Annotated in this window: 50 protein-coding genes, 6 pseudogenes and 1 other annotated feature (1 of these 57 running past the window's edge); of the genes and pseudogenes, 10 read left to right on the top strand and 46 right to left on the bottom strand. The window is 59.1% G+C overall.

The window, feature by feature from the left end; translation table 11 throughout:
• The 10 genes from PACILC2_RS21520 to PACILC2_RS21475 form a co-directional block, all read right to left on the bottom strand.
• On the bottom strand, positions 1-840 hold the 5' portion of the coding sequence (locus tag PACILC2_RS21520; protein ID WP_213530758.1) for an extracellular solute-binding protein. It extends 885 nt beyond the left edge of the window; the window shows 840 of its 1725 coding nt (coding positions 1-840); it begins with the start codon at positions 838-840; the stop codon falls past the left edge of the window.
• Positions 841-916: 76 nt separating this feature from the next.
• Positions 917-2587, bottom strand: coding sequence for a response regulator (locus PACILC2_RS21515; protein ID WP_213530756.1), 1671 nt, complete (start codon positions 2585-2587; stop codon positions 917-919).
• Positions 2562-4373 carry a sensor histidine kinase gene (locus PACILC2_RS21510; protein ID WP_244863714.1) on the bottom strand — a complete coding sequence of 604 codons (1812 nt, stop codon included), beginning with the start codon at positions 4371-4373 and terminating at the stop codon, positions 2562-2564. The genes PACILC2_RS21515 and PACILC2_RS21510 overlap by 26 nt, the downstream gene beginning before the upstream one ends.
• 196 nt (positions 4374-4569) lie before the next feature.
• Entirely contained in the window at positions 4570-4743 is a 174-nt protein-coding gene (locus PACILC2_RS21505; protein WP_160327804.1) for a hypothetical protein, read from the bottom strand.
• The gene (locus PACILC2_RS21500; protein ID WP_213530752.1) at positions 4740-5540 is read right to left on the bottom strand and encodes an SDR family oxidoreductase; all 801 of its coding nucleotides are present in this window, start codon (positions 5538-5540) and stop codon (positions 4740-4742) included. The genes PACILC2_RS21505 and PACILC2_RS21500 overlap by 4 nt, the downstream gene beginning before the upstream one ends.
• A 186-nt stretch (positions 5541-5726) precedes the next feature.
• On the bottom strand, positions 5727-6857 hold the full coding sequence (locus tag PACILC2_RS21495) for a copper amine oxidase N-terminal domain-containing protein (RefSeq protein WP_213530750.1): 1131 nt from the start codon (positions 6855-6857) through the stop codon (positions 5727-5729).
• Positions 6858-6880: 23 nt separating this feature from the next.
• Positions 6881-7846 carry a Gfo/Idh/MocA family protein gene (locus PACILC2_RS21490; RefSeq protein ID WP_062493236.1) on the bottom strand — a complete coding sequence of 322 codons (966 nt, stop codon included), beginning with the start codon at positions 7844-7846 and terminating at the stop codon, positions 6881-6883.
• 52 nt (positions 7847-7898) lie between these two features.
• The gene (locus PACILC2_RS21485) at positions 7899-12488 is read right to left on the bottom strand and encodes a DEAD/DEAH box helicase (RefSeq protein ID WP_213530748.1); all 4590 of its coding nucleotides are present in this window, start codon (positions 12486-12488) and stop codon (positions 7899-7901) included.
• 384 nt (positions 12489-12872) lie between these two features.
• Positions 12873-13622, bottom strand: coding sequence for a Cof-type HAD-IIB family hydrolase (locus tag PACILC2_RS21480; RefSeq protein ID WP_213530768.1), 750 nt, complete (start codon positions 13620-13622; stop codon positions 12873-12875).
• A gap of 81 nt (positions 13623-13703) precedes the next feature.
• Complete coding sequence (locus PACILC2_RS21475; RefSeq protein ID WP_213530746.1) at positions 13704-14738, bottom strand: AraC family transcriptional regulator; 1035 nt, start codon at positions 14736-14738, stop codon at positions 13704-13706.
• Between the two features lie 142 nt (positions 14739-14880).
• Between PACILC2_RS21475 and PACILC2_RS27415 the strand changes: the two genes are divergently transcribed.
• Together PACILC2_RS27415 and PACILC2_RS21470 are read left to right on the top strand one after the other, a co-directional pair.
• Positions 14881-15024, top strand: coding sequence for a hypothetical protein (locus PACILC2_RS27415; RefSeq protein ID WP_244863711.1), 144 nt, complete (start codon positions 14881-14883; stop codon positions 15022-15024).
• Positions 15018-15716 carry a phytanoyl-CoA dioxygenase family protein gene (locus PACILC2_RS21470; protein WP_244863710.1) on the top strand — a complete coding sequence of 233 codons (699 nt, stop codon included), beginning with the start codon at positions 15018-15020 and terminating at the stop codon, positions 15714-15716. The genes PACILC2_RS27415 and PACILC2_RS21470 overlap by 7 nt, the downstream gene beginning before the upstream one ends.
• A gap of 104 nt (positions 15717-15820) precedes the next feature.
• Here PACILC2_RS21470 and PACILC2_RS21465 read toward each other — a convergent pair whose 3' ends face one another.
• The 27 genes and pseudogenes from PACILC2_RS21465 to PACILC2_RS21340 all read right to left on the bottom strand — a co-directional run bounded on the left by PACILC2_RS21465 (position 15821) and on the right by PACILC2_RS21340 (position 42668).
• On the bottom strand, positions 15821-16267 hold the full coding sequence (locus PACILC2_RS21465; RefSeq protein ID WP_213530744.1) for a helix-turn-helix domain-containing protein: 447 nt from the start codon (positions 16265-16267) through the stop codon (positions 15821-15823).
• Positions 16225-16716, bottom strand: a complete 492-nt coding sequence (locus PACILC2_RS21460) for an AraC family ligand binding domain-containing protein (protein WP_213530742.1) — start codon at positions 16714-16716, stop codon at positions 16225-16227. The genes PACILC2_RS21465 and PACILC2_RS21460 overlap by 43 nt, the downstream gene beginning before the upstream one ends.
• A 74-nt stretch (positions 16717-16790) precedes the next feature.
• Entirely contained in the window at positions 16791-17612 is an 822-nt protein-coding gene (locus PACILC2_RS21455) for a sugar phosphate isomerase/epimerase family protein (protein ID WP_213530740.1), read from the bottom strand.
• A 4-nt stretch (positions 17613-17616) separates the two neighbouring features.
• Positions 17617-18114, bottom strand: a complete 498-nt coding sequence (locus PACILC2_RS21450; RefSeq protein WP_213530738.1) for a hypothetical protein — start codon at positions 18112-18114, stop codon at positions 17617-17619.
• A complete protein-coding gene (locus tag PACILC2_RS21445) occupies positions 18111-18419 on the bottom strand; it encodes a hypothetical protein (RefSeq protein ID WP_062493245.1) in 309 nt (102 codons plus the stop codon). The genes PACILC2_RS21450 and PACILC2_RS21445 overlap by 4 nt, the downstream gene beginning before the upstream one ends.
• A complete protein-coding gene (locus PACILC2_RS21440) occupies positions 18416-19432 on the bottom strand; it encodes an ABC transporter ATP-binding protein (protein ID WP_213530736.1) in 1017 nt (338 codons plus the stop codon). Before PACILC2_RS21440 ends, PACILC2_RS21445 begins: the two co-directional genes overlap by 4 nt.
• A 13-nt stretch (positions 19433-19445) precedes the next feature.
• A complete protein-coding gene (locus PACILC2_RS21435) occupies positions 19446-20513 on the bottom strand; it encodes an ABC transporter ATP-binding protein (RefSeq protein WP_244863709.1) in 1068 nt (355 codons plus the stop codon).
• 12 nt (positions 20514-20525) lie between these two features.
• Entirely contained in the window at positions 20526-21689 is a 1164-nt protein-coding gene (locus PACILC2_RS21430) for an ABC transporter permease (RefSeq protein ID WP_213530734.1), read from the bottom strand.
• A gap of 76 nt (positions 21690-21765) precedes the next feature.
• Positions 21766-22683 (bottom strand): annotated as a pseudogene (locus tag PACILC2_RS21425) (ABC transporter permease); the annotation flags it as partial.
• Between the two features lie 217 nt (positions 22684-22900).
• Positions 22901-24829, bottom strand: a complete 1929-nt coding sequence (locus PACILC2_RS21420; protein WP_213530732.1) for an ABC transporter substrate-binding protein — start codon at positions 24827-24829, stop codon at positions 22901-22903.
• Between the two features lie 447 nt (positions 24830-25276).
• Positions 25277-25885 (bottom strand): sulfatase/phosphatase domain-containing protein, encoded by a 609-nt coding sequence (locus PACILC2_RS28110; RefSeq protein ID WP_280515361.1) that lies wholly within the window; start codon positions 25883-25885, stop codon positions 25277-25279.
• Positions 25783-26658: a sulfatase-like hydrolase/transferase gene (locus tag PACILC2_RS27405; RefSeq protein WP_280515360.1), complete on the bottom strand. Its 876-nt coding sequence runs from the start codon at positions 26656-26658 to the stop codon at positions 25783-25785. Before PACILC2_RS27405 ends, PACILC2_RS28110 begins: the two co-directional genes overlap by 103 nt.
• The gene (locus PACILC2_RS21410; RefSeq protein WP_244863712.1) at positions 26655-27380 is read right to left on the bottom strand and encodes a sulfatase family protein; all 726 of its coding nucleotides are present in this window, start codon (positions 27378-27380) and stop codon (positions 26655-26657) included. Before PACILC2_RS21410 ends, PACILC2_RS27405 begins: the two co-directional genes overlap by 4 nt.
• Complete coding sequence (locus PACILC2_RS27400) at positions 27331-28056, bottom strand: sulfatase-like hydrolase/transferase (RefSeq protein ID WP_244863708.1); 726 nt, start codon at positions 28054-28056, stop codon at positions 27331-27333. The genes PACILC2_RS21410 and PACILC2_RS27400 overlap by 50 nt, the downstream gene beginning before the upstream one ends.
• A pseudogene (gene cysC, locus PACILC2_RS27395) lies at positions 28053-29632 on the bottom strand (adenylyl-sulfate kinase). Before cysC ends, PACILC2_RS27400 begins: the two are co-directional and overlap by 4 nt.
• Positions 29629-31056, bottom strand: coding sequence for a sulfatase family protein (locus PACILC2_RS21390; RefSeq protein ID WP_213530724.1), 1428 nt, complete (start codon positions 31054-31056; stop codon positions 29629-29631). The pseudogene cysC and the gene PACILC2_RS21390 overlap by 4 nt, the downstream one beginning before the upstream one ends.
• A gap of 39 nt (positions 31057-31095) precedes the next feature.
• Complete coding sequence (locus PACILC2_RS21385; protein WP_213530722.1) at positions 31096-31923, bottom strand: sugar phosphate isomerase/epimerase family protein; 828 nt, start codon at positions 31921-31923, stop codon at positions 31096-31098.
• A gap of 16 nt (positions 31924-31939) precedes the next feature.
• Positions 31940-32515: a Gfo/Idh/MocA family protein gene (locus tag PACILC2_RS21380; RefSeq protein WP_213530720.1), complete on the bottom strand. Its 576-nt coding sequence runs from the start codon at positions 32513-32515 to the stop codon at positions 31940-31942.
• Positions 32400-32933, bottom strand: coding sequence for a Gfo/Idh/MocA family protein (locus tag PACILC2_RS21375; RefSeq protein WP_213530718.1), 534 nt, complete (start codon positions 32931-32933; stop codon positions 32400-32402). Before PACILC2_RS21375 ends, PACILC2_RS21380 begins: the two co-directional genes overlap by 116 nt.
• A 296-nt stretch (positions 32934-33229) precedes the next feature.
• Positions 33230-34177, bottom strand: a complete 948-nt coding sequence (locus PACILC2_RS21370; protein ID WP_213530764.1) for an NHL repeat-containing protein — start codon at positions 34175-34177, stop codon at positions 33230-33232.
• Positions 34178-34282: 105 nt separating this feature from the next.
• Positions 34283-34675, bottom strand: a complete 393-nt coding sequence (locus tag PACILC2_RS21365; RefSeq protein ID WP_213530716.1) for a hypothetical protein — start codon at positions 34673-34675, stop codon at positions 34283-34285.
• Between the two features lie 52 nt (positions 34676-34727).
• The gene (locus tag PACILC2_RS21360) at positions 34728-34949 is read right to left on the bottom strand and encodes a DUF2905 domain-containing protein (RefSeq protein ID WP_062493258.1); all 222 of its coding nucleotides are present in this window, start codon (positions 34947-34949) and stop codon (positions 34728-34730) included.
• 90 nt (positions 34950-35039) lie between these two features.
• Positions 35040-36038, bottom strand: a complete 999-nt coding sequence (locus PACILC2_RS21355; RefSeq protein ID WP_244863707.1) for an acyltransferase — start codon at positions 36036-36038, stop codon at positions 35040-35042.
• Positions 36035-36214 (bottom strand): hypothetical protein, encoded by a 180-nt coding sequence (locus PACILC2_RS27390; RefSeq protein ID WP_244863706.1) that lies wholly within the window; start codon positions 36212-36214, stop codon positions 36035-36037. The genes PACILC2_RS21355 and PACILC2_RS27390 overlap by 4 nt, the downstream gene beginning before the upstream one ends.
• A gap of 230 nt (positions 36215-36444) precedes the next feature.
• Positions 36445-38139 carry an arginine--tRNA ligase gene (argS, locus tag PACILC2_RS21350; protein WP_213530712.1) on the bottom strand — a complete coding sequence of 565 codons (1695 nt, stop codon included), beginning with the start codon at positions 38137-38139 and terminating at the stop codon, positions 36445-36447.
• A 52-nt stretch (positions 38140-38191) separates the two neighbouring features.
• Positions 38192-38424: a binding site (T-box leader), on the bottom strand.
• A 73-nt stretch (positions 38425-38497) separates the two neighbouring features.
• Positions 38498-39786: pseudogene (odhB, locus tag PACILC2_RS21345) on the bottom strand (2-oxoglutarate dehydrogenase complex dihydrolipoyllysine-residue succinyltransferase).
• 15 nt (positions 39787-39801) lie between these two features.
• A pseudogene (locus PACILC2_RS21340) lies at positions 39802-42668 on the bottom strand (2-oxoglutarate dehydrogenase E1 component).
• 491 nt (positions 42669-43159) lie between these two features.
• Between PACILC2_RS21340 and PACILC2_RS21335 the strand changes: the two are divergent.
• Complete coding sequence (locus PACILC2_RS21335; protein ID WP_062493263.1) at positions 43160-43501, top strand: hypothetical protein; 342 nt, start codon at positions 43160-43162, stop codon at positions 43499-43501.
• A gap of 303 nt (positions 43502-43804) precedes the next feature.
• A complete protein-coding gene (gene uraA / locus PACILC2_RS21330) occupies positions 43805-45112 on the top strand; it encodes a uracil permease (RefSeq protein ID WP_213530710.1) in 1308 nt (435 codons plus the stop codon).
• Positions 45113-45244: 132 nt separating this feature from the next.
• On the opposite strand, the gene PACILC2_RS21325 is transcribed toward uraA, so the two are convergent.
• Positions 45245-46120, bottom strand: coding sequence for a VOC family protein (locus PACILC2_RS21325; RefSeq protein ID WP_213530708.1), 876 nt, complete (start codon positions 46118-46120; stop codon positions 45245-45247).
• A 236-nt stretch (positions 46121-46356) separates the two neighbouring features.
• On the opposite strand from PACILC2_RS21325, the pseudogene PACILC2_RS29560 reads away from it, so the two are divergent.
• Positions 46357-47135, top strand: a pseudogene (locus PACILC2_RS29560) (YheC/YheD family protein).
• Positions 47136-47157: 22 nt separating this feature from the next.
• Here the strand turns inward: PACILC2_RS29560 and PACILC2_RS21315 are convergent.
• The 3 genes from PACILC2_RS21315 to PACILC2_RS21305 all read right to left on the bottom strand — a co-directional run bounded on the left by PACILC2_RS21315 (position 47158) and on the right by PACILC2_RS21305 (position 50050).
• Positions 47158-48555 carry an MDR family MFS transporter gene (locus PACILC2_RS21315; protein ID WP_062493267.1) on the bottom strand — a complete coding sequence of 466 codons (1398 nt, stop codon included), beginning with the start codon at positions 48553-48555 and terminating at the stop codon, positions 47158-47160.
• A gap of 174 nt (positions 48556-48729) precedes the next feature.
• Positions 48730-49311 (bottom strand): ATP-dependent Clp endopeptidase proteolytic subunit ClpP, encoded by a 582-nt coding sequence (gene clpP / locus PACILC2_RS21310; protein WP_062493268.1) that lies wholly within the window; start codon positions 49309-49311, stop codon positions 48730-48732.
• A 16-nt stretch (positions 49312-49327) separates the two neighbouring features.
• The gene (locus PACILC2_RS21305) at positions 49328-50050 is read right to left on the bottom strand and encodes an RNA polymerase sigma factor (RefSeq protein WP_213530706.1); all 723 of its coding nucleotides are present in this window, start codon (positions 50048-50050) and stop codon (positions 49328-49330) included.
• 203 nt (positions 50051-50253) lie between these two features.
• On the opposite strand from PACILC2_RS21305, the pseudogene PACILC2_RS21300 reads away from it, so the two are divergent.
• Positions 50254-50355: pseudogene (locus PACILC2_RS21300) on the top strand (EamA/RhaT family transporter); the annotation flags it as partial.
• A 19-nt stretch (positions 50356-50374) separates the two neighbouring features.
• Here PACILC2_RS21300 and PACILC2_RS21295 read toward each other — a convergent pair.
• Positions 50375-50716, bottom strand: a complete 342-nt coding sequence (locus tag PACILC2_RS21295; protein WP_213530704.1) for a DUF2512 family protein — start codon at positions 50714-50716, stop codon at positions 50375-50377.
• Between the two features lie 154 nt (positions 50717-50870).
• On the opposite strand from PACILC2_RS21295, the gene PACILC2_RS21290 reads away from it, so the two are divergent.
• Positions 50871-51245 carry a hypothetical protein gene (locus tag PACILC2_RS21290; RefSeq protein WP_062493271.1) on the top strand — a complete coding sequence of 125 codons (375 nt, stop codon included), beginning with the start codon at positions 50871-50873 and terminating at the stop codon, positions 51243-51245.
• 66 nt (positions 51246-51311) lie between these two features.
• Here PACILC2_RS21290 and PACILC2_RS21285 read toward each other — a convergent pair whose 3' ends face one another.
• The 4 genes from PACILC2_RS21285 to PACILC2_RS21270 all read right to left on the bottom strand — a co-directional run bounded on the left by PACILC2_RS21285 (position 51312) and on the right by PACILC2_RS21270 (position 55234).
• Positions 51312-51935: a metallophosphoesterase family protein gene (locus tag PACILC2_RS21285; protein WP_307860672.1), complete on the bottom strand. Its 624-nt coding sequence runs from the start codon at positions 51933-51935 to the stop codon at positions 51312-51314.
• Between the two features lie 25 nt (positions 51936-51960).
• Entirely contained in the window at positions 51961-52965 is a 1005-nt protein-coding gene (locus PACILC2_RS21280) for a serine hydrolase domain-containing protein (protein ID WP_244863703.1), read from the bottom strand.
• Positions 52966-52979: 14 nt separating this feature from the next.
• Positions 52980-54485: a UDP-N-acetylmuramoyl-L-alanyl-D-glutamate--2,6-diaminopimelate ligase gene (locus PACILC2_RS21275; protein ID WP_213530702.1), complete on the bottom strand. Its 1506-nt coding sequence runs from the start codon at positions 54483-54485 to the stop codon at positions 52980-52982.
• Positions 54486-54724: 239 nt separating this feature from the next.
• Positions 54725-55234 carry a lipocalin/fatty acid-binding family protein gene (locus PACILC2_RS21270; protein WP_062493275.1) on the bottom strand — a complete coding sequence of 170 codons (510 nt, stop codon included), beginning with the start codon at positions 55232-55234 and terminating at the stop codon, positions 54725-54727.
• A gap of 233 nt (positions 55235-55467) precedes the next feature.
• Between PACILC2_RS21270 and PACILC2_RS21265 the strand changes: the two genes are divergently transcribed.
• Genes PACILC2_RS21265 through PACILC2_RS21255 form a run of 3 tightly spaced genes read left to right on the top strand, consistent with a single transcriptional unit; the run spans position 55468 to position 57640 of the window.
• Positions 55468-55845 carry a hypothetical protein gene (locus PACILC2_RS21265; RefSeq protein ID WP_213530700.1) on the top strand — a complete coding sequence of 126 codons (378 nt, stop codon included), beginning with the start codon at positions 55468-55470 and terminating at the stop codon, positions 55843-55845.
• 58 nt (positions 55846-55903) lie between these two features.
• Entirely contained in the window at positions 55904-56398 is a 495-nt protein-coding gene (locus PACILC2_RS21260) for a cation:proton antiporter regulatory subunit (RefSeq protein ID WP_062493277.1), read from the top strand.
• Positions 56399-56401: 3 nt separating this feature from the next.
• Positions 56402-57640, top strand: coding sequence for a cation:proton antiporter (locus PACILC2_RS21255; RefSeq protein WP_062493278.1), 1239 nt, complete (start codon positions 56402-56404; stop codon positions 57638-57640).
• Positions 57641-57671: the final 31 nt, after the last annotated feature.

Below are 57671 nucleotides of genomic sequence, written 5' to 3'. Positions count from 1 at the left end.
CTTGACCCAGATGCGCGGATAGGCATGATAGCTGTTGGCAAATCCGTCGATCGTCGCATAACCGCCATACAGGTCTTTGTTGAGCGACATGCCGATCGTATCGGCCTTGTTGTTGCCGTCCGGGTCCTGCGTCGTAAACGCTTCGATAATATGCAGTACGTCGTCCATCGTTTTGGGCTCAGGCAAATTCAGCTTTTGCAGCCAGTCGCTGCGAATCCAAACCATCGGAGCCCCGTCCATAGCCGACCCGGTATTCGGAATCGCCATCAGCTTGCCGTCGAATGTAGCCGAGGCGAGCGCGTTCGGTCCATCCTGGGTCATAATTTCTTTCAAAAACGGCGAAGCGTACTTCTCGTAAATGTCCGTCAAATCCATCAGCAGATCCGCTTCCACCAGCTGCTTGAGCTGTCTCGCGTTGACCGGGACGATTTCCGGCAAATCGCCGGAGGCGATCGAGACGTTCATCTTCTGTTCGCCTTGTCCGCCCGGTCCGTCGCCGCTCACGACCCAATCGTATTTGACCTTGATTCCCAGCTTCTCTTCCATCGTCCGCGTCCATACGTTGTTGCTGATATCTTCCCCTTCGGCGTACTTGAACGTGTCGTTCACGATGCGCACGGTCGTTATTTCAATAGGCGGATCGTATTTGCCCGCCGGGTCGGCCGGCTGATCCTCTTCCGCCGTTCCCGTTCCGCCGTCCGTCGTTCCTTTATCCGCCGTTTGTCCGCCGGACTCATTTGCCTCGCCTGACGGCTGGCCTCCGCCCGAGCAAGCGGTTACAAAAACAAGCAGAAGCATCAGCACGATTGCGGCACCTTTACAATTCGCCATACGCTTCATCGCGATCCTCCTCCGGTAATGTGGTGATTTGCGCTCAGTATATCGCGTCTGCTCCGAAGCCGATATGGAACAATGTTTAGATTCGTTCTCTTTTGTTTTGGAATTTCCGCCGCCTGTCAGCTGCCCGCCTGATCGCGGTACTCCTGGGGACTGATTCCGGTATGCTTGCGGAAAAACGGGTGAAATAGCCCGCGTTCTCGAAGCCGACGGCGGCGGCGACTTCATGGATTTTCAGCGGCGAAGCGGAGAGCAGCTCCCTCGCCTTGTCCAGCCGGGCGGCGGCGATCGTTTCCGAAATGTTGCGTCCGGTCGTCTGCTTGTACAGAACCGACAAGTAGGACGGATTCAGGTAGACGGATTCCGCGATGGCGGTCAAGGAAAGATCGCCTCCTATCCGCTCCCGGATCATCCGGTTCACCTTGCGGACAATCCGGTCGGTCCGCTCGTCCTGCTCGGATTGTCTGACGGTCAGCAGCCGCAGCCCGGCGCGCCGCAAATATTCGACCGCCGCATCCCGCGAAACGTGGCTTTGCACATCCATCAGCCGTTCCGGACGGATATCCGATTGTCCGGCTTCCGGCCAGCCCCAGCGGTTGAACTGCCGGATCAGCTCTGTCGCCACCGTATAATAAGCTTCCAGATATAAGGCGTAGTCCTGCGTACCGCCGAACCATTCCCCGATGACCGCCAGCATCTCCTCCCCGCTGCCGCTCTCCAGCACGACGGTCAGCCGTTCGCGGAGACGGGCGATGCGAGCCCCTTCGAGCCGCTCCGGCGTGTCAGGGCAGCTGTCGCCCGCGCCGTCGGACAGCAGCATGTTTTCACCGCTGCCGATGCCGAGCACGAGCATGTTCCGCAAGCCGGAATAAATGTCGGCGACCTCCTCCCAGCTCACCGGCCCGCGGCTGTACGCCACCGACAGCGGAAGCTTCAGAAGGCGCGTACAAGTGGACTGCACCTCTTCGAGCGTCCCCTGCACGAAGCGCAGCGTCCGTTCCCATCCGTCCCCCTCGGCATCAGTTTCCGTCTTGCCCGGCTGAAAGAGCAGCATCACGTAGGACTCGTCCACGACGACCGGCTGCACGGTCAGCGTCTCGAAATATTCGCAGATCATATTTTCCACTCCGTACATCAGCAGCGACCGGTCCGACAGACTGGCCTGCTCCGGCCACCGGTCGATGCGGGCAAGGGCGGGCAGGACCGGGGTTTCCGCGTCCAGCGGGCAATCGAGCTCCTTCAGCCGCGCGGACGACAGCTTCGCATCGGCCGCCCCGTATTTCAGCAAGCGGCGAAGCCATTCGCTGCGCAGCACAGGCAGCGCCTCGCGGACGCGAATCTCTGCGCGGCGCAGAAAATGGTCGCTCATCAGCTCCTGATCGAGCGCCTTGATGGCGGCCTGCACGCTGCGGATAATCGGCTCGTCGCCTTCCGTTTTCAAAATGTAATCGATGCTGCCGTCGCGCTGCGCCTGCTGTATGGACGCGACTTCGTTAATGCCGGTCAGAAAGATCGTTTTGCAGCGCGGCCAGCGTGACTTGATCAGACGCTGCAATTGCAGGCCGTCCATGCCCGGCATCCGGATATCGCTCAGGACGATGTCGATCTTTACCCGGTTCAGCCAGCCGAGCGCTTCGTCCGGCGAATAAGCCTTGAACAGATCGAGCTCCCCGAGATCCGATTCGCCAAGCAGCTCGTACAGCCCGTCAACCGTATACGGCTCGTCATCCACGATCAGCAATCGGTACATGTTCATTCTCCTTTCGGCTTAACGGCAGCCGGATATCGACCCGCAAACCTCCCGCCTTGCTCCGCGAGAGCTTCAGGCCGTACATCGCGCCGCAGCGGATTTGGATGCGCCGGTGCACATTCATCAGCCCCGTGCTTTCCGTTTCGTCCGCCGGCTCACGCAGACGGTCGCGCAGCGATTGCAGCGAGGCGTCGGTCAGTTCGTCCCCGTTGTCTTCAACGGATATGACGAGCGTCTCGTCCTCCCGCCTGAATCCGATGCCGATCCATCCGTCCTTCGTCTTGTTTTCCAGACCGTGATGGTACGCATTTTCGATGACCGGCTGCAAAATGAGCCGCGGTACGGGCAGGCCGCCGCATCCGTCGGGGATGTCGCCGAACAGGACCCGAATCCGGCTTGCGAAGCGGAAAGACTGAATTTCCGTGTAATTGCGCGCATGCGTCACTTCCGTGTCGAGCGGCACCTCGCTCATGCCGTCCCGGGTAATAAACTGGAAATATTCGCCGAGAAATTTCGTGAAACGAACGATGTTGTCGCGGTCGTCCAGCGCAGCCATCCGATGCAGCAGGAAAAAGCTGTTGTACAAAAAATGCGGGTTGATCTGCGATTGGAGATGGCGGAGCTCGGCGAGCCGGACCCGGTATTGCTGCTCGTATACTTCATGAACGAGAACGTTCAGTTCCTTGACCATCGCATTGAAACGGTCGTACAAATAACCGAACTCGTCCTTCAGCGGATACGAGACGATCAGATTCAGATTGCCCTGCTCCACTTTGTCGAATGACCGCACCAGCGTCCGCAGCGGCCGCTGAATCATCCGGTACAGGCTGAACGAGAAAAACAGCAGAATGCCGAGCGATGCGAGCGACAGCGCAATCAGCCACATTCGGTATCGCCGCAGCGAACCGAACACCTCTTCCTCGGGCATATAGATCGATAGCGACGCGTCCAGCGCAGAGGAGGAGCGGGTAACGACAAGATACCGTTCCCCGCCGATGTCGAGACGCTCTTCCGCCTTGCCGTCCCGCAGCGGCAGCCGGCCGCTGTCGTCGGGCAGCCGGCTTGCGGCGATGCGCGCCTCCGCCGCGTCGGCCATTTCGGCAGGTGCGCCGCCGCTTGCGATCGACCACGGAAGGCGGTTGCCGTACAGCACGGCCAGTTCGCCGTTGTTGGCAAATTGGCGCAGTGCGTCGCGCAATCCTTTCTCCGACACTTCGACCGCGAGCAGAAATGTCGGTTCGCGGCGATCGGAGATGGCGGGGTCAGGATAAGGAACGCTGATGAACAGACGGTCCTTCCACATCAGGTACGGCGATTCGTACCGGTTCGTCGTGACGGCAAGCGCCCGGAACTGCTCCTTGTCAAAAGGCGCGATCGCATTGTCGTTGGACGATACGATACGGTCGAGCAACGGAATGAATACGCTTGCATTTTCAACAAAATTGCTGGACGTTTTGACCAGGTCCAGCTTGCGCTTCAAAGCGAGAATGGCGGACGTTTTCTGGATTTCCGACATGACGGGGACAGCCGTGCTGAGCATCACCAAATCGTCGTCGTTCACATAGGCCTGAACAAGCTTGATGATCCGTTCGAAATCGGATTCGATCAGGTTGTGGTACAACTCGACCTTCGCGTTCATGGAACGGACGATTTCCGTACGGACCGAATCCGAGCCGGATTCGTTCATGAACAAATTCAGCGTATAGAGCGGGACGAGGAGCGCAAGAAAGGTCAGCACGATTTTCGGAAAGATGGATTGGCGGGGGGATCGGGTCACGATTTTCATCACAATCGTTCCTCTCTACGAAAATGTTGCGCCGGAAGCCGGAAACGCCGGAACAGGAACATTCGCTCCCGCTCCCTCAAGTTCCTGCTCCCTTGTCTGATATGGCAAGCGCAAAAAAGAGGCTTCCCCCAGGCGATGCTCGATCGCTTGCGGGAAAGCCCCGTTTGATTGAAAGCCCCGGCGGACGAAATCCGCTTTATGGTTTCTCCGTACTGACCGGATCCGGCACATCCTTGAATTCCAGAACGCCCGTCTCCGTGCCGTGAAGCTCCAGCACGGCGACTTCGTTGTCTCCCCCGCGCAGCAATGGCGCAGGGACTACACGGCAGCCGACGTCAGCATCGACGCTTGCCGGCCAGCACCGCATCATTGCAACGACCGGACCATGCCGCCGTCGACCTGCAGTGTCGCCCCGGTTATATATGACGCCCGGTCCGATGCCAGAAACGCAACGGCTTCGGCGAATTCGGCAGGGTCCCCGTACCGCCCGGCCGGAATTCCCCGCAGGCTTTCCCGCTCGATCTCCTCGACGCTGCGCCCTTCCGCGTTCGCGCGATGACGGTCGAGCTCGGCGATCCGTTCGGTGGCGATTCGACCGGGCGCGGCATTGTTGATCCGGATGCCTGCGGGCGCCAGCTCGTCAGCCAGCGTTTTCGCAAGACCGACGACGGCTGCGCGATAGGCGTTGGACAGCACCAGATTGGGCATCGGCTGCTTCACCGAAACCGAGATGATATTGACGATGCTGCCTCCGCCGCCGTTCTTCATATGCGGCAGCGCTTCGCGGACGAACCGGACGACGCTCATAAAATTGAGCTCGTGCGCGCGCATCCAATCCTCGTCCCCGAACGAGGCGAACGTTCCTGCAGGCGGTCCGCCGGCGTTGTTGACCAGGATGTGCAGCCCCCCGCGCTCCTTGACCGTATCGGCCACGACGCGCCGGATGTCTTCCGCCTTTGATACGTCGCAGGCGTAAGCCAGCGGGCGTATGCCCGTCTCCTTTTCGATGGCCGCCGCGGCTTCCGCCACGTTCTTCTCCGACCGGCTCAGCATCGTGACGAGCGCGCCGCCCTGCGCAAGCCGTCTGGCCGTCGCATATCCGAGCCCGCGGCTCGACGCGCACACGATGGCGATTTTCCCTTTCAAACTATCGTCGACGATGGTCATTTCTCGCAAACCTCCTTCGCCGTAACGGCGGTTTCCGCTGTTCGTATCAGTTCCATCATTTAGGAAAGGACGGCGCTCGCGGCCGTCCTTTCCGTTCGCCCTATATGCGATTGTCTCATTCAGCCGGCGGCGGCGTCAAGCTTCGCCATAAACCCGGTTACGGTCCGTTCTCCCGCTGGCCGCCGCTTACTCGGGCAGCTTGTACGCATACAGCTTGTTGTCCTGCTGGATCGGCGCGTCGTTGCGGAAATAGAGCGTATCGCCGTCCCGCCTCACGAAGCGCAGCCAGTCGCCGAAATATGGCACGTCGTTCGTCTCGGCATATTCCTGATTCAGTTTGTCCAGCAGCTCTTTGTAGAGCAGCGTTTTGCCGCCCGTTTTGCGGTCGATCAGCATCAGCAGTCCGCGGTCGTTCGGCCGGATCAGCAAATATTCCGGTCCGACGCCTTCCACGAAATAGTCGTCCTCTTCGCCGCCCAGCTTGACGAGGTCGTACGATTCGGCGACGCGGCCGGTAACGTCGTCCACCAGCTCCAGCGTTCTGCCGTCGGTAACGATCAGCTGCCCGCCGCCGTTCGTCGCATTGTCGACAAATCGCCGGAAGTAGCCCGCTTCCGCCTCTCGGATCAGCTCGCCGTTCTTCAGGACAGCGGTATACACCCGGTACTGGATCATCGGCTCCCCATAATTCCGGGTGACGGTCAGATGAAGCAGCCCGCCCGGCGAATCGTAAAAGGCGAACTTGACCGCGCCGTATATCGTGTCGCCAAGATCGGCAAGCTTGCGGCTTTCCCCCGACTCCCCGGTCACATACAGCTCGCCGGTGGCGGTCACGACCGTAAAGGTAAGCCCGTTGTGCGTTTCGCTGCGGGCATGGTAGCCGCCGAGTCCCGAAGCGGTTACGGTTTGCGTCCGGGCATTCCATTTCACGTTATCCCCATCGAGCGCCTTGACGATAAATCTGACCGGCAGGTAGAGCTCGCCATTCAAGACGAATGGCTTGCCGCCGATTTCCGTATTTTTGCCGTCCAGCACCCCGCGGTCGCTGTTCACCCGAACGGCGAAACTTTTGTTCCAGCCGTCGAATTGGGCGCGCTGCTTCGAGACGTCCCAGGAGATCGCAAGTCCGGCCTCCGAGGCTATCGCTTTGGCGGCGATATACGATACGCCGCCGCGCGCGATAACCGTTCCGCTCGATTGGCCCCCGCCTTCCCACTCCAATTCGTATGACGGCTTCGCGGCCGCCGCACCGGCGGCGGACGGCAAGAGCAAAGCCGCGCCAATCGCAAGCCCGATCGCCAGTTTGTATCCTTTCATTCCCTGCTTCTCTCCCATAATGATTAGTCGAATGGATGATAGCCTGCCGCTTCGTAAATTCGTTCGGTCAATCGCACAACCTCGAGCGCGAAGCTTCCCGGAACCGCGATTTCGTGCCGGCCCAGAATCGCGTCGACGAAGCTTTTATCCTGATTCGTCGTCTGCTTCGGAAGCGTCGGAATCTCCGGTTCCTTTCCCCGGCGGCGCAGCGTAATGGAGCCGTCCACCATGAATATGGCACCCTGATCGCCGGCGAATATATACGATTCGTACCAGCAAGGCGAAAGCCCGACAATATTGAGTCCCGCCACGACGCCGCCTTCGAAGCGGATCGTCGTAAAGGAATCGATCTCGACCGGCGTTCCCTGCCGGCTATGAAACGCTTTCACTTCCTCCGGACGAAGCCCTGTCGTCCAAAGCAGCACATCGACGATATGGCTCCCCGAATCCATCAGCATGCCGCCGCCCGACAAGCTCGGATTTTGCCGCCACGTCCCCGTCGTGCCCTGGCTCCAGTCCTGATACAGCGTAGCGTTGACCGATGTCAGCCGGCCGATCGCTCCCTGTTCGATCGCTTGCTTGATATACAGAAACTCCGGCTGAAAATGCCGCTGATACGACACCTGAAGAACGCGCCCCGAAGCGTCCGCCGTTTCGAGCAGTGATTCCGCCTCCGCGGACGAGCAGGTCATCGGCTTCTCCACCAGCACATGAAGCCCTTTTTCCAGACAAGCTTTGGCCTGCTCGTAATGCTGGGTATGCGGAGAACAGATGACAACCGCATCAAGCTCCTCCCGCTCCAGCATTTCCGCGTAATCGCCGTATTGAGGGACGGAAGAAAGACCGAATGCGGACGTCCATCGACGGCGGCTTTCCTCACCCGGATCGGCGATTGCCGCAATCGTTGCTTCCTCCAGCTCCAGCAGTTGCCTCGTATGCCAATGCGAAATGCCGCCCGTTCCGATTAAACCGATTCGAACAGGATTCATGCGTCTCTTCCTTTCGAAAATAGATTTGGATTTTAAACGTTAACGTTCGAGCTTACGTTCGAAGCTGACTTGCCCACAGCACGAGCGCCGTCCGGTCCCGCTCGGCTCCGAGCGCCCGCAGCAGCCGGCCGGCGTCCGCTTCGGCAGCCGCTTCGCCGTCCCAAAGATGAACGGCGATTTTCGTCATTCGCTGCCGGCGCATAATCGTGCCAAGAATATGTTTCAGCGCCTGCAGCTTGGCCTCCTCTGCCATGCCGGTGCCATCGCCGGCCGCCGCGTCCATCGTATGAATCCGCCTGCCGTTGCCTTCGATCCAGAACAGCCAGCGATCGCCTTGCAGCACGATAAAATTGCCGGGCTTGCGCGCGAAATTCGGACCTTTCGCCTCCGGCCATTCGAACATAAGCCCGAACGGATTGGCCGGGTCGACGGCGGAAATGACGGTGACCGCGTCAGCCGCGGCGTCAGGCAGCGGCCGGCGCACAGCTTCGGCCATCTCCGGCGTCGTGAACTGGTAGGCGGGAATGCCTTTGACCAGCATACCGCGCGTGAGCGTTCCCCACTCCTCGAGCCGTTTCAATACCGGAAGCAGTACATCCCACGAATAGGGCGATACATGGTTCACCAACTCCTTGCTGATCATGCCGAACGCGCCAAGCAGATGATGGACCCACTGCACGGCGGACGTTTCAACGTCCGGGCCCGTCCCGCCGCCCCGAAGCGTTCCCGTCCAATACCAGCGGCCCTGTCCGGAGCCGGTTCTCGCCCATTGCTTCGCTTTCGTTTCCGCCTTAAGCCGCAGCGGCGCGAACTGGTCGTTCGACGCAAGCCCTTCCCATGCCAGCTCCATCAGCCCGGCCAGCGCTTCGGAAGGCGGCAGGTCCGCATCCCGGCTCAGCTTGGTCAGAAAGCTGGCTCCGCCCCGCTTCAGCTGCTCGAGCAGGCCGGGCCGGCTCGCGGACGCCGCGTCCGGCGGCGGAACGAACGGAGCGTAGAGCGGCGGGTCCGCATCCGACAGGAAGAAAGCGACGCGCCCTTCCTTCTCGCCTTCTTCCTTGCGGCCAAGCCACACGACTTCGCCGGACGCGCAGAGCAGGTCGAGGTCCTCCTTGCGGTAATCGTCGAGCCGGGCCGGAAAGACGACCGATTCCCAGGCCGACAGCGGCAAGTAGATGCCTTGCAGACGGCCGATCGTCTCGCGCAGACCGTCCGTGCCGCGAAGCCGCGTACCGTGCAGCGCATGCTGCAGCAGCGCGGCTTGCCCGCACCAGCGCATCGGCTCCGCGGGCGCTGCGCGCTTGCGCAGTTCGCCGATCGACAGCCTGACGATGCGCGAAGCGACGCTCGCGCTCGAGAAGAGCCGCTCGTCGCTGCGCTCGGCGAACGGCGCCCGCACGATCCGCTTCTCGGCCAGCAGCGTATCCGTCAGCCGTCTGGCCTCGTCATGCGACAGACGCGGGTAGCGTTCGCACAGCTCGGGCTCGGTGAACGACAGGCGGTGCTCGATGAAGCGGCCGATAATAAACCGCCGCGACGTCTCCGTCTCCGGAAATTCGCGGTACATCTCCCGCTCGTCGGCGCATATCCAGCGATACTCGCCCGTTCCGGCCGGATCGACAGGGACGATTCGTCCCGCCGCCTCCAACTCGCCCAGCCACTTCAGCGCTTCGTCCCCTGCGAGCCGCACAAGCTCCGCCGCGGACAGATCGCCCCTCCGCTTCAGCAGGTCGTACAGATCGTCCTTGTTCCGCGGCTCTCGATCCGGCGCGCTCAGCTTGCGCTCTTCCTCCGCCGCCACCTTCGGCAGAATGGAACCGCCGAACGGCTCGGCCCCGAACAATTGTCCGGTGAACGCCTTGCTGACGTTCATCAGCTGAAGCTGAACCGATTCGCTCAATCCGTCGCCTTCGTACAGCTGCATATTGGCGTAATCGGCTATAAACTGCTCGGCGAACGGCGACGGATAAGGCGTTTCGCGGATTTCCACCGCCATCCTGCCGTCCCTGACCGCTTGCAGCATCTCCGTCAAATGCTCCGTGTCCAAGTAATCGTACAGACATTCCTTTACCGCGTCCCGAAGATAAGGAAACCGGGCGGCATAAGGAAGCGCCGCTTTCAGCAGCTCTTCGCTGCGCAGCCGCATCTGCCACATCGGCGTGCGCTTGAAGCTTCGCGCCAGCAGAAGCGACGTCTCGGCGATGCGGCGGAACGCGACGGCCAGCAGCGGCGAGCCCGATACCGCTTCTCCGAGCAGCGGCGCAAGGCCGGACGGCGTAATACTCCATATCGCTTGCAGCCACGAAGCGTCCCATTCCGGCAGCACCAGCTCCAGGCCGTTATCCTTCGCATTGCCGTAGGGACGTCCGGACAGCAGCCGTTCCAGCCGCTTTTCGATCGCGAGCAGCCACGCCCGGTTGACGCGGCGGCCGAACGGATTATGGACGATCACATGCGTTCGTCCGGTCAAATCCTTGTAATGCTCGATGACGATCCGCCGGTCGGTAGGCAGCGCGCATACGCGATGCTGCTCGCGGACAAGCGCGATCAGCTTCTCCGCCGACAGGGCGTCCATGCCGTAATCGGCGGCCAGCCAGTCGGCGATCCGCCCGTCCGCTTCCGCCTTGTCCGGAGTTGGCGTCTCCAGTCCGAGCCGCTCCTCGAGCTCCCGCAGAAACGCGCCGATTTTCAAGCCGAGATCGTACGAACGGCTTCCCGCTTCGTTCCGCCAGAACGGAATTTCCCCGAACCGGTTGCCCGCTTCCGCCACATAGACGCGGTCGTTCTGAATGCCCCGGATCATCCACAGGCTGGAGCCGAGCTGGAAGACGTCGCCTGTCCGGCTCTCCTGCACGAATTCTTCATCGAGCTCTCCCAGGTGGGTGCGGCTCTCCGCATGATAGACCGGATATGCCGCGCTTTGCGGAATCGTCCCCGCGCCGGCGACGGCCGCCATCGGCGTGTTCGAACGACCCGCTATCGTCCCGGATTCACGGTCCCATGTCAGAAGCGGGCGGGCGAACGGATAAAATCCGCCGAGCACCTGCAGCATCTCCTCCAGCGTCTCGCGGGCAAATGTCCGATAGCTGTCGCTTCTCGTAATCAGGCGATGCAGCCGGCCGATCTCCCAAGATTCGACCGCCGCCATGGCGACCACCTGCTGCGACAGCACGTCGACCGCATTGCGCGGCACCCGGATTTCTTCGATGTCGCGTTCCCGGATCAGACGGGCAAGCACCGCAGCTTCCGGCAGTTGACCGCGCTGACGCGCAATGATGACGCCGCGGCTTGCGCCGCCGACGGCATGACCGGCCCGGCCGATCCGCTGAATGCCCGAGGCCGCGTCCGGCGGCGCGTCGATCTGAATGACGAGATCGACATGGCCGATATCGATGCCGAGCTCCAGCGACGATGTCGCGACGATGCAGCGCAGCTCGCCGGCCTTGAGCCGGCGTTCCACCTCATGCCGCCGTTCCCGCGATACGCTGCCATGGTGGGCGTGGGCGATCTCGTATCCCGCAAATTCGTTGAGCCGCAAGCAAAGCCGCTCGCACAGTCTGCGGCTGTTTACGAATATAATTACGGACTTGCTGCCGTGCATCAGCTGCATGACGCGCTCGAGCAGCGGAAGCCATACCGCATCCCGCGTCTGCATCGGCCGATTGAAATCCGGCATCGTCACGGTCGCCGACATCGACTTGCGCATCATGCTTTCCACAATCGTCACCGGGCGCGGCGCGTAGCCGATCGGATGCCGCAGCAGCTTGTCGCGTTGCGCTCCGATGGCATGCGCGCCTTCATCGTGCGTGCCTTCTTGCTGCGTGCCTGCTTGCTGCGCATCTGCGTCTTGTACGCCTTCTTGCTGCACTCCTTCGCGTTGCGCTTCCTCGTCTCGCGTACCTTCCGGCTGTGCGTTTTTGTGTTGCGCCCATCCGGCTGCCGTCCCGCTTGTCCGCGCATCGCGGCCCGCTTCTTCCCAGCCGCCGAGAAATCGGGCCACCCGTTCGAGCGGCTTCTGCGTCGCCGAAACGCCGATGCGCTGCAGCCTGCGGCCGGTCAGCTCCACCAGCCGCTCCATCGTCAGCGACAGATGGGCGCCCCGCTTGTCCGCGGCCAGTTCATGAATTTCGTCGACGATCAGCTGCTCCGCCGTGCGAAGCATGTCCCGCCCTTTCTCCGACGTCAGCAGAAGGTAAAGCGATTCCGGAGTCGTCACCAGCACGTCGGGCGGCCGCCGCAGCATGGAAGCGCGCTGGCTCGGTATCGTATCGCCGGTTCTGACCGCGCAGCGAACGCCCGGCCATGGTATGCCTTCCTGCGCCGCGAATGCGTCGATTTCTTCCGCGAAACGAATGAGATGGTGATGAATGTCGTTGTTCAGCGCTTTCAGCGGCGTCACATAAACGATCCGTACCCCATGCCTCCGCGTCTCCGGCTTGCCGTCCTTCGCCTTGACAAGACGGTCAAGGCACGGCAAAAACGCCGCCAGTGTCTTGCCGGAACCGGTAGGCGCCGCAATGAGCGTATGGCGGCCGGCTGCGATCGCTTCCCACGCCTGAAGCTGGACGTCGGTCGGTTGGCCGAACGACCTGGCGAACCATCCGGCCAAAGCGGGATGGAAGACGACGGAGCGCGGAGGCTGCATCTGCGGTCAACTCCTTTCGTTGCGGATCATGCCTTGCATGCTCCTACCATATTACACCAAAATAGCGGAGTCAATACGAGACCGTTCGCAAAAATGCGGCAACGACTTCAAACTTGCGACAAATCGGCCAAAAGTCGGGGAATCCGGGTATTCGGGCATACCACTTTTGGAGAAGAGAGGGGATGGACCTGCGATCAAGACCGCAAATAACGGCAAAAGGCCCGGACACAATCCGGACCTGTTGCCTATGCAGGAAGCTGGCATGCGACGACCGAAACCCGGCCTTGAGCAAAAACCGGCCACTTCGTCGCGGAATTGAACGCAGGTTCCTTATTGTATAGCCTGGGCCCGCCGTCCCGATACCAGCACCATCTACAGCACCATCTACAGCAAGCCGACCATGCGCAGGCCGTAACGAATGCCGTCGTCGTCGACGTCGCGCGTGACGTACTTTGCCGCCGCCTTGACCGAATCGATGGCGTTGCCCATCGCGATGCCGTTGCCGACATATTGGAGCATTTCGATATCGTTAAGCGCATCGCCGAACGCATACACATCTTCGCGCCGAACGCCCGCGTGGCGAATGAACGCTTCGATGCCGGCCGCTTTCGAGCCGCCGAGCGGCAGCACGTCGGTCGAAAACTGATGCCAGCGAATAAAGTCGAGCTCCCCTCGAAACGCATCCTTGTAAATGCCTTCCTCTCCATAGGTGCAGAAGAGCAAACATTGATAGATCTCTTGACCAATGTAAAATTCCGGGTCATGCTCCGGCAGCTTGACCTTCAGCTCCGTGATGCTTTTCTCAATCCGCTCATGGCCGTCCGTATTGCTTTTCATCGTTTCGCTGCTCATATACACGATCGGATGGCCGTTTCTGGCCGCTTCTTCGGTCAGTCGGTCGAGCAATTCGCGCTTGATCGGATTCGTCGCGACCACCTCGCCGCCGCGCACCACATATTGTCCGTTGTAGCTGACGAAAGAATCGATCCCCAGTTCGTCCCTGAGCCATTCGAACATGAACGGGCCGCGTCCGGTCGCGATCGCGACTTCATGACCCGCCCGCTTCAACTCGTTGATCGCCCGCTTCGTCGAGTCCGGAAGCCGTTTGTCATGATCGAGCAGCGTGCCGTCAATATCGAAAAAATCAGTTTCCCCGTCATGTCATCACCTGCTTGTCCGTTTTGGCCGCGGATAACGCGCGTGCCATTGTACCGATTATATCGGGTGAATGAGCGCGGGGCAACCGCCGAATCGCAAAGCCGGACGGAACCGCCGCATTGGAAACGGTTCCGTTTCGTCTAACCGGGGACCAAACCGTTCCACGTTCCAATAAGGAAGACCCTCTTCTGCGTTCGAACGCGCCCTACAGCTCCAGACTGCGCCTGCGGAACTCGGTCGGCGTGAGCCCCGTCGCCTGCTTGAAGCTGCGGCAAAATAATGTACGCTGCCGTACCCGACCGCCTGCGAAACCGCTTCGACCTGGAGCCCTTCCATGAGCAGCCGCTTCGCTTTGCGCAGGCGTTCCGCCACGACGAACGCTTTCGGCCCGCATCCCATGCATTCGCCGAACAAGGCGGCAAAGTAGGTCGGATGATAGCCGCACAGCTCCGCCATCCGTTCGGACGTCCAATCCTCTTCCGGGCGGCGGCGAACCGCCTCGAGCGCGGGGATGATTTTCTGATGATTGGCGGACAAATAACGCTCGTTCATCCGCTGCCGGATCAGCGCCGCCAGCAGTTGCATCAGCAGCGCCCTCAGCGTCCACGCATGGCCGGGTTCCTCGACGCGGAACTCTTTCACAATATGCAAAAACAGCGGCTCCAGCTGCGGCACATGCGACACCACCGGCATGGCCACCTCGCCGTACCCGTCCACATCGACTGCGTATACGACCGGCTCGATCCGCAGGTCGGTCGGCAGCACATTTTTCAGCCGGTCGTACGGGGGCACCGGCACCGGGCTCGGCTCGTCCCAGGCGAAGTGAAGGCTGGAAAAGGTTGGCGGCTCATGCTTGTCGGCCGCGATCCGGTGCGGGCTGTCCGCTCCGTAAAACGCACAATCGCCCGCTCGCAGCGGATATTTGAGGCCGCCCATCTCGAGGACGGCCCGCCCGGCAAACACATAAAACAGCTGGCAGTCCCCGATCGTTCGCGGTCCCCACTGCTGTCCCGGCTCGGCATCGATTTTGTTGGCAAAATTGACGGTCGGACGCAGCCCGTTCAAGCTTCCCAGACGGATTTCCCTCGACATGCGGCCATTCCCCCTCTTCGCACATGTTCGCAACAATCTGTGAAAAATGCAATCTATCTTGCCGATTCTGTAACGAAATGCGGTCCGTTCCCTGCTATGCTGAATGCAGAAACCATTCCAAAACAAAGAAAGGTGATCGAGCATGCTAACGCAAGAGCAGATTCGCGAATTTGACGAGAACGGTTTCATCAAAGGCGACATCGTGTTAAGCGACGAGGAAGTCGACAAGCTGCGCGAGGAGCTGGATCTCGTCATGAACGGCAAATCGGTCAAAAACCGGTGCTGAACCGGAACCTGCTGGACGGAAACAGCGAATACGGCATGTCGATGTCCAAGCGCGAGACGGTCGTTCAAATCGTCAACATCTGGATGGCGAGCGACGTCTTCTTCCAGCACGCGGCCAATCCGAAGCTGTGCGAGGAGGTCGCCCAGCTGTGCCGTACCGACACGCTCCGCATCTGGCACGATCAGATCCAATACAAGCCCCCGGTGACCGGAGGACCGACGGCGTGGCACCAGGACCATCCCGCATGGCCGATCATTCAGCCCGCCGATCTCGTCAGCGCCTGGGTGGCGCTCGATGACGCGACGATCGAGAACGGCTGCATGTGGATGGTGCCCGGAAGCCACAAATGGGGCAATCACCAGGCCGATCTGACGAGCGACGAGAACTTCATGCCCGTGCACAAACGTCCGGAACGTCTGCCGAGCGGCGCGGTCATCAAGGCGGTGCCGTTCGAGATCAAGAAAGGCCAGGTCGGCTATCATCATTGCATGACGTGGCACGGCAGCCCGCATAACCGTTCCGCGCGGAAGCGCCGCGCCATCGCCGTCCATTACATGCCAGGCCATACCCGCTTCGAGCCGACCGGCCGCCACCCGATGGAAGCGCATATCGAAGTGAAGCCGGGCGAGATTTTGACCGGCGCCGGATTCCCGGTCGTCTACAACCGCAATCTCGAAGTCCGTTCCTCTTAACCCGCCGTTCCAACGGATCGACGCCGGTCAGCCCGCAAGCCGACCGGCGTCGGTCCGTTTCGGCCGCAAGCCGGCCGGTGCGGCCACAGCTTGCGGCCGATCGCTCAACTCCCGTGCGCGCGGTATTTGCCCGGCGAGCAGCCGACATACCGGCGAAACAGGTGGCTGAAAAACGCCGGATCGTCGTACCCGACCTTGTGGGCCACATGAATCACCTTCTCGTCGCTCTCCTTCAACATTTGCTTGGCATGCTCGATGCGAATCTGGTGAATGCGCTCGATGACGGTGATCGCCATTTCCTGTTTGAAGATGCGGTTCAACTGCCTCGTGCTGATATTGAACAGCGTGCTCAGATGATTGATATTCAGCTTCTCGTCGTAATGCCGCTCCAGAAATCCGTTGATCCGCCGGACGAGCATATGGTGCGACGAGCGCTTCGTCGATTCCCTGCCTTCGTTCAGACTTTCCTTGTACACGCGGGACAGCAGAATAAACAGATCGACCAGCTTCAGGCGAATGACCGTCCGGTAGCCGGATTTTTCGCCTGCCACTCATCCAGCATTCCCTGCAGCAGCCGCAGCACGTCCGCCGTCTCCCGCTCGCGAAGCTGCAGCTTGTGGTAGAACCGCTCCGAGTGGCTCATAAACGGCTGCACGTAGAAATAATCCATCGAATCGTCCACGCCAAGCTCCCGAAGACAGCTGTTATGGATAAGATCGGGCTGGAACAGGCAATTGATAATTTCAATTTCCTTGCCCTTCTCGATCCGGAACGTATGCGCTTCGTTCGGATTGATAATGAACACATCGCCGGCGCACAGCGGATAGCAGTCGCCCTCGAAGCAATGCTCCGCCTCGCCTCTGACGACGTATACGAGCTCGACGAAATCGTGGCTGTGCATATTCGGCACGTTCCGGTCGTTGTGCGTGCATTGAATGATATAAAAAGGAAAACGGTACTCCCGCAAAAAATCGTTTAGCGCAAGACGTTCTTCCATCATCTTCCCTCCCTGTTTCATCCGCTGAAAGCGGTCTGATCTCATCCAAGAGGAAAACGGCTTTACATCTATGCGATTTACCGACTTTTGTCGGCCTGCAGCACCCGATCCCGAATCGCACAAAAATTATCGATGTTTACATATTCCAGTATAAACGGAACCCCTTCCGTATGGCTATGATAGAGGTCGAGAAAACGGCTCCAGTCGATGTCGCCGTCGCCTACCGCCCGGCCGTAGGCGTCGTTTACTTTGCGGTCCTTGCCGTGAAAATAGGCGATATGGGGGGCCAAATAGCGGAACATGTCGTCCTCCGAGCTGTTGGCGATCAGGTTCGCCGGATCAAGCAGCACCTTCAAGCGCCGCGAGCCGACCTGCGCGATCAAATCGGCCATCCGCTTCGCGCTCGGCACGACATCGAGCGCGCAAGGCTCCAAAGCCAAATCGACGCCGTAACCCTCGGCCAGCGCCGTCAACCGGCGGAGGCTGTCCGCAAGTCTGGCGAAGCGGCTTTCGTAGAGCTCGGCGATAATGCCCCTGCTGCCGTGAACGAAGCCGCATTCGGTCGCCACACACGGAATGCCGTTCAGCGCCGCAAGCTCCATATGCCGCTCGAAGTAGGCGATATTCCGTTCGAGCTCCACGTCGTCCGGTTCGATCAAATTCGTAAACACGCCGAGCGCCGCCACCTCGATGCCGTGACGCCGGTACGTCTCGACAATCCGGCGGCTTTCGCCGTCCGTCATCCCCGACAAATCCGAACGTCCGTTATATACCCAATATTTCGAATCGGTTTGCGAGAAACAGAGCTCCGTCCATCTGAACCCGTTCGCCGCAAGCAGACCGGCCGCTTCCTCGTTGGTCAGCTGCGGGAAACTTCTTGATACGACGCCAATATCCATTCGCTTACGCACCATCCTTTCGCTCTTCGCTTGCCGATGCCGTTCCGGCTTTGCCGGCGGCTCTGCCGCGAGCCGTCAGCAGGGCGGCGAAGATCATCGCTTCCGCCGCCATCATGAAGGCGGTCCGCACGCTCATATCCGTTCCGCCTATCGCGTACAAGAGCAGCTGCGCCGCGAGGAGCGCCGCCGTCATCGCCGCGGTCAGCCTCCGGAAGGAAGCGCCCATCCGGCCCTTCATCCCCTGCTTGTAAAGCATGTATTGGTATACGAATACAAGCGCCAGCCATACGAATCCGAAAAATACGAACGAAAACTGGTCGTATGCCTGCCAGGCCCATGCGCTTACCTCGAAGACGATCAGCGCGTGCAGCACGAGCGAGCGCAGCGTAAACCAGATAGCCAGCCCGATTCCCGCCGGCACGATGACGAGCAGCCACGACAGAATCGCCGCGCGCGCCTTGCGTCTTTCCTTCTCGATCAGCGCGTCCATGGCCCTATTCATCCTTTCCCCGCCAACTTCGCCTGCCGCAAACGCTCGATCAGCTGCCGGCGCGTCTCCTCGCCGTCAACCAGCCTCGTCCTGCGGACATAAGCCGCCAGACGGTCAAGCTCGCGCTCGATTCGGCCCGCCGGCATCGTATCCAGCCAATCCGCAGGCGGCGCTCCGGTTCGCATAATCGTATCGAGCGCTTCGTGCCGTTTGCCGATCGTCCGCTTCATGACCGTCTGCGCGAGCCAGACGCCGCCCAGCATGATCAGAACGATCGATACGGCAAAGACGAGCATGGCGGCCAAGATCAGGCTCATATCGCCGCCCCCTGCAATTCGAGCTCGTCGGTGCGGTGGCAGGCGACATAATGGTCATCTCCGACCGCCCGCCAGGGCGGCTTTTCCATCCGGCATATATCCGTCGCATACGGGCAGCGCGGATGAAAGTAGCAGCCGGAAGGCGGATTCGCCGGGTTGGCCACCTCGCCGCTCAGAATGATGCGCTCCGCCTTGCGCCGCGGATCGGGCAACGGCTTGGCCGAGAGCAGCGCTTCGGTGTACGGATGACGGGGTCTGGCGAACAGTTGTCCGGTTCGCGCAGTTTCCACCATCCGTCCGACATACATGACGCCGACACGGTCGGAAATATGCTGAATGACCCCGAGATCATGGGAGATGAACAGGTAGCTGAGACCGAGCTTTCGCTGCAAATCCTGCAGCAAATTCAAAATTTGCGCCTGCACGCTGACATCGAGCGCGCTCACCGCCTCGTCGCAGACGATAAAGCGCGGGTTCGTCGCGAGCGCCCGGGCGATGCCGATGCGCTGCCGCTGGCCGCCGCTGAAGGCGTGCGGATAGCGCTCGAGATGCCGGCTGTCGAGTCCGACCATCTCCATCAGCTCCCGCACCCGCTCCTTCAGCTTCTCGCCGCCGGCCAGCTTGTTGCATACAAGCGGTTCGCCGACGATGCCCAGCACCGTCATCCGCGGGTTAAGCGACGAATACGGGTCCTGGAAAATAAGCTGAATATCCCGCCGGAACGCCCGCAGCCGGCGGCTGTCGAGCGTATTCAGATCGACCATGTTGCCTGTCCGGTCCCGGAAGTGCGTCTTTCCGTCCGACGGCTCGATCGCGCGCAGAATGCAGCGGCCGAGCGTCGTCTTGCCGCAGCCGGACTCGCCGACCAGCCCGAACGTCTCGCCCTCCCGAATATAGAAGTGCACATCGTCCACCGCTTTGACCGATCCGGCCGTCCGCTTGAAAAACCTTTTTGATCGGGAAATATTTTTCATGCCGGTAACTTCGAGAATGATCTGCTTCGCTTCGCTCATGCCAGCGCCTCCTTCAAACTTGTTCGGCCTTTACGCAGCGGACGCGATGCCCGCGGGCGATCTCCCGCAGCGGGATGTCGCCGGCGTTGCACACGCCGTCCTCGGCAAGCGGACAACGGGAATAAAAGCCGCAGCCCGGCGGCAAATTCATCGGAAACGGCACCGTCCCTTCGATCGATTCCAGTCTGTCCCGCCTTGCCACCGAAGGGATCGAGTTGAGCAGTGCCTTCGTATACGGATGCTTCGGCCCGTAAAACAGCGTGTCGACGTCCGTATACTCGACGACTTTGCCGAGATACATGACGGCCACCTCATCCGACATTTCCGCAATCACGCCCAGATCGTGCGTGATAAAAATGACCGAGGTGCCGGTATGGTCCCGCAGCTCGTTGATCAGCTGCAGCACCTGCGCCTGCACCGTAACATCGAGCGCGGTCGTCGGCTCGTCGGCGATCAGAATGGAAGGCTCGCAGGAGAGCGCCATTGCGATCATCGCGCGCTGGCGCATGCCGCCGGAGAGCTGGTGCGGGTATTCGTCCATCCGCTGTTCCGGGTTGGACATGCCGACCTTGCGCAGCGTCTCCAGCGCGATGTCGTACGCTTCCTTCCTGTTCGCGGTTTTGTGCAGCAGAATCGCTTCCATAATCTGATCGCCGATCGTATGAATCGGCGAGAACGCCTTCATCGGCTCCTGGAATATCATCGCGATTTCGCCGCCGCGAATGCTCCGGATCGTCCGGCCTTTGCCGTCCAGTCCGACAAGATCGACCGGATCGCCGTCCGGAATGTCGATCCCGTCGATTTTGCTCCGGTCGCTCGGATAGAGCAGAATTTCCCCTTCCACCTTGCCGGAAGCCGGCACGATGCGCAGCAGTGCCTGCGATGTGACGCTTTTGCCGCACCCGCTCTCGCCGACGATACCGAGCGTCCGGCCGCGGCGAATGGTCAGATCGACCCCGTCAACCGCTTTCAGCAAGCCTTCGTCCAGTTGAAAATGCACCTTCAAGTTTTTCACTTCCATGACGGCATCTTCCCGGCCGGACGCCGGCTTCACAAATTCCTCTCTCGCCCGAACAGTCACGCCGCTCCCCTCCTATTTGTAAGGATCGGCCGCGTCGCGCAGGCCGTCGCCGAGAAAATTGAACATGAGTACCGTCAGCACGATGAAAAACGCCGGCCAGAGCAGCCACGGATGATGGGCAAGCGTCTCCAGATTTTGCGCATCCTTCAGCAGCACGCCCCAGCTGACGACGGGCGCCTGCAAGCCGAGGCCGAGAAAGCTGAGCGACGTTTCGCCGAGAATGGTGCCCGGAATCGCCAACGTCGTATTGACGATGATGTAGCTGGCGAACGAGGGGAGCAGATGTTTGCGGATGATGCGTATATCGCTCGCTCCCGCAAGACGCGCCGCCATCGTGAAGTCCTCTTCGCGCAGCGACAATATTTTGCCGCGGACGACGCGCGCCAGCCCGGTCCAGCCGATAATGGAGAAGATGACGATCATCCCCATGTAGATGTCGAGCGCGGACCAGCTTCGCGGCAGTGCTGCCGCAAGCGCCATCCAGAGCGGGATCGTCGGCAGGCAGATCAGGAGGTCGATCGCGCGCTGGATGACCGTATCCGTCACGCCGCCGAGATAGCCCGATATGCCGCCGAGCAGCAGGCCGAGCACCAGCGTCAGAATAATGCCGAGTATGCCGAACGACAGCGATACTCTGGCGCCGTACAAAATACGGGTGAACAGGTCCCGCCCCAGATCGTCGGTGCCCATCAGAAAGAGCGGAGCGCCCGCTTCCTTCGTCCCGAACAGGTGAATGTCCGTCTTGAATATCCCCCACAGCTTGTAAGGCTCGCCTCTGACGAAGAAGTGGATCGGATATTTCTTCGACGTGTCGGCCTGGAACGTGCGGCGGAACGTCTTCGTATCCACCTCCATTTTCATGTCGTATACGAACGGCCTGAAGGAGAAGCCGCTCTCCTTGTCGTAAAACCGGACCGTTTGCGGAGGCGCGTTTTTGTACTCGGTAAACCGCTGCGCCGGCAGCGTCGGCGCCAAAAATTCGCAGAACGCGGCCGTCAGATACATCAGCAGCAAAATGACGGCGGAAGCCATCGCCAGCTTGTGCTTGCGGAATTTCCACCACATCAGCTGCCATTGGGACGCCACTTCGTACGCCCCTTGCTCGTCCCTGCGCCTGCGGCTGCGCCGGCTTATCCCGATGCCGCGCTTGTCCGTCTTTTCCAGCACCGTGCTCATTCCGCCACCCCCCGAACCGGATGCGCGGATCGAGCCATGCCAGCAATATATCGGATAACAGCGTCCCGATGACGGTCAATACGCTCAGGATGAGCAGGAAGCTTCCGGCCAGATACATATCCTGGAACATGAGCGCCTTCAAGAGCATCGGGCCCGTCGTCGGCGTATTCAGAACGATCGAGACGATCGCTTCCCCGGAAATCAGCGCCGGCAGCGTCCACCCGATCGTGCTGATAAGCGGATTGATCGCCATGCGGACCGGATATTTGAACAGAAGCTTGCGTTCCTCCACCCCTTTGGCGCGCGCCGTAATGACGTACTGCTTGGAGAGCTCGTCGAGCAGCATGCCGCGCATGACGCGGATCAGGCTGGCCGTCCCCGACAAGCCGATAATGACGACCGGCAGCACAAGGCGGGGCAGCATATTGAGCACCTTGTCGATGCTCCACGGCGCATCCTGGAATTCGGGCGAGAACAGACCGGTCATCGACACCCCGGTATTGACGAAGACGATGTAGACGAGCACGAGAGCGATCAGAAATCCCGGCACCGCAAGGCCGATAAAGCCGATAAACGTAAACACGTAGTCTAGAATCGAATACTGGTGCGTTGCGGAATAGATGCCGATCGGAATGGCGACCGCCCAGACGAAAATAAGGGAGATGACCGAAATGATGATCGTCAGCAGCAGCCTATCGCCGATTACTTCGGAAACCGGCTGATTCCATTGGAACGATCGACCGAGGTCACCGTGCAGCACAATGTTTTTGATCCAGAGAAGATATTGCATATACATCGGCTGGTCCAGGCCGTATTGGGCTTTCAGGCTAAGAATGGCGCTTTCGCTCACATCGTTGCCGGACAATTCCAGCTGCTGGATGTAGGTGCTGAGAAAGTCGCCGGGCGGAAGCTGGATGATGACGAAAACGATCACGCTGATGGCAAGCAGCAGCGGTATAAGCTGCAGCACACGGTATGCGATATAGTTAAGCATCCGAACCCTCCTTCGTCATTCTGCGCACGGACGGCGGTTTCGCCGATCTGTCAGACGCCGGTCCGCCGAATCGGCGCTATTGCGGCGAATGCCCGCCGCGATGTGCGGCGGCTGCCGGCGCACAGGTTTCAACCGGCTCCGCCTAAGCGGCCGCCATCGGGGCGCAGGCGAGGGCCGGATCGCGCGGCGATCCCGGCCCCTGTCCGAATGATCTGCGTCAATCCGCGAAGAAAAACTGCTCGCCGCTGAAGTTCGTCGCAATGGCGAACCCTTCCTCGCCCGGGATGTTGCGAAGTTTCTCGTTCACGATCAGCGGCTGCTTCACGTCTCCGATATGGACGAAATAGAACAGCTCTTCGCCCATCTTCTGCTTTACCTGCTCGATGATCGCCTGGGCGTCGGTCGGATTGGCGATCGCTGCCTGATCGATCAGATCGTACAGCTCCTGCACGTTCGCCGGCGGCTTCTCGCCCTTCTTGCCGCCCGAGCTGTGATACATTTCCCAGAGCGTGCCCCAGTAGCCTTGCCCCCAATCGCTCATATACCAGAGCGGCGTATGCGTCCAGATCATCGTCGCCTTCAATTCGTTCGCTTCGCGGCGCTTGCCCCACAGCGTAGAGTCGATCACCTTCATCGTGACATCCAGTCCGAGCTGCTTCCACATCTCCGATACCAGTTCGGTAAGTGGGACAATGTCCGGCGCCTGCGCGCCGACTTCGAACGGGATCGTAAACTTCTTGCCGTCGGGACCGACGCGGAAGCCGTCGCTTCCTTTTGTCATACCCATGTCGTCGAGCAGCTTGTTCGCAGCTTCGAGATCGAAGGCGGAATCCTGGAATTTCGACGGGACGGCGAAGCCGTAATAGATCGCATCGATGATTTCGTCGCGGTTGAGCGCCATATTGAGCGCCTGGCGGAATCGGACGTCCTGCGTCACTTTCCGCCACGTCTCATCTTTGTGGGTCAGATTGAGGAAAATATCCGTCGGCGTGACGTGCATGTTGGCAAGCAGCGCCTTGTAGCCGTTTTTCTCGTTTTCCCTGTACAGCGGCATTTTGACGAGCGCCGCCGATTCGCGGGAAAAGTCTACTTCGCCGGAGATCGTTTTGAGCGTCACCATTTCGATGTCCTGCACGAGCGTGCTTTGAATGCTGTCGATATACGGCAGCTGGTTGCCGGCCGAATCGATTTTGAAATAGTACGGGTTTCGTTCGAAGGTCGCGGTCGTCTGGGTCGATTTCACAATCATCCACGGGGTCAGCACCGGGAAACCGATCGCTTTCTTGTTGGTCAGCTCGGTGTTGATGATATCTTTGTCGTTAAAGAGGTTGACCCACTCGCCCTTTTTGAAGCCGGCTTTCCGGATTTCGGGCTCCAGTTGTTCAAGCGGCGTATATTTGACGTGGAACTTCTTGAGGTAGTGGGCCGGGCGGATAAATTGCTGGTATCCTCTCCAGCCTTGAATAGCGAGTCCGATAAGCAGCCCTCCGTACGGCTCGCCAAACGATATTTTGAACGTATATTCGTCGACCAGTTCGAACTTCATCGGCGTTCCGGTCGCCTTGCCTCCGGAGTGGAGATAGGCCGGGAAGATCGGCGTCAACTCCTTGTTGAACAGAATGTCCTCGATGGTGAAACGGACATCCTCCGTCGTGACCGGCTCGCCGTCGGACCATTTGAGCCCTTTACGCATTTTGAACGTGAATACCTTCTCATCTTCGCTCATTTCGTAGCCTTCCAGCACATTGCCGGTAATTTCTTCGCCCAGAATGCCGGGCGTGTTGAGCAGCGGCTCGTTGTTCATGACGAAGACGTCGGCGTCCCAGTCGATGACCGAGGTGACAGTGCGCAGCGTGCCGCCGTATCGGCCAATCTCGTAGTTCAGCATCGATGCCGGCATTTCATTCGTCAGCTTCGGCACTTCCGGCAGACGGTCCTTGACCGGCGGCAAATCTTTGCCTTCGAGCGATGGCGACTGCTGAAATTCCGTAATCGTCGACACGTCGACGACGGGCGCAGGTTCGCCCTTGTCGCCGCCATCCTCCCCTTTGCTGCCTTCCGTCTCTCCGGCAGCGCCGTTGTCGGCCGATCGTTCCGCGTCCTGCGGCGCAGGCGAACCGCTGCAACCGGCCAATGCGGTAGTCACGGCGAGTGCGAGGACCAGCACCCACGCAATGGTTATCGTGCTCCTTTTTTCACATGCATCCCCCTTCATTAAAATGTTTGTTCCCGGGAAACACCATTTCACATCTGCTAGCTGCGATCACGATGCCCGTGCTTGGTTCGGTCACGATGTCCGTGTTTGTTTCGGCCACTATGACGGTGCTTGCTGCGATCACTTTGTCCGTGCTTGCTTCGGTAACTATGCCGCTTCGCATCCCGGCCCATCCCGCGGATGAATACGGCGGTACGTCCCGGTACAGCATGTTGTGCGCATGCCAACACTCCTTTCCCGGCAAAATGGATGACGCGAATGAACGCTCTGCTTCTCAAATCGGAACCGGTGTGCTGCCACTGAACCGGAACAGGTCAGGTTATCAGATGACAGGATCGGACAAAATTCGGGAAAACGCTTGCAACAGCGGATGCCGGCTTACAGCTTCTCCCCGCGAAGCAGCTGGCCTTCCAGCCAATGTCCGGCAACGAGACCGTCGCCGGTGCGCCTGAGCTCGCCAAGCAGCTCCCGCCTCAGCGCGCTGAGGATCTTCCCGCAACCGGGACCGGCGATCCGGTTTTCCCTCTCGTGAGGGTCATTTTGCAGATCGTACAGCTCGTCGGTATCGGTCGGGTTCCAGATATATTTCCAATCCGCCGTACGGATCATCCGCTGTGCGAACAGGCCGAACTGCTGCCCGTTGGATGTCGATACGGCGAATGACCGCCAATCGTCCGGCACCTCGCCTTCGAGCAGCGGCCGCATGGAGCGTCCGTGCAAATGGGGCGGCAGCGGCAAGCCCAGCAGATCGAGCAGCGTCGGCGGCAGATCGAGATGGTTGTAGACGAAGGCGCCGCATACCGTTCCGTGCTTCGCGACGCCCGGCCAGCGGATGGCAAGCGGTACGCGGACGACATCGTCGTAGAGCACGTAATGCTTATCCATCATGCCGTGGCCGCCGCACATATCCCCGTGATCGGACGTGTACACGACGACGGTATTGTCTTCTTCGCCCGCGTCCAGCAGCAGACCGACAGCGTCGTCCATCTGGCTGACGATGCCGTAATACCGCGCGACGACGGCGCCCATTCGTCCCAGCCGGCGTGCTGCACTCCCCAATTGACAAGCTGCTGCCGCTGAATATACGGCTTGCCCGACAGCGTGTCGCCGAAGCTCCCCCATGGCGGGACATCGGCCGGATTGTACTGGCTGGCGAACGGCTCGGACGGGCGGCACGGCAGATGGGGCTCCGCGAAATTGACCCTCAGATGCCAGGGACCGTCCGCCCCCGACAGCTCGCGCAGCATCCGGCGCGCCCGGTCCGCCAGCCAATGGGTGCGGGAATCGGCAAGCGGTACCGGGTCCGTCTCGCCGCGCCAGCCGCCTTCGAGCCGGATATCCGGGTGCCTCAGCCGCCGGTATGCCGCATATTCCCGCTCGGCATCGACATAGCGGCCGTAGCCGAACGCGGTCGGATCGGCGTCCGGATGGACGTCCCATTTGCCGATATAAGCGGTGGCGTATCCGGCTTGCTGCAGGTCCCGCGCCCACGAATACGCATCCGGGGCCAGACTTCCGACCGGCAGCCCAAGACCGGCATTCCAGAGGGCGCCGAAGCTTTCCGGACGGCGTCCGCAGACGAAAGATTGTCTGGCCGGACCGCATACCGGAATCGGCGTATAGGCGTTGGCGAACCAGACGCCTTCTTCCGCCAGTCGGTCGATGTTCGGCGTTCGCACCGGATACCGGCCGCTTGCGCCCGTGCAATCGTAACGATGCTGATCGCTCATGATGACCAGCACATTCGGCCGCCGCGTCATGCGCCTTTACCCCCTTTCATCCGCGACCGCTCCATCGCCTCGTCAAACCGCTCCCGCGCCGGATTGTTCCACCAATCCTCCCACGTGAAGCCGAACTGCCCCAGAATCGTCTGAAGGCGCTTGCGAAACGGCAGACCGGCTTCCAGTTGCGCAAGCATCGGATCGCGTCGGCCCGCCAGCTTGCCGGCCACCCAGTCGTTCAGCTGCCGTTCCAACCGGTCGGCAAGGGCCGGCATCGTTTCAGCCAGATTGACCGTCTCGTCCGGATCGGCTTCGAGATGATACAGCTCCCGGGGCGGACGCTTGAACGGGCCGGGATCGTACGTCACGATCAGCTTATAGGAGCCGTCGGTTATGCCGCGGGCCGCCTGCCAGGCGCACTCGCTCAAATAAATCGTATCGTGCGCGCCGGAAGCTTCGCCCCGGATAGCCGGCCACAGGCTGCGGCCGTCCAGCCCGTCCGGAACCGGCAGCCCCGCTGCCTCCAGCAGCGTCGGCATCATATCGACCTGCTGCACGAGTCCGCTCACGCTTCTGCCGGCCGGTATCCGTCCCGGCCAACGCATAATGAGCGGGACGCGGACCGTATGCTCGTAGAGACCGCAATGATCCCAAAAAATGTCGTGCTCGGTCAGGCTTTCGCCGTGGTCGCCGAACAGCACAAGCAGCGTATCATCCCGGATGCCGAGCCGCTCCAGCGTCTCGTCCAGCTCCTGCAGCAAATCGTCGAGATAGCGGATTTCCGCGTCGTACAGCGCGTTGATATATTCGGCGTCGGTGACGGGACCCAGTAGGTCGTAATGATGGTATTTGAAAAACGGATAGGCGCCGTTGTTGTACGCCCGCTCCATACTCCGGTTGGCCGGATCGCGCGGTCGCGACCCGCGTCGTAGAAACGGGACACATACTTCTCCGGAGGCAGGTAAGGCGTATGCGGATCCCAATAATGCAGGAAGAGAAAAAATCTTCGTCGGCGTGCTCGTTCAGCCACGCCTTCGCCAGGTCGTTGACCGTACGACCGTCGATCCAGCGCTGGCGGCCGGACGAATTGATATAGTAGCGATAGCCGCGGGCGAACCATTCCTTCAACTGGTACAGGTTGTCGATCGCCGCCGTCGTCAAGCCTGCGCCGAACAGCATGGCGGGCAGCCAACCGACCGAGCGGGGCAGGCTCGTCAGCTCGGAGCCGTGTGCGACGACGCCGGTCGTCAAGCCGGCCTTTCCGGTAAAAATGCCGGTATGCGCCACCTCCGTCGGAATGTCGGCGGCGTATGCCCGCTCGAACAGCACCCCTTGCGAGGCGATCCGGTCCAGATAGGGGCTGGTCGGCTTGCCGTACCCGTAAGCGCCGAGCCGGCTGGCGCGCAAGGTGTCCAGCGAGACGAAGACGATTTTCACACGCATCCCTCCACATGGGCCGGCAACCATCCATGGACTCTCAGAAAGTCGAGGACGGTCCGGGCGTTGTCTGCGACCGAAAAATCCTGCGTACGAATGACGACGTCCGGCGATTCCGGGACGTCATACGGATCGGAAATTCCGGTGAAGCGCTCGATCTCGTTTTTCTCGCCTTGGCGTACAGCCCTTTCGCGTCGCGCCGTTCGCATTCCTCCAGAGGGCATTCGACATACACTTCGATATAACGGCGGCCGATGGCCGACCTTGCATGCTCCCGCATTTCGCGATACGGAGTAATGGCCGAGACGAGCGCGACGACGCCGTTGCGGGCGAGCAGTTCGGCGACGAATGCCACTCTTCTGATATTCTCCAGACGGCCTTCGCGGCTGAAGCCGAGATCTTTGCAAATCGTCTTGCGCAGCTCGTCGCCGTCGAGCAGCTCCGCGCGGACGCCGGCGCCGCGCAGCAAGCCGAGCAATTCGCTCGCCGTCGTCGTTTGCCGGAGCCCGACAGGCCCGTAAACCATACGACACATCCATCCATTCTTCCTATTCCTCTCCCTCCGGCGTGTCGTCGCCGACTTCGTCCACGCGCACCGGCGAGCCGTTCTCCCGGTGGGACAGAATCGCCGCTTCAATGATGCGCTGCACCGCCAGCGCGTCCGCTCCCGAGCCGGCGATCCGATCAGGGGGAACGTCATCCTTGATCTCCTGCACGAAAGCGTTAAGCCGGTAGCGGAACGTGTCATGGAACCCGCGGCGCCCGACATGATGGAGTTGCGGAAAACCCGCAGCTCCTCGCGATCCTTCGGATAAAAAGTCAGCCGCTCGTACACGTTGTCGAGCACGAATCGCCCGCCCGTTCCGGCCGCTTCGCAATGCTCGATCGGATGCCCGCCGAACATGTCGTAGCTTCCGGTCAGATGGCCGACGGCGCCCGACGCAAATTCGAGATTGATCGAGGCCGTCGACCAGACGCTGCGCCCCGGCGCCCGCGTCAAAAACGACTGCACCCGCGATACATCTCCGCCGAAATAACGGAGCACATCGAACGAGTGCGGATGCAGCGCGCGCAAATGGATCCAGGGCGTCGACTCGTTCGGATTGCCGATCGTAAGCCTCATATTCAGGAACAGCAGGGTGCCCAGATCTCCCTTGTCGATCCACGACTTCGCCTTGAGCGCGGCCGGCACGAAGCGATGGTTCAAATTGCAGGCAAGCCGTACCCCTTTGCGCCCGGCCGCTTCCACCATTTCCTTCGCCTCGCGCAGCCGGTTGGAAATCGGCTTCTCGATCAGGACGTCCTTGCCGGCCTCGATCGCCTGCAGCGCCGGCTCCCGATGATGGGAGCCGTTCTCCAGCCCGCCGGTCGCCACGCTGACGAGATCGATTTCTTCGGCGGCCAGCATTTCCGGCACGCTCGTATACGCTTTCGCGTGAAACCGCTCCGCCGCCCGCTCGGCCAAATCACCGCGCAAATCGCATACCGCGACGAGACGGACGTCCGGGTTGTCGGAATAGACTCCGCAATGAATCAGGCCGATATGATTCAGTCCGATAACCGCCGCTTTGATCATGATGTGACCTTACGCCCTTTCTTTTTGTCTTTCTCCTGCAGCTGTCTGGCGTTGCTCACCGAACCGATGCGCAGCGACGCATAAGCCTGCTCCGACGACTCGAACGGTCCGGTGCCGAGACCGTGCCAGTTCAAATTCGTATACATCGGATTCGTTCGTCCCGTCTCGCTTTCCCGTTTGCGGATATGGGCTTCCATCCGGCTTCTCAGCATGGCGACGACTTCCGGCTCTTCCTCTGCCACGTTGCGAAGCTCCTGCGGATCCCGAATCAGATTGTACAGCTCGACAGCCGGTTTGAAATGAAAATCCGGCTCCAGCGCCACGATCAGCTTCCACTCCGGCGTTCTCCAGCCGTGCTTGCGCATCCAGGTGCATTCGGTTATGTAAAATTCGGGCTCGACCGTGCCGCGCTGCCCGAACATGCGCGGCACGAGACTGGAGCCGTCGAAGCCGATGCCGGACTCGATGCCGAGCAGCTCCAGAACGGTTGGCATAATGTCCTTGATTTGCGTGTAGTCGGCGCAGCGCACGCCGGCCGGCACTTTGCCCGGAAATCTCAGGATCAGCGGCACGACCAGATTCGTTTCATACAGGCCGTGATGATCGTAGTAGCAATCATGCTCGTTCAACGTTTCCCCGTGATCGGACGTGATGACGACAAGCGTCTCTTCCTCCAGGCCGAGCTCCTCCAGAACCGTGAACAGCCGGCCGATGCAGGCGTCCATATACGCAAGCGCGCCGTCGTACTGGGCGTCGATATAACGCGCGTCGGTGCAGCCCTCCGGAAACCAGGACCGGAAATAGTTGGCGAAAGGCTCGAAGCGGTACAGCGCGTCCAGCGAATCGTTCTCCGCACTGAACTCGTCGCCGTCGTAGAACAGCCGGTCGAACGGCTGCGGAGGCAAATACGGCGAATGCGGGTCCATATGCCGGAGAAACAGAAAGAACGGCTTGTCGGCGGCGGCGAGCCGCTTCAGCTCCGGAATCGCCACGCGGTTCATATTTTCCGCCTTCGGGCTCCTCCCTCCCGGATCGGCCGCCCAGCCTTCGTAATCGAGATAGGTCTGGAAGCCGCGCGACGACGGATTGCCGGTAAATCCGATGCATGTCGTATTGTAGCCGTTATCGTTCAGCACTTCCGCCAACGTTTTCACATGCCCGCCCAATCCGCCGTTATGGCGAAGCGCCACGACATCGGTGCCGAAGCAATCCATGCCGGTCAGCATCGAAGCATAGCCGGGCGTTGTCGGCACACTGGGACTGAAATGGTTTTCGAAGAGAACGCCGCCCTGCGCGTAACGGTCGATATGCGGCGTCGTAAGTTTGGCATAGCCGTAACCGCTCATATGATCGCGGCGCAGGCTATCGATGCCGAGAAACAGCAGGTTCGGTTTTCGGCGTCCGGACAGCTCGGATTTTCCCATATTCGGACCCAACTCCTTTTTGCGAAATCGCTTCTCGTTTCAGATGACATAAGTCGAAACGTCGGACGGTCTGGCGCCGAGACGCTTCAGACAGGCGTTCAGGTAGCCGTAGCTTTCGGCCGCCACAATCGACACCTCGGCCAGCGAATGCCCCCTCGCGCCGATCACCTCCAGACAGACCGGTCCGTCGTAGCCGCCGTCGACCATCGCTTTGCAGTAAGCGGCCAGATCGATGTCCCCGCGTCCGCATGCCTGGTTGAAGATGTCGCCGGGCCCGGCCGTGCGCCCTTTGCAATCGCGAATGTGGATATGCTTCACGCGCGAGAGCACTTGCGGCAGCGCTTCCTCCGGATTTTCGCCGGCGCGGTACACATGGCTCGGGTCCATATCGATGCCGAAACCGGGATTTTGGATCGCCGCCATCGCCCGCAGCGTCGTCGGCGTATTGTAGATCGCGTTCCCGACATGCGCCTTGACGCACAGCGTGACGCCATAGGAATGGGCAAGCGCGGAAAGGCGCGCAAGCGTGGCGATCGACTGCGCCAAGTCTTCCTCTACATTGCTCTTTCCGCCGGGCCCGACGTTGACGATCGGGATGCCGAGAGCGGCCGCCGCCTCGAACGCTTTGGTCAGCCGCGTTTCGTCGAGCGACGCGACCTCCATGGACAGCAATCCGATGCCGCATTCGTCCGCGATCGCCTTGACCGTTTCCGCCTGCTCCTGCCAGCGGTCGAGCTCGAGATGCTCGCACATCCCTTTGATGGCGGACAGCTCCGCCCCGTCGTAACCGCATCGCGCAATATGGCGAAGGGCCGTTTCGACATCGAAATCTTTGAACAGGACCGTGTTGACGCCCAGCTTGATCATGTTCGCACCTCCCGAATTAAAAATCCAATTCGACGATCGTACCCGTTTCCCAGGAACGAATTGCCGCCTCGATAATGTACTGCGCCTTCAGCGCGTCTTCGCCGGACCCGTCGATCCGGTCGTACGGCTCGCCCGCCGCGATCTGCTCGATCCATGAGCCGATCCGGCTCTTGAACGTTTCCGAGAACGAACGCATCCCGCCGAGATAGCTGTACGTTTCCGTTTCGATGCTGCGGCGCGGATAAAACGTAAGGTGTTCGCAAGCATCGGTCAGCACGAAGCGCCCTTTGGAGCCGACAACGTCGCACTGCTCGAGCCCGTAGCTGCCGCCGGCGTCGTAGCTGCCGACCAGGTTGCCGATCGCCCCGTTCCGAAATTCGAGCAGCACTTGCGCGTTGGACCAGATGGAGCGGCCCTCGCCCTTCATCATGAACGCCGCGACCCGCTTCACGTCGCCGCAGAAATAGCGAATGACATCAAACGAATGCGGATGCAGCGCCCGCAGATGAAACCATGGCGACGTCTCCACCGGGTTGTTGATCCACATGCGCATATTGATCATGTGAAGCTTGCCGAGCCTGCCTTCCTCCACCCAGCCTTTCGCTTTCAGCGCGGCAGGCGTGAAGCGGTGGTTCAGGTTGACCCCGTACGGAATTTTTGGATCGGGCCAGTTCCACCATTCGTTCGCCTTCGTCGATCCGGTTGGATATCGGCTTCTCCCCGAGCACCGGTATGCCCGCTTCGAGCAGCCGCATCGTCGGCTCGTAATGCTCGCCGCCGTTTTCTTCCCCTTTGGTCGCGACGCTGCAGGCATCGATTTCGATGCCGCTTCCGATCATTTCCTCCACGCTGTAAAAAGCGCGGCATCCGAATTTCCGCGCGGCGGCATCCGCTTTCTCCTTCACGATGTCACAAACCGCCACCAATTCCGCCTGCGGATGCCCATTGTAAACGTCCGCATGGATCGAGCCTATATTGCCGACGCCGACCACTGCCGCTTTTACCGTCATCCCTATTCCTCCCACGATTGGTCTGCTTCCGGTCTTCCTATGAATCGCGCTTGCTAGTGTTCATTCTAGTGGAAAACGGTACGGGGGCTCATTGCGGTTTCCGCCAAAAACATGTCGGATCGCGCCATAAATATGAAATCGCTTACATTCATAGCGTTGCCCATGCTGCGGCGGTTTGGCGCCGACAGACACGCCAAAAAGCCCCCAAACCACTTGTAAGTGGCGGGGGCTTCATGGCCGGATTCGCCATTCCATTCGGGGCGAAGCCGTTCGTCCGGTTTCGTTTCCGCTCGATCTTATTTGTGCCGAACGCGCGTCAGCTTCGTCACCCGTCCGTTCACCGTCCATTCTGCCACGTATACGTCCCCTTTCGAGTCGACGCATACCCCGTGCGGAGAACTGAACCGGTTCGGGCGGAAGTACGATTCCGGCAAGTTCGGCCAGCCTTCCTGCTTGTAAGCCTGCTGATCCTCGCCCAGATGGGTAATCAGCTTGTCGTTGCGGTCGAAAATCGTAACGCGGCTGTGCAGGTCCGGAAAGTAAAGCTCATCGCCGAAAATAAAAAAGCTGCAAGGCATATCCATATTTTCGTCGATAAACCGTTTGTGCGCGCCGTCCAGCGTCAAAACCTGAATCCGGTGATTGCTCCGGTCGGCGACATACAGCTCCGGTTCCCCGTTTCTCGTGTCGATGCTGATGCCGTGCGGACAGGACAGCTTGCCCGGCTCGCTGCCGGTGCCGCCGAAAGAGGAAATATAAGTGCCGTCCGACGAATAGCGGTGAATCCAGTTCTGGCCGTAGCCGTCGGTGACGTAAATGTCTCCGTTCGGCGCGACGGCGGCGTCGGTCGGCACATAGCGGTGATCGTCATCGTATATGCCCGGCAGGTCCGGCGTTCCGAGCTCCAGCACCTTCTCCCCGTCAAGCGTCGTCTTGACGAGCAGCCCTCTGCTCGTATCGGTCAAATACAAAAATTCGCCGCCGCTTTCCCGGTGAAGGTAAAAGCCGTGCGCCCCCCCGGCATACTCGTCGCCCCATGAAGAAATGTAGTTCCCTTCCGGGTCGAATTTGACGACGCTCGGACGGTTGGTATGAAACAGATAGACGTTATCCTGCGCATCGGTGACGATGCCGTGCGTATAGCCAAGCCGAATCGAATCCGGAAGCTTCGCCCAGTTCGAATTCGCCTCGTAAACATGCGAACCGCTTCCGACCAGGTTGGAAACGCTGTCAACCGTATTCATCCATTTCTCCTCCTTATCGATGAACGCTGCGATAATCAATTCTCCAAACAATTCTCCCGAAAAGTCCCGATTCCTTCCGCAGCTTGCAAAAATGCGTCCAACAGACTAGCGAAACAGCTCCATGCCGCTGTATTGCGCCACCAGCTCGAGCAGATCCCGGTGGATCGGCAGCACGAACTCCATCGGTCCGATATCGAACCGGCCGCTCCGGTTATGAACGGTCGCGCCGCGCACGAAAATCCGGTACGTGTCGCGGCTCGGATTCGCCGTCGCAAGCTCGGCTCCTCCGCGCCGTTTATGCCGGACGGCCATGCGGCCGCCGCCCGGCGCTTCGTACGGCACGATGCTCACCATATCGGCAAACCGGATGAAGTAGTTGACATGCGGCTTGTGAATGACAAATTCCGCCGTCGATACGGTAATTCCATAGTCCTTGTTTTTGTGCGACAGCTTCAATTCGCCTTCCAGCGATTTCAACCGGATGAAATCGGGGTTCATGGCGTGTCGCCTCCTTTCGGCAGCTGTAACGCGTGCAGGGCCGCGCTGCATTTTATTTGAAGAAGCGGTTGACGACAAAGCCGATCAGCGACAGCACGACGCTGACAATGATGCACGTCACGATCGGAAAATAGAAGCGCATATTTTCTTTTTCCACGACAATATCGCCGGGCAGACGGCCGAACGGCAGCCACCGTCCGCCGATCATCCATATGACGCCGACAACGATCAAAATAACGCCTAGCGCGATCAGCAGCTTCGGCATATCGCTCATGTTAGTCACTCCTTTGCCGGAACGCGTTGCAAACGTTGGTTTTATTATAAAATGCCAGGGACGGTGCGGCAAGAAAAGCAAAGCCCCGGCTTACGAATAAGCCTGGGGCGTTTCGCTGTATTGGCCCGGAGCCTGCTTCGGCCGCGGCGTCTTCTGCTTCGCAACCGATCCGAACAGGAGCCACGACCATTTGAAATATTTCGTTACAAGCCCGACGACCAGCCACGATACGAGAACCGCGAGCACAAATCCGCCTGCGTACCACAGATGGAACGGGATGCCTTGCCAATCGGGCTTCGTCATCCGGTAATAATGCAGGACGAGCGGATGGAACAAATAGACGCCGAACGAGATCGAGCCGAAGCCGGCCATCATGCGGACCGACCACTTCGGAGCGTTATGGTGCAAGCAGAAAGCCGCCTGCAGCATGACGATTGCCGAAAAATAAGTGTGGATATTCCATACCGCGTCGTACATTTCGCTGCTCCACTTGTGCAGCCCGGTGCGGCCCGAATACATGACCCAAATATGCGCGGCAGCCGATGCCGCCCACAACGCCCAGACCGTCAGCCAGACGGGCAGCTTCGAGCCGCCGTTCTTCAGCTTGCCCGGCTTGAACCACTGTTGAAATTTATCGAAATAGATGCCGAGAAAAGCGCCCAAAAAGAAATAGCTCATATATGAGAAAGAAACGCTGCCTTTATATTGAAGGTGGAAATATTCGGCGTTCAGCAGCACGAAAGCCCACTGAATGGCAAAACCGAGCGGAAGTGCCAGCACCCGCAACCATTTGCTTTTCTTGAACAGCATAAGAAATATCGGAAACATCAAATAAAATTGGATATTGATAATGACAAAATACAGATGGGCATTCGCTTTTCCGGTCAGCAGCCGGATGCCGAAATGCTCAAGCGTGTACATCAACGACCAGCCGTCAAAATATTGATAGTTGCGCACAAGATAAAACACGATCGAGAAGATAACGTACGGAATGAGAATAAACATGAAGCGTCTGCTGAAAAAGCGGGCCAGCTTTTCTTTCGTAAACGGCTGATGATAGTAATTGTAAAACAGGACGAAGCTGCTCAAAAAAATAAAAATGGGCGTCCCGATCCGAAAAAAGATGTTAAAAAATTGTAGACGACGAACGAGCGCATCCCCGTCGTCTCGGCGATCGCCGACGACGTGGCGTGAACCATGATGACGCATACGATCGCCATGGCGCGCACGAGGTCCAGCTCGTTCAATCGTTCCCTTTTCAGCATTTCGCCTCTCCTCCGATGTTTCCCCAAATCAAAGCCAAGTATGCCGCAGTCTGGTCACGGCATATGTCCCATTATGCAATAACAAGCGAGCTTTGCCAATAATTTTTGTCAAATAATGGTTATGCAAATGATGATACGTTTGTCCAGCTTGCGCCAGCCTTAACGATTAGACGAACGAGAACCATTATTTGTTTCATCGGCATAAGCCGCCCTGCATCGATTATGATCGGCTACATCCGTTCGGGGGTCCTCAGACCGAGCAGCGCCATGCCGCTTTGCAGCTTCCGCGCCGCCAGCGAGACAAGCGTCAGTTTTGCGCGGCGCTCGGAACGGCTGTCCGCAACGATGCGCTCGGCGTGGTAGAAGCGGTTGAACGCTTTGGCGAGATCGAGCAAATACCGCGCCATGACGGAAGGCTCGTCGTCCCGCAGCGCTTCCGCCAGCGCCTCCTCATATCCGCAAAGCATCTTGACGCACATCCACGCTTCAGGGGAGGACAGATGCACGCCGTCGATATTGTCGGCACGATCGGGAACGTCGTCCCGTCCTTTGCGCAGCAGGCTGGATGCCCGGGCAAACGTATATTGCAGATAGGGCCCGGTTTCGCCGTCGAAACTGATCGCCTCATCCAGATTGAAGTCGATTTCCAGCATCCGCCGATGTTTCAGGTCCCCGAACACGACCGCTCCGACGCCGATCACTTCGGCAACCTCTTTGCGATTCGGCAGTTCGGGATTTTTGTCCGCGATCATCCGCTCCGCTCTCGCGACCGCTTCGTCCAGCACTTCTTCGAGAAATACGACCTGTCCCCGGCGCGTCGACATTTTCTTCCCGTTCATCCGCATCAATCCGAACGGCACATGACGGCAAGCTTCGCTCCACGTACAGCCCATCCGGGCGAGAACGGCGAATACTTGCTTGAAATGGAGCGTTTGCTCGGCGCCGACGACGTACAGCAGCATATCCGCGCCCATCGTTTCCTTGCGGTAAATGGCGGTGGCCAAATCGCGCGCCGGGTAAATCGTGGCGCCATCCGATTTCAGGATGAGACACGGCGGCAGCCCTTCTTCCGCCAGACGGACTACCTGCGCGCCGTCGCTTTCCTCCAGCAGCGACTGCTCCGCGAGCCGCTCGACGACGGCGCCGATTTTGTCATTATAGAAGCTTTCGCCGAGCACATGATCGAACCGGATGCCGAGCCGTTCGTATACCCGGTCGAATTCTTTCATACTGGCGCGGACAAATGTGTCCCACAGCCGCCGCGCTTCATCGTCGCCCGCTTCCAGCCGGCGGAACCACTCGCGGCCTTCGTCTGCGAGCTTCGGCGAACGCTCCGACTCGTCGTGAAATTTCACGTAAAGCCGCAAGCTTTCCCGGATCGGTTCGGCGGCGAGCGCTTCATCGTTTCCCCAACGCTTGTAGGCGGCGATCAGCTTGCCGAACTGGGTTCCCCAATCCCCCAAATGATTGACGCGGATGACGCGGTAGCCGGCCGCCCGGTACAGGTTGCCGAGCGCGTTGCCGATGACCGTCGAGCGCAGATGGCCGACGCCGAACGGCTTCGCGATATTCGGCGACGACATATCGATGACGACCGTTCGTCCCTTTCCCCAATCCGGCTGTCCGAACTTGTCGTCCGCGATGCGGCGAAGCAGCCGGGCGCTCCAGACGGAAGGTTCGAAGCGCAAATTAAGATAACCGCCCGCCGCTTCCGCCCGGATGCCTCCATCCGCTTCGTTCAGCTTGTCTGCCGTTTCCGCGGCGATGCTCTGCGGGGAGCGCTTGAGCCGTTTGGCCAACACGAAGCAAGGCAAGCTGACGTCGCCCATTTCCGGTTTTGGCGGATATTCGAGCCATTCCGCAATTTCAACGCCGGCTTCCGGCAGATGCGGCGCGATCCGTTCCGCCGCCAATTGCAACAGCATACATTATTCCTCCTTCCGTGTCCCGCCAAATAAAAAAGCTTTCCGTCTCTGTCAAAGAGACGGAAAGCTTGTCGCTTTACGCGGTGCCACTCTTCTTGGTATTTCCGCCGCTGGCGGAAATACCATCTTGAACAATGTTAACGGCTTGCGCCGGCATACCCTACTGGCATCGTTCGGGCATGCGACTCCCGGGACCGCTTCCCCTGCCGTCCGCTGCCGGCTTCCACCATCCCGGCTCGCTGCAAGCGGTTTGCGCCAAGGTACTCTCCCGTTCCTCGTCTGTATCCCTATTTTTCCCATTATAGCTTTCGCTACCCGGAAAAGCAAGCGGCTTGTGACCGGCCGCGAAGGTTCGAACTTAGCCTTCCAGAAGGAGCGATTCCGGATCTTCCAGCAATTCTTTCACCGTGACCAGGAAGCGGACCGCTTCGGCGCCGTCCACGATCCGGTGGTCGTAGGACAAGGCGATGTACATCATCGGCCGGTTTTCCATTTTTCCTGATCGATCGCGACCGGACGCCATTGGATTTTATGCATGCCGAGAATGCCGACCTGCGGAGCGTTCAAAATCGGGGTCGACATCAGCGAACCGAAAACGCCGCCGTTTGTAATGGTGAACGTGCCGCCCTGGAGGTCCGACAATGTCAGCGCGTTGCTGCGCGCCTTCGCCGCCAGCTCGGCGATCTGCCGTTCGATCTCGGCAAAGCTGAGCCTGTCGGCATCCCGCACGACCGGCACGACGAGCCCTTCCTTCGCCGATACCGCAATGCCGATATCGTAAAACTTCTTCACGAGCAGCTCGTCCCCTTGAATTTCCGCATTCAGCAGCGGGAACTGCTTCAGCGCACCGACGACCGCCTTGGTGAAGAAGGACATGAAGCCGAGTCCGACGTCATGCTTTTCCTGGAACGATTGTTTGCGGCGCTTGCGAATATCGAGGATCGCCGTCATATCTACCTCGTTGAACGTCGTCAGCATCGCGGCCGTGCGCTGCGCTTCGACAAGCCGCGCCGCAATCGTCTGACGGCGCCGCGACATGCGCTGCCGCTCAATCGGCTTGCCGGCGTCCGCCGCCGGCGCAGCGGCAGGGGCCGCTGCTTTCGGCGCGGTCGCATTAGCCGCCGCTTGCGGCGCCGAGCCGGCGGTGCCGTGCGACAGCACATCCTCCGGACGGATGCGGCCGATCGGATCTTTCGTTTGTACGCTGTCGAGCGGAATTCCGCGCTCTCTGGCCAGCTTGCGTGCCGCCGGCGAAGCGTTTGCCGTTCCTTCCCCGCGGCCTGCGGCTGCGGCAGCCGGGGCCGGCTGCGGCGCAGCTGCGGCCGGCGCCGATTGGGCCGGTGCCGGTTCGGCTTTGCCTTCCGGCTCGGCCGGCTTGGCCTGCTCCCGGGCGGCCGGCGCGGCGCCGGCCGCCGCGTCGGAAATAATGCCCACTGTCTCGCCGACCTGTACGTTATCGCCTTCGCGGAAGCGGATTTCGGTCAATACACCGCTCGCTTCCGCGCTGATTTCCAGATTGACTTTATCGGTTTCCAGCTCGAGGAGCGCATCTCCTTCATTGACCGTATCGCCTTCTTTAACCAGCCATCTGGAAATGGTTCCTTCGGTTATCGATTCGCCCATAGCGGGCACTTTGATTTCGTTCACGGTGACAACCTCTCCTTACGCTTGAGTTTCCCGGGCCCGCTGCTTCATGGCCGCTGCGATGATTTGCTGCTGCTCGTAACTGTGAACGTTCTGATATCCGCTTGCGGTGCTGGCCCGCTCCGGACGGCCGATGTAGCGGATGATGTCCGGCCGCGGCGCGATCTCCCTCAGCCTCGGTTCGATGTATGACCACGCGCCCATATTTTTCGGCTCTTCCTGGAGCCATACGATTTCGCTGGCATTCGCATATTTTTCAGAATCCCCGCGATCTCATCCTTCGGGAACGGGTACAATTGCTCCACCCGGACGACATGGATCCAATCCCGTTCGGCTTCCTCAAGCGCAGACAGCGCTTCTTCGAGATCGACGGCCACTTTGCCCGTACACAGGATGAGCCGGTCGACTCGATCCGGTCTTCCGCCGGAGCCGGGCTGCTCCAGTACGGTCTTGAAGGTCCCGCTTGCAAAATCGGCGGCCGGCGACGCGACCCGCGGATTGCGGAGCAAGCTCTTCGGCGCCATCAGCACGAGCGGGCGGGCGTGATCGCTTTCGGTCAGCGCGGCTTGACGGCGAAGCAGATGGAAGTATTGGGCCGCCGTCGTCAAGTTCGCCACGGTCCAGTTGTCTTCCGCCGCCATCTGCAAGAAGCGTTCGAGCCGCGCGCTCGAGTGCTCCGGCCCCTGGCCTTCGTAGCCGTGCGGCAGCAGCAGCACGATGGAAGAGCGCTGCGACCATTTCACGCGCCCGGCGCTAATGAACTGGTCGATAATGACTTGCGCGGCGTTCGTGAAATCGCCGAATTGCGCTTCCCACAGCACAAGCGTTTCCGGCGAAAACACGTTGTAGCCGTATTCGAACCCGAGCACCGACGCTTCGGACAACGGACTGTTGTGAATCGCGAACGACGCTTTGGCCTGCGGCAGCCGGTGCAGCGGCGAGAACGTCTCGCCCGTCTTGACGTCATGCAGCACCAGATGGCGATGAGCGAACGTGCCGCGTTCCGAATCTTGACCGGTCAGCCGGATCGGCTTGCCGTCGGCGAGTATAGTCGCAAATGCAAGCGCCTCGGCATGCGCCCAGTCGACTTTCTCGCCCTCCTCGAGGGCGTTGGCGCGGCGCTCCAGAATGCGCTGCAGCTTCGGATACACCGTAAACCCTTCCGGGCGCTCCAGCATCGCGGCGTTGATTTCCTTCAGCTTTTTGAGCGGAACGGCTGTCGTCGTCTCCGTGTTGCGCTGCGTGCTGAGCGGCTCGCTCTTCTGAAGGGCGTACTCCAGCTTTTCCTGGCGCTTGACCCGATCGTACGCCTCTTTCATTTCGGCTACGATCTCTTCTTGCATTTCCTTGATTTCCGCCTTGCTGATCAATCCTTCCGCCACCAGCTGCTCGCCCCATTTGGCGGCGATCGTCGGATGGTTCCGGACGACTTGGTAAATAAGCGGCTGGGTCGCTTCCGGATCGTCCGATTCGTTATGGCCGAATCGCCGGTACCCGACCAGATCGATTAGAAAATCTTTCTTGAACCGCAGACGGTATTCGCTCGCCAGCCGCACCGCGGCGATGCAGGCTATCGGATCGTCAGCGTTGACGTGCACGATCGGAATTTCAAAGCCTTTGGCCAGATCGCTGGCGTACAAAGTCGACCGGGAATCGTGGCTTTCCGTCGTGAAGCCGATCCGGTTGTTCGCGATAATATGAACCGTTCCGCCGTTGCGGTAGCCCGGAAGCTGATTGAAATTGAGCGTCTCCGCCACAATGCCTTCGCCCGGGAACGCGGCGTCCCCGTGAACGAGAATCGTCGCTGCCTTGTCGTAATCCTGGCGCGGATATCCGGCCTGCGTCCGATCCTCCTGCGCGGCGCGGGTAAACCCTTCGACGACCGGGTTGACGAACTCCAGATGGCTCGGGTTGTTCGCCAGCGTCACGCGGGTTACGTTCGATTTTTTGCCGCTGTAGGAATAATCCGCTCCCAGATGATATTTAACGTCGCCGGTCCAGCCGTAATTTATCCCCATCGACCCTTCGGACGGAATCATATCTTTATTCGGCGAATGATGGAATTCGGAAAAGATTTTGCCGTAAGGCTTGCCGAGCACATGCGCCAGCACATTCAGGCGGCCGCGGTGAGCCATTCCCATCAGCACATGCTTGATGCCGTTGTCGGCGAACGCGCGAATAAGTCCATCGATCATCGGGACGAGCATATCGACGCCTTCAATGGAAAAGCGCTTTTGTCCGACGAACGTCCGATGCAGAAACACTTCGAACTGTTCGACTTGGGTCAGGCGGCGCAGCAGCGCCTTCTTCTCCTCCGGACTCAGCGTGACGGAAGACATCGCGAGTTCGGCCTGGCGATTCAGCCAGTCCCGCTCTTCCTCCTGATGAACATGGGAAAATTCAAAGGCAATCGTTTTCGTATACGTCTGAAGAAGGCGCTTGATCGCGTCTTTTCCCGTGCGCACATCGCTCGGAGCATGCTCCCAGATCAGCGACGCCGGAATCGCCTCAAGATCGGCCTCCGTCAAATGATAAGTGCTCGGGTCCAGAAGCCGGGTGTCTCCTTTGGCCCGCAGTTCCAGCGGATCGATATCGGCAGCCAGATGGCCGTAAGTCCGAATATTCCAGACCAATTTCTCCGCCGCGACCACCTTGCGCAGAAGATCGTGGGACGGAGCGCCGGAAGAAGGCGCGACAAAATCGGCCGATGCGCCGTGAGCGGGCGCCGGCGGAGGGCTTCCCCAGCGATCGAACAGCTCCCTGAAGGTCGCATCGACCGAACCGGGATCGTTCAAATACCGTTCGTATTGTTCCTGCACGTAACCGTAGTTCGGTCCGTAATAGTTCTGCCATGGATTCTGATTGTTCGTACCGTCTGACGTCATTGCGGTTTTCGCCACCTCGCTTGTTTGCTTCAACCACTCTCGTTGCCATCATACACCAACGTACAAAAATTCTCCACATTTGTAACATGCCATTCCCAGGCATTGATAGCCAAAAATGCCGATAGAACGGACAAAAACTGCAAAAGTTGCGGTTTTGGTACATTGGTCGCTATTTATTTTAACATATTTATATTCATACGGCCTTAATATTCGAAGAAAATACCAATAAATTCTTGTTTTTCGGTTGAAAAATCGCTTTTAATATTTATGTATAATTCGTGTCTAAATTTCGACATTTTTTTGAACGCGGCAGACGGCGCGCGAATGCCCCGTTGTCTATCTATTTATGACCTCCCGGCTGCCGATTTAAACCCGCAAGCCAAAGGCCGCGTTCCGCCGTCCGCTGCGGCGGGACGACGACAAGCAGGTCTGTTTGTTCCCGAACGCTCATAAACTGAACGGATATCAGATGACGCGAGGAGGAGTTCGGCATGGAGGAAAAGCTCAAACGGTATTTCGAGCTGAAAAAGCTGGCTGCGGAGGTAAACGAAGAGCTTGGCAAGCTGCGGAACGAGCTGCTTGACGGACATGACGGGATCGCGAAGCGGGCTTACGGCGATTATATCCTGAAGATTAACGTGCAGGATCGGCGGGAATATTCGGACGACAAGTTGCAAGAAGCTTTCCCCGATCCGGCCCTGTGGCGTCTGATGTCGACCCACGATGCCGGGAAAATCGCCGGGCTGGTGAAGCTCGCTGTTGTGACCGAGGAGCAACTGAGGCATACGTACCGAATTCGCCGCGTGCAGACGCTTACGGTGCAAAAGCTGTAGTCTTGCGGGGTGATGCCGGCCTGGCCGCGCCGCTGCGCTCCGGCGTCCCCCGTCGCCCCCGGCTTCCCCGATAGTCCCCGGGTCTCCATTGTGCTCCGGCATCTATGCCGTCCTCGCTTTCGCCCGGCCCCGATCACCCCGGAGTCCCTGTCGTCTCTCGCTTCCCTGATCGCCCTTATCGTCCTCCAAGCCGGTTCCCGCGAGGTTTGCTGTTTTTTTGAAGAAATAGGCTGTCAAAAGCCTTCGATTCTGGTAAGATGTTAAAGGTTTAAGCAAGATTAAGACGTTATTGGGGGAAATGATGTGAATCGTGTCATTCAGGTGGACGAGCGTCCGCCGCTGCTCCAAAGCTTGCCGCTGAGCCTCCAGCACCTGTTCGCGATGTTTGGCTCGACGGTACTGGTCCCGATTCTGTTCAAGGTCGACGTCGGGACGATTCTGCTGATGAACGGCATCGGCACGCTGCTGTATCTGTTCATTTGCAAAGGGCGGATCCCGGCCTATCTCGGCTCCAGCTTCGCGTTCATTTCGCCGGTCACGCTGGTCCTCGGCGACAATACGCCCGAGAAATATCCTTACGTGCTCGGAGCGTTCATCGTCGTCGGCCTCGTCTTTACGCTCGTCGGCCTGCTTGTGAAGGCGGTCGGGACGAAGTGGATCGACATCGTCTTCCCGCCGGCCGCGATGGGCGCGATCGTGGCGGTAATCGGCCTGGAGCTTGTGCCCGTCGCCGCCCGGATGGCCGGATGGATACCGCCGGAGGGCGCTGCGGCCGCATCGTGGAGCCCCGACCCGAAAGCGGTGCTCGTCTCGTTCGCCACTCTGCTCATTATTATACTGGGCAACGTGCTGTTTCGCGGATTTCTGAAGATCATTCCGATTCTGATCGGGTTCGTTGCCGGATACGCGATCGCCTGGGCGGCGGGTCTCGTCGATCTTGCCCCCGTAAGAAAGGCAAGCTTCTTCGTGATGCCGGACTTTACGTTCCCGAAATTCGACCTGTCCGTCATCCTGATCGTCTTGCCGGCGGCGCTGGTCGTCATCGTCGAGCATATCGGCCATCTGTTCGTGACGGAAAAGATCGTCGGACGCGACCTGACGCGCGATCCCGGCCTTCACCGCTCGCTGATCGGCAACGGCGTCTCCACGCTTCTATCCGGCTTCGTCGGCTCGACGCCGAACACCACCTACGGCGAAAACATCGGCGTCATGACGCTGACCCGCGTATTCTCCGTATTCGTCATCGGCGGAGCGGCGGTGTTCGCGATTATACTGTCGTTTTTCGGGAAGCTGTCGGCTGTCATCGCGAATGTGCCGACGCCGGTGCTCGGCGGCGTGTCGATTATGCTGTTCGGCGTCATCGCCGTAGCCGGACTCCGGATGCTCGTCGATGCGAAAGTCGATTACGGCAAACCGCAAAACATGATCTTGACGGCCGTCGTACTCGTTCTCGGCGTAAGCGGCACGAAGTTTGCATGGGGTTCTTTCGAGCTGAAAGGAATGGCGCTCGCCACCGTTGCCGCCATCGCGCTCAGCCTCTTCTTCAAGCTGATCGAAGTGCTCAGGCTCGGCAACAACGGGGAACCGGCGCCCGAAAGTACGAACGAATAACGATTCCAAAGCGCAGCAGCGCCGCCTTCGCCAACGCGACGGCGGCGCTGCTGCTTTTCGTCCGGCGAAAACGCAAGCGTCAAACCTTGTATCCGCTATTGATCCGGCCGTATATGAAGCGCCGCGGACGGCTCATACGACAGCTTCCGCCTCCGGCAGCCGGAAGCGGATGCGGATGCCGGAAGGGTCCAGCGCAAACGCCTCTTCCGCGTGGCGCTCGACTCGGCAGCCGGCTTCTTCCAGCCGCCGCAAGACGTCGCCGTAAGCTTGCGCATCGGGCGGAACGACCGTAAAGAAGCGCAGCCCGGGCGCGTTCTCCGGCGGCAGCGGAGCGCCGGCGCCTGCCCACGTATTCAATCCGAGATGATGATGATAGCCTCCCGCGGAGACGAACAAGGCCTGGGGGCCATAGCGGGCCGTCACGCCGAAACCGAGTATGCCGTGATAGAACGATCGGGACGCTCCCAGATCGCTTACATGAAGATGGACATGGCCCATCGTCGTTCCCTCGGGCATTTGTTGGCCTTTCCGGCCGACGGACGCTCTGAGCAAGCCCTCCAGGTCGAGCGGATCGGTTGACATCGCCACTTCTCCCCGCTCGTTCCAGGTCCACTGATCGCGGGGCCGGTCGGCATAGATCTCGATGCCGTTTCCGTCCGGATCGTGAATGTACAACGCTTCGCTGACGAGATGATCCGCCTGGCCGAACGGAATGTCGTGCTCGATCAGCCTTCTCAATGCTTCGCCCAAGCGGACGCGATCCGGAAGCAGGATGGCAAAATGATACAGTCCGGCATAAGCGCGTTTCGGAAGACTGCCCGTAGCCCCTTCCTCAAGCTCCACAAGCGGTACGCCCGGAGGTACGCCCAATACGGCCGCGCCCTCCGACCGCTTCAGCAGCGTCAACCCGACAACTTCGCGGTAAAACGCAATGGACTTCTCCAGATCGACAATATTCAGCCGTACGCGCCCAAGTGCCGTTTGCGGGTGAATGACTGCTTGATTCATGACCGTCCCCTCCAATTATCAATCTATCTTTTAGTAACTTTATATTTGTAAGTATATAGGGACGGCGCCGCCATGTCAATTGCACGGCGGCGGAAAGAACCTCTTTCACTATATCCTATCGCTAATTTTCGCTATATTTTCCGCTATATCTTATATCGCCATTTCGAATTGTGCGGCCCGTATAGTTATATGTACAGTCCCTGAGAGGCGTCCTGCATATGTTGGTCAAGAGGTGATTGCCGTTGTTCAGGAAACGCTACAACAGCCGTGCGATATGGGGAAAGCTGAACGTTTGCCGTTATTTGAAAAGCGATAAGCGCACCCGGGCTTTCGTTCCGCAAACGGCCCGTCTGACGGAAGCGTCGCTGAAGCGGATGGCCGCCGCTCACCGCTCGCTTTACATCAAGCCGGACATCGGTTCGCTCGGCATCGGAATCCACAAAATGACGCGCACCGGCGACGGGTACGTGCTGAGGTCGACCCGCCGGCGCAGCGTGCGCAAGCGGACTTTTGTCAATCTGATGAAGCTATATCGCCATCTGCAGTCGAAACGCCAAAAACGGATCGTTCAGCGCGCCATACCGCTCGACACCGTCGAAGCCCGGCCGTACGACATTCGCGCCATGGTGCAGCGACGGCCGGGCGGGCCGTGGACTTGCACCGGTTTTTCGTCAAAGTCGGCACCGCCGACCGAATCGTCACCAACTATTATCAGGGCGGACAAATATGGACTATCCGCAAGCTGCTGAAGCACAAGAGGCTGCCCGAATCCGCAATCAAGTCGAAGATTCGCGATTTACCCCGTCTATCCGAGAAGGTGTCCCGCGTACTGGCGGCCAAACGGTCGGGCATGTACGAGATGGGAATCGACTGGGCCTTCGACAAGAACGGGAAACTGTGGATTCTCGAAGTAAATTCGAATCATCCGCAATTTCATCCGCTTCGCAAGCTCGATCGGACCGCTTACAACCGGATGCGGTCGTTCGCGCGCAGCTATGGCCGCTGCGACGCCTAGAGCGGGCTAACGGCAGATCCCGTCAGGAAGCGGCGGGCTCCGCCCGCTCTTCCTGCTTCGGCAAATTCAGCGAAAGAAGCAGCGCGACGAACGACAGCGCGAGAATGACGAGAAATATGCCATGCAGACTTGCTTCCAGCTTCGCGGGTTCCAGCGTGTTCGCGCTGCCGGTATGCAGCATCATCCCGAACACGGCGATGCCGATGGTCTGCCCCAGGTTACGGATGAAGTTGTTCATCGCTGTCGCAGAGCCCCGCACCTCCCAGCCGACGGCAGACTGGATGGCGACGGTGAACGACGTTAACGACAAACCGAACGACATGCCGGCAAGGAACGTGAAAATCATCAGCATCCAGACCGGCGTGGAGGCGGTCATCGTCGCGAAGCCGGCGCTGCCTGCGATAAGAAACAACGCGCCGGTTATCGAGAGACGGCGCATGCCGATTTTCGCCATCAAATTGCCCGCTACGATCGAACCGAGAGGCCATCCGACGGACAGCGGAATCATCGCCAGACCGGAATAGGTGGCCGATTCGCCGTAAACGCCCTGAATCCATAGCGGGACATAAAAGATCGCCGCCACATTAATGACGCAGATCAGAAAGCTGTCGGCGTTGGCCGTGCTGATCGTGCGAATTCGGAACAGTCCGAGCGGCACGATCGGCTCCGGGGAACGTCTTTCCGCGATGAAGAACGCCGTCAGCAAGACGGCGGCGCCCGCCAGCCATAACAACGTTCCGGTCCGGGAGACCGGCGTTCCGGTTTCGCCGCCGAGCAGCGTCAGCGCATACAGAAAACAGAACATGCCGCCGGCGAACGTCACGATACCCGGGTAATCGATGTGCCGCTTCCTGCGTTCGAACGACTCGCGAAAAGACAAGTGGAACAACGTCAAGGCGACCATTCCGAACGGCAAATTCATGTAAAAGATCGCCCGCCACGACACATAATCGACGAGCAAGCCGCCGACCGGCGGACCGGCGATGCCGGCAATTCCCCAAATACTCGCGGTCCAACCGAGCACTTTGCCCCGCTGCTCGAACGGGTAAATATCCGCAATGATCGTATAAGGAACGGTAATGAGCGCACCGGCTCCGAGTCCCTGCACAACCCGGAACAGAATAAGCTGCTCCATCGTTTGGGACAAGCCGGAAAGCATGGACCCGGCAAGAAAAATAAGCGCGCCGGTCATGAAGACGCTTTTGCGGCCGTACAGATCGGCCAGCTTGCCGTATATGGGCGTTCCGATCACCGTCGCGAGCAAATAGACGGATATGACCCAGCTATACTGTTCCAGCCCGTGCAGTTCGCCCGTTATTTTCGGCATGGCCGTACTGACGATCGTCCCTTCGATTGCGGCCAGAAACGTGGCGATGAATAACGCGAACGTTACCTTGCGCCTGTCTGTGGCTCCTTTCATCGCATCTCCACTTCCTTTGTTTCCATCATCAATAACAGATTCGACCGCCATTTGGCCGTTGCGGCCATTACTCCATTATAACGACCGGCGGCCCGACGGATCAATACGTCCGGCGGGCCGCTGCATGGAAACTGGCATGAGCCAGGAAGAGGATTCGCTTCGCACTATTGCCAACTACAAGGCGGAAATGATACGGTCGACCAAACCGTAGGCTGCCGCTTCATCGGCGCTCATGTAATAATCGCGGTCCGAATCGCGTTCGATCCGCTCGATCGGCTGACCCGTATGCTTCGCCATAATCCGGTTGACTTTTTCTCTCGTGCGGAGAATCCATTCCGCATGGATTTTGATGTCGACCGCCTGGCCTTTGGCTCCGCCAAGCGGCTGGTGGATCATCATTTCGCTGTTGGGCAGCGCATACCGTTTGCCCTTCGTTCCTCCGGCAAGCAGCAGCGCGCCGAAACTCGCCGCCATGCCGATACAAATCGTCGATACGTCGGGCTTGATATACTGCATCGTATCGTAAATCGCCATGCCGGCCGTTATGGAGCCTCCGGGGCTATTGATAAACATCTGGATATCCTTCTCCGGATCGTCTGCCGCCAGAAACAGAAGCTGCGCCACAACCGCATTCGACATTTGGTCGTCGATTGCGTCGCCGACCAGCACGATCCGGTCGCGCAGCAGACGCGAATAGATATCGTAGCTCCGCTCTCCGCGGCTCGTCTGCTCCACGACGTAAGGGACTAGACTCATCCTGTTCGCCCTCCTTTTACGCCGACATCAGCGCCCTTGCCGTGCCGCCGTCCAGTCGGCATTCCGGCGCGCCGTCCGGACGGGAAACGGTGACAAAGGCTGTCGGCGTACTATCGAATCCGTCGTCTTGAACGAGCCGGATAAGCGCGTAAGCATCGCCGATGCGGAAGGCGGCCGCAAAAGCGTACGCCAGCTCGCGCTTGACGCTCCCGCTCCGCTCCGGCAGCGCCTCGACGCCGGCGCGGCGCATTCGTTCCAGCGCTCTGCGCGCCCGGTACAGCGCCGATTTGACCGCTCCTTCCGAACAGCCGAGCATATTCGCCGTCTCCGGCCCCGTATAGCCCATCGTTTCCCGAAGCAGAAAAATGACGCATTGCATCGGCGACAGACGCGAAAGCAGCATGTTCATAACCGCCTCCGTTTCTTCCGCAGCGTCCTTTTCGGCCGTTTTCATCCCGGGCAGACCGTTCTCCATCAGCTGCCGGAACAATCGGTTCCGCCGCTGCTGATCGATCCAGACGTTTTTGGCGATACGCAGCGCGTAAGCTACCGGATTGTCATGCTGCAGTCTGCGCTGCAGAACGGGCATCGCCTTCAGACACGCCTCCTGGGCCAAATCTTCCGCATCCCACGGCGATCCCGTGAGGGACAGACCGTAGCGGACAAGCGCGTCTCTTATCACGGCGATTTCAAATTCCAAGCCGCTGTCCCGGCCGCCTCGACCCCGTTGCGATGGCATCCCCGCACCTCCTTTTCTCTTCAAGACGCCTTCATTCTGTAAACGAACGGAAGCGGCCAAAAGATACGGCTTCATAAAAAAAAACGAAGGCCGGCAGCCTCCGCTTGGTTTACTATATGACAATACTTGTCACGATTACAGTGTATAGTGGATTCAAGCCCGGCTAAACTCAGCTAGCGGTCAAAATTTTAATATGAAAGAGCACTAGTGTATTGGGCTATTTGCGGTGGAACAAAGGTGTGATGGAAATCGGAGCCGGCAAAACCTCATTATTTTTCAATTTAGTCCCCGTCGTCACGATGGTTTGACAGCTTCGGAAGTTTTTTATAAGCCTCCGAATACATTTTCGCGCAGAAAATACCGGTGATAAAAGTACTCCGTGATGCCCAGGATGACGGCAATAACCGTTATTTCTCCGGCGCTCAGATCCCAGCCCGTCAAAACGGCGGCCAGCCATAGCACGGCGCATGCCAGAATGAAATCCGCGACAGTGGCCAAACCATTATTCGTATAACGAAAAATAAACTGATCTCCGATGCCGTATGCGACGACTACGAGCAAAGTAGCGGCAACGAACGATTCCGAGAACGAAACTCCGGCATACAGCATAAGCAAAGGAACAACGACAATCCCGTTTAAGATCCATTTCACCAAAAAATTAACCATGAGCGGCCATCCTCCCGGTAGATCCTTGTCGCTTTAGTGATGCGCATCGCGCATCCCGCTTATTCGCGCCAACATTTGCAACGTTTGCAGCGCGATATTGCAGAAGAAGCCGGCGCAAACTATAACGAAAATTCAGCATTGGAAGGAGACCGTTATGGCGGAGAAAAATATTTTGGCTTTCTTCAAAAGCCCGGAAGAGGCGAAAGAAGCGCTGAACTTGCTGAAAGATGTCCGTGTCGTCGATTCGTCCGTCGATCGGATCGACGGCTACCCCGGCGACGGCATCGATCGTATCGAAAATCCGGTTACCGGCGATTTCCCCGGACTCGGGTATTTGACGCTCGGGGGCGATTTTGAAGATCGGGACGCGGCCGTGCTCGCAGCCGCAAGCGTCAGCGCGAGCGGCATGAGCTCCGGCGGGGACGACAACCAGACGACAGGACGCGATATTTTGCTGACGCTGGTCGTCGAAGAAGAGGATTACGAACGCGCCATGCAAATCGTCCGGCAAGCCGGGGCGCTCGTATAGCATTCGCGATCATGGCCACGCAAACGAGCCAAGGCGCTTGCTCGCCTTGGCTGTACGGCATTCGTCTCATCTGCGCCGCGGAGCCGACGGCCGCTGCCGCCGCGATCGCCGTCGATGCCGCCGCTTCTTCCCGCTCCGGTTTTGTTGCCTTCTGCTTTTGGTAGGCACCAGCGGTCGGCGTTCACGTTTTGTCTTTGAAAACAGATGCTCCGCCTTGACTTTGCCGTCATGAATGTGCAGCAAACCGAAAGAATACTGCGGCTGGCGCCGCTTGTCGGTAGGAGAGCCGGGGTTGAACAGCAGCGTATGGCCAACGGTCTTGCGGACCGGGATGTGCGAATGCCCGAATATAATGACATGAACCGGATTGTCGGCGAACGCGCTCAGCGCGTTTCGCTCGGTGCCGCTTCGTCCAAGCGGCTGATGGCCGTGTACGATGCCGATGCGGACGCCCTCCAGCTCGAGCCGCTTCTTATATCCGAAACGGCGGACGATATCGCTGCCGTCGTTGTTTCCCGCAACCCCCTCCACCGGCGCAATCGCGGACAACTCCTCCCACACCGCTAGCGAGCACCAGTCGCCCGCATGCAAAATAAGATCCGCCTTTTTCAGCTTCTGCACGAGACGCGAAGGGAGCCGACGGGCCATTTTCGGCATATGCGTATCGGACAGCACTCCGATGAGCATCATTCATACGCTCCTCTCACTGTCGAACTTATGACAGGACTGCTTCGGCGATGCCGTCAAACAGAACCCGATGCGACAGGATCGCCTGATTGCGGCCGGCCGGGCGCTTGCGAACGACGACGACAAGATCGGCTGACGGGACGATAAACAGACATTGGCCGCCGTAGCCGAATGCAAACGGGCAATCGGCCCAGCGGTTGGCCGACCGCTCCGATATCCACCAATGATAACCGTATTGTCCGTAGATCGGCGGCTCATAATTCATCAATCCTTTATGCTTGGGCGAAAGCGAAGCGCGCACCCACCATTCCGGAACGAGCTGCTCGCCGCCCCAGCGCCCTCCCTGCAAATACAGCAGGCCGAATTTCGCCAAATCCCGGGAACTCATATGAATACCGGTTCCGCCCTCATTGATGCCCCCGTGATCGTTCCAACGCACATCGCGAACTCCCAGTTTATCCAATATATGCTTTCTGGCGAATACCAATGCCGACTCGCCTGTCGCCCGGGTCAGAATGGCCGAAAGCAAATGCGATCCGCCGGAATTGTAAGCGAACACCTGGCCGGGCGCGTGGGCGAGCGGCGTTTCGGCGACGAAACGGACCCAGTCGGCGGACGCTTTCATGCGCCGGTAAGGCTTGTCGAAATCGGGCCACTCGAGCCCTGACGTCATCGTCAGCAGATGCCCGATCGTAATCGCGCGCTTCCGCTCGTCGGCCGCCTCGGCCAGTTCCGGCAGCAGTTCGGCCGCCGGCTGCTCGGGCCCCGCGAGTATGCCTTGTCCGATCGCAATGCCGACAAGCGCGGAAAGTATGCTCTTCGTACAGGAATAGATGGCGGCAAGACGATCGTCCCCCGCTGCATGCCATTCCCATACCAGCTGTCCGTGCCGGACAACTACGACATCCCGCATTCCCCACTCCGGCAATTGCGAAGCCAGCGCCTCGAGCCTGGCGATGTCCATCCCGTTTTCATCGGCCGAGCCTTGCGGCAAATTCGAATCGTCCTGCATCGAATGCTCATCGCTCCCCATTCATCAGCTTCGTCTTATTTTACCACAGCCGCATTTTCAGCCTCCAGACGTCGAATCGTCTCGGCCGCAACTTCCGCATCGTCGAACGGAATGCTCGTCCCGTGCCACCATTGTCGGGTTTCATGCCCTTTGCCGGCGATGACGACGCTATAGTCCGGATCTTGCCGGGCCGTATCCAGCGCGCACGCGATCGCTTCGCGCCGGTCCGGTATAATGACGGCCTTGCTGCGGCAAGATGCGTGATCGAGACCTTTATACATATCGGACAATATGCGGATGGGATCTTCCGAATGAGGATTGTCCGTCGTAAAGATGGTCCGGTCGGAATATTGAGCCGCAATCCGCGCCATGACCGGGCGTTTGCCCTTGTCTTTGTCGCCTTCGCATCCGACGACGCTGATCAGCTTGCCGCCATGCTCCCGCGCTGTTTGCAACAATTTTTTCAAACCGTCCGGATTATGGGCGTAGTCGACGATCACGCGGTACGGTTGGCCTGCCTGGACGAACTGATACCGCCCCTTCACACCGCGGAAGCCGCTCAGCGCTTCCCGGATTTCCGCCGGGGACAATCCTTCCCGAAGTGCCGCCGCAGACGCGGCCAGCGCATTATAAACGTTATGCATGCCGAACAGGGGGAGCTCGACCTCGAACGTTTCGTTCACCGCAGCGATAGCGAATGCCATGCCTTTGTCCGTGCGGCGAATGCCGACCGCTCTGACGTCTGCGCGGCGGCGGATGCCGTAACGGATAACTTCCGCCCGGGATGCCCGAACCATCAAATCGGATGCCGGATCGTCCGCGTTGACGACTGCGATCGGGTGCCCGGCACCGGGGCAAAGGCTGTCGTCGAACAGCTTCGCTTTGCAATCGGCATAGGCTTTCAAATTGGAATGATAGTCGAGATGATCGCGGGTCAGATTGGTGAAGACGGCCAGATGGCGCCGGCAGCCGTTCATTCTCCCCATCGCCAGCGCCTGGGAAGACGCTTCGATGACGGCATATGCCGCTCCCCGGTCGGCCATCAAACGCATGTACCGCTGAAGGTCGACCGATTCCGGCGTCGTATTCGCCGTCTTCTCCTCGAAATCGCCATACGCGACGCCCAATGTGCCGATGATGCCGGCCGGTCGGCCGGCATGCTCCAGCAAATGGCGAATCATATGGGTCGTCGTCGTCTTGCCGTTCGTCCCCGTCACCCCGATCACTTTGAGCTCACGGGTCGGATCGCCGTAAAACGCTACCGCCAGCCTTGCCATCACGTTTCGGATATCCGACACCTGGATGACGGCCGCATCCGTTCCCGCTATGTCTACCGGGCGTTCGACAAGCAGTGCCGCCGCTCCGCGCGACACCGCATCCCGGGCGTACAGATGTCCGTCTGTCCGCAGTCCGGGGACGCAAACGAACAGCGTCCCTTTGCCTGCTTTCCGGGAGTCAAACTGGATGTCGGCTATGTCGGGGTCCGTTTGTCCGGCAAGCTGAACGCAAGGAATATGCCGGATCAGCGATGACAATTTCATAGATGAAAAGTCCTCCTGTGTCAGTGGTTCGTTCTCCTTATGTTCAAAATAACCCGTTCATGTATCGATCCTGTTGCCAAGCGATAAACATCTGGTAACGAGTGTTCCCCAAAGCCGAAAACTCAATGTAACGAACCTGCATCAGGTAACGGACTCCGCCAAGCCCCCGCGCAAGTAAAAAGGCGGATCTTCCCGCTACTCGGAAAGATCCGCCCTCATTATTCGAGCGATGATACGGTTTATGGAATAAACTGCTGAACGACCTTGACGATGACGCCATTCTTCACTGTCAGATGATAAGGAAAATCTTTCATGCCGAATCCGTCGTTTGCTTCGATCAATTCGACGAACCGTTCCGCCGGCACTTTCTCATTCCATACAATTTCGGCTTCCGTCGGATCGCCCGTACGGTTGTACAATTGCAGCAGCACAACGGCGTTGGCGTCCAGCTTCAACGTCCGCATCGTCTCGTCGTCATTGACGATATAATAGCCGTCCGGCGCTTCGGTCACTTCCGGATCGTTCTCCCGTTCGCGAAATACGGCGTTCGCCTCTTCTCCTTCGTACCAGTCCACCTGATCGAAAGTTACGGCATAACCGCCGTCGGCGCTCCGGATATGATCGATAAAAACGGTTATCGTGTCGGCCGTTCTCGGCACGGGTTCGTATTCGTTATTTTCGGCCAAGGCAAGTCCGACTGTGAACAAGCAAGCCACTGCAACAACCAAACTGATCGTCGTCTTCTTCATTATGTATCGCTCCCTTGACCTATTCGCATTCGTTTTTTCGCTCTTCTATAATATAAGACGATCGGGATGCCATTTATGTTGCATATGTATGCCCAAATTGTTGAGATTTTCTCGGTTTTCTTGACTTGAATGAAGCAAAACGGTATCCTTGAACCTGATTGTGTAGGCATGAGCGAAGCCTGGGGCTAAAAGAGCAAAACAGGGAAAAATGAAGGGAGGGGAAGCGTTCCAAAATGATCGAGAACCGACTGGTCCGTTTACTGCTGCTGCTTGTTTCCATCGCTGTCGCATGGGCCGGCGTCGTCCCCAATTTGGCTGAAGACGAGCTTCCCCTGCCTAATGAGCGTTCTCAGCTCGCCGAGCGTTCCGCATTGGAGCAGAAAGCGACCGTGCGCAGCGCCTATTCGACCAAGCCGCAGCTGTTGACGAAAGCCCAGCCCATCACCGCGCTGCCGGCGTTCCCCGCGCTGTCCTCCATACGCAGGCTTCAACGCAGGCTCGCCGCGAAGCGCAGAACCCGTTCGGCCATAGGCCTCGGGTTGAAGCTGCTGATGCTGATGCCGATCAAATGCAACACGACCTTTTTATCCGCTAAATTGCGGAAGGTATGAAGCATTGCGGTCAAGTCATGACAAATATATAGAACCCACTATACGGAGGTCATAGTTCATGAATATTCGCGAATCGGATTTGCCAGGCATCGGGCGGAAGTTTCAGATCGATACGAAGAGCGGAGACAAGATGGTCATCGTCATTCACGATGACGGCCGGCGAGAGCTGTACCACTTCGATTACGACGATCCGGACGATTCGGTGTCGATGGTGACGCTTGACGACGACGAAGCACGGAGCATAGCCGGCATCGTGGGCGGCATGGCCTACAAGCCTAAAGCTTTGGAAACGATCGAAATCGCGCTGAACGATTTGATTATCGAATGGTACAAAATCGAACCGGGAGCGGCATGCATTGGCAAAACGATAGGCGAAATGCAAATCCGGCAAGAAACCGGCGCTTCGATTATCGCTGTCGTCGAGCACGACCACACGAAGCAAATCAACCCCGGTCCGGATTATGTGTTCCGCGTCAACAGCACGCTTATCGTAGCGGGCGAACGCCAGCATATTAAAAAGCTGAAGAACATCCTCCTGAGCGGGAGTGAATAACGAATGGACCATACCGTATTCCAGCTTGGTCTCGCCGTTACACTTATCGCTCTCGCTGGCCTTCTATCAAGCAAGCTGCGGTTCTCCGTCATTCCGTTCTATATTTTGATCGGAATGGCCGTAGGACCGCACGCTCCGGTTGTCGGGCTGTTCGATTTTCGATTTATCGAAAGCGCGTCGTTAATTGAGTTTCTGGGAAGACTCGGCGTCCTGTTCCTCTTATTTTACCTCGGTCTTGAATTTTCCGTCGGCCGGCTCATCAAGTCCGGCAAATCGATCGCAGTCGGCGGAACCATTTATATTGTCATCAACTTTACGCTCGGCCTTCTGTTTGCCTGGATCGTCGGCTTGCCTTTCAAGGAAATACTCGTTGTCGCAGGTATTACGACCATTTCGTCCAGCGCGATTGTCGCCAAAGTTCTGATCGACCTGAAAAGGACGGCCAATCCGGAGACCGAGATGATTCTCGGTATCATCATGTTCGAAGACGTTTTCCTCGCCGTCTACATTTCCATTCTGTCCGGGCTTGTGCTCAGCGGCTCGAGTTCGTTCGTCGATGTATTGATATCCGCGGGCGTTGCACTCGGTTTCATGCTGATCGTCCTGATCGTCGGCCGCAAATGCGCACCGCTCTTAAACCGGTTATTAAATATTCGCTCCAATGAAGTGTTTCTGCTGTTTATCTTCGGATTTCTGTTCCTGATCGCCGGCTTCTCCGAAACGATCCATGTTGCCGAGGCGATCGGCGCGCTCCTCTTCGGGCTCGTGCTCGCCGAAACGGAGCATATGAAACGGATCGAGCATATGATCTTGCCGTTCCGCGATTTCTTCGGCGCCCTGTTCTTCTTCAGCTTCGGTCTTACGATCGATCCGCTGTCGCTGGGAGACGCCGTATGGTTGTCGCTTGGCGCCGTCGTCATTACGCTGATCGGCAATTTTGTCGCCGGGATGCTGGCCGGTCGAATGGCCGGACTGTCGAACAAGTCGTCCGCCAACATCGGCTTGACGATCGTGTCCCGCGGCGAGTTTTCGATCATTATGGCGAATCTCGGCAAAGCCGGAGGATTGCTTGCAATCCTGCAGCCGTTCGCCGCACTGTACGTTCTGATTCTCGCCATTCTCGGCCCTCTGCTTACGAAGGAATCGAAAACGGTCTACAAAATAATCAACAAAATTTTCAGACTGGATAAGCCTAAAGCGGCGGCCGTAAGCAGCGTTCCGGATCGGGACAGAGAAGGATAAATCAGCCATCGGGATCGAGTAGGAGGGGGCG

Source organism: Paenibacillus cisolokensis, assembly GCF_018403665.1.
GTDB classification, from domain to species: domain Bacteria; phylum Bacillota; class Bacilli; order Paenibacillales; family Paenibacillaceae; genus Paenibacillus_AH; species Paenibacillus_AH cisolokensis.
Note: the sequence above shows the minus strand (reverse complement) of the source record. Positions and strands in the feature narration are given on the sequence as shown.

Excerpts from the sequence above, each read along its gene's own strand:
- PACILC2_RS21335 (WP_062493263.1), top strand. The coding sequence starts at position 43,160 with ATGGAGGAAAAGCTCAAACGGTATTTCGAGCTGAAAAAGCTGGCTGCG.
- PACILC2_RS28110 (WP_280515361.1), bottom strand. The coding sequence starts at position 25,885 with ATGGACGACGCTGTCGGTCTGCTGCTGGACGCGGGCGAAGAAGACAAT.
- PACILC2_RS21255 (WP_062493278.1), top strand. The coding sequence starts at position 56,402 with ATGGACCATACCGTATTCCAGCTTGGTCTCGCCGTTACACTTATCGCT.
- PACILC2_RS21375 (WP_213530718.1), bottom strand. The coding sequence starts at position 32,933 with ATGACGGTAAAAGCGGCAGTGGTCGGCGTCGGCAATATAGGCTCGATC.
- PACILC2_RS21305 (WP_213530706.1), bottom strand. The coding sequence starts at position 50,050 with ATGCCATCGCAACGGGGTCGAGGCGGCCGGGACAGCGGCTTGGAATTT.
- PACILC2_RS21445 (WP_062493245.1), bottom strand. The coding sequence starts at position 18,419 with ATGAGCCTGATCTTGGCCGCCATGCTCGTCTTTGCCGTATCGATCGTT.
- PACILC2_RS21290 (WP_062493271.1), top strand. The coding sequence starts at position 50,871 with ATGGCGGAGAAAAATATTTTGGCTTTCTTCAAAAGCCCGGAAGAGGCG.
- PACILC2_RS21265 (WP_213530700.1), top strand. The coding sequence starts at position 55,468 with ATGATCGAGAACCGACTGGTCCGTTTACTGCTGCTGCTTGTTTCCATC.
- PACILC2_RS27405 (WP_280515360.1), bottom strand. The coding sequence starts at position 26,658 with ATGACGCGGCGGCCGAATGTGCTGGTCATCATGAGCGATCAGCATCGT.
- PACILC2_RS27390 (WP_244863706.1), bottom strand. The coding sequence starts at position 36,214 with ATGCTGAAAAGGGAACGATTGAACGAGCTGGACCTCGTGCGCGCCATG.
- PACILC2_RS21325 (WP_213530708.1), bottom strand. The coding sequence starts at position 46,120 with ATGAATCAAGCAGTCATTCACCCGCAAACGGCACTTGGGCGCGTACGG.
- clpP (WP_062493268.1), bottom strand. The coding sequence starts at position 49,311 with ATGAGTCTAGTCCCTTACGTCGTGGAGCAGACGAGCCGCGGAGAGCGG.
- PACILC2_RS21515 (WP_213530756.1), bottom strand. The coding sequence starts at position 2,587 with ATGTACCGATTGCTGATCGTGGATGACGAGCCGTATACGGTTGACGGG.
- PACILC2_RS21315 (WP_062493267.1), bottom strand. The coding sequence starts at position 48,555 with ATGAAAGGAGCCACAGACAGGCGCAAGGTAACGTTCGCGTTATTCATC.
- PACILC2_RS21385 (WP_213530722.1), bottom strand. The coding sequence starts at position 31,923 with ATGATCAAGCTGGGCGTCAACACGGTCCTGTTCAAAGATTTCGATGTC.
- PACILC2_RS21500 (WP_213530752.1), bottom strand. The coding sequence starts at position 5,540 with ATGACCATCGTCGACGATAGTTTGAAAGGGAAAATCGCCATCGTGTGC.
- PACILC2_RS27415 (WP_244863711.1), top strand. The coding sequence starts at position 14,881 with ATGCTAACGCAAGAGCAGATTCGCGAATTTGACGAGAACGGTTTCATC.
- PACILC2_RS21510 (WP_244863714.1), bottom strand. The coding sequence starts at position 4,373 with ATGAAAATCGTGACCCGATCCCCCCGCCAATCCATCTTTCCGAAAATC.
- PACILC2_RS21280 (WP_244863703.1), bottom strand. The coding sequence starts at position 52,965 with ATGGGGAGCGATGAGCATTCGATGCAGGACGATTCGAATTTGCCGCAA.
- PACILC2_RS21430 (WP_213530734.1), bottom strand. The coding sequence starts at position 21,689 with ATGAGCACGGTGCTGGAAAAGACGGACAAGCGCGGCATCGGGATAAGC.
- PACILC2_RS21365 (WP_213530716.1), bottom strand. The coding sequence starts at position 34,675 with ATGAACCCCGATTTCATCCGGTTGAAATCGCTGGAAGGCGAATTGAAG.
- PACILC2_RS21275 (WP_213530702.1), bottom strand. The coding sequence starts at position 54,485 with ATGAAATTGTCATCGCTGATCCGGCATATTCCTTGCGTTCAGCTTGCC.
- PACILC2_RS21295 (WP_213530704.1), bottom strand. The coding sequence starts at position 50,716 with ATGGTTAATTTTTTGGTGAAATGGATCTTAAACGGGATTGTCGTTGTT.
- PACILC2_RS21270 (WP_062493275.1), bottom strand. The coding sequence starts at position 55,234 with ATGAAGAAGACGACGATCAGTTTGGTTGTTGCAGTGGCTTGCTTGTTC.
- PACILC2_RS21370 (WP_213530764.1), bottom strand. The coding sequence starts at position 34,177 with ATGAATACGGTTGACAGCGTTTCCAACCTGGTCGGAAGCGGTTCGCAT.
- PACILC2_RS21455 (WP_213530740.1), bottom strand. The coding sequence starts at position 17,612 with ATGGATATTGGCGTCGTATCAAGAAGTTTCCCGCAGCTGACCAACGAG.
- PACILC2_RS21285 (WP_307860672.1), bottom strand. The coding sequence starts at position 51,935 with ATGATGCTCATCGGAGTGCTGTCCGATACGCATATGCCGAAAATGGCC.
- argS (WP_213530712.1), bottom strand. The coding sequence starts at position 38,139 with ATGCTGTTGCAATTGGCGGCGGAACGGATCGCGCCGCATCTGCCGGAA.
- PACILC2_RS21450 (WP_213530738.1), bottom strand. The coding sequence starts at position 18,114 with ATGAATAGGGCCATGGACGCGCTGATCGAGAAGGAAAGACGCAAGGCG.
- PACILC2_RS21440 (WP_213530736.1), bottom strand. The coding sequence starts at position 19,432 with ATGAGCGAAGCGAAGCAGATCATTCTCGAAGTTACCGGCATGAAAAAT.
- PACILC2_RS21490 (WP_062493236.1), bottom strand. The coding sequence starts at position 7,846 with ATGAATCCTGTTCGAATCGGTTTAATCGGAACGGGCGGCATTTCGCAT.
- PACILC2_RS21485 (WP_213530748.1), bottom strand. The coding sequence starts at position 12,488 with ATGCAGCCTCCGCGCTCCGTCGTCTTCCATCCCGCTTTGGCCGGATGG.
- PACILC2_RS21495 (WP_213530750.1), bottom strand. The coding sequence starts at position 6,857 with ATGAAAGGATACAAACTGGCGATCGGGCTTGCGATTGGCGCGGCTTTG.
- PACILC2_RS21360 (WP_062493258.1), bottom strand. The coding sequence starts at position 34,949 with ATGAGCGATATGCCGAAGCTGCTGATCGCGCTAGGCGTTATTTTGATC.
- PACILC2_RS21390 (WP_213530724.1), bottom strand. The coding sequence starts at position 31,056 with ATGGGAAAATCCGAGCTGTCCGGACGCCGAAAACCGAACCTGCTGTTT.
- PACILC2_RS21260 (WP_062493277.1), top strand. The coding sequence starts at position 55,904 with ATGAATATTCGCGAATCGGATTTGCCAGGCATCGGGCGGAAGTTTCAG.
- PACILC2_RS21505 (WP_160327804.1), bottom strand. The coding sequence starts at position 4,743 with ATGATGCGGTGCTGGCCGGCAAGCGTCGATGCTGACGTCGGCTGCCGT.
- PACILC2_RS21460 (WP_213530742.1), bottom strand. The coding sequence starts at position 16,716 with ATGATGGAAGAACGTCTTGCGCTAAACGATTTTTTGCGGGAGTACCGT.
- PACILC2_RS21475 (WP_213530746.1), bottom strand. The coding sequence starts at position 14,738 with ATGTCGAGGGAAATCCGTCTGGGAAGCTTGAACGGGCTGCGTCCGACC.